This window comes from Synechococcus sp. PCC 6312 (assembly GCF_000316685.1).
GTDB lineage: Bacteria > Cyanobacteriota > Cyanobacteriia > Thermosynechococcales > Thermosynechococcaceae > Pseudocalidococcus.
In genome coordinates this window covers 2,876,744-2,934,024 of the sequence record NC_019680.1, presented here as the reverse complement: position 1 = coordinate 2,934,024, position 57,281 = coordinate 2,876,744, and the positions used below count along the sequence as shown (strand labels likewise).

The window sequence follows — 57,281 nt, the reverse complement described above, 5'->3', positions numbered from 1 at the left end:
TTTCTAACTTCGCTTGAATTGGTTTTAAGCCATCGCTCAAAATCATATTGTCGTCTTTGCAAACAATTCTGACTAGGGACTCTACTGCTGAAATTGATTCCTTTATAGAGTTTCTATAGTCAGGTCTCTTTTTGTCTGACAGAAGTTGTAATGCAGTTTGAAGATGGGTTTTAACTGATGAAAAAGGAGTGGACAAGGCATCATCTATTTCATTAATTTCCTCATTGCAAGTTATCTCGACTACTTCATTCCCAATAAATCGATAAGCCGAGTTTTCTCTTTCTAGTGCCTTATTTGTTTCTTTAATAAAATCTTCATTAAAATCAGGATGTGAATTCTTAACAATAAATTCTAGAAGATCATATAGATCACCATAATTACAATTAAAAAAATAGCTTCTCAAGTAATGATAAAAAGAATTATTACTGTGCTTATCAAGTGCAGGCATCTCGTCAAGAGGCTCTTTGAAATGAGATGTCCATAGTTGAAGAAAAAGAATAGTCAAATGATTTTTTTGTTGGTTAGATAAGAGTTGTCTGTAATTCACCAAATCTAAATAATAGTGAGTTATTAACAAAGTCCAAAGAGAATTACGAAGTTCTTTGTCTACGCTTTTTATTTGAATCGTTTTTTTGTATTCTTTTAATCCATTGCGATGTGAGAAAAGCATAATTTGCCAATAAAATAGCTACACAAAAATTACTAACTGAAATTTGTATTTCGCAATCAAAGTCTAGAGAATAACAGGGAACCCATTGCTTTTTACTACAATTCAAAGTCACTAAACTGAAGCCAATAACTTAGACTCCTCCTCAGCCGAAATCAATCGCCCTTCATCCTCAAAACCAGCCACCTGATCAAAGTATAAATAGCGATAGAGGTCAGCGGCTAAGGGATCAATTTTCTTGGTGACGATGTTTAGATACTCCTCCACCGTTGGAATCCGCCCCAACAACGCACAAACCGCCGCCAACTCTGCCGAACCGAGATAAACCTGTGCGCCTTTGCCCATGCGATTGTTAAAGTTCCGGGTTGACGTGGAAAAGACTGTGACTCCATCTGCCACCCTGGCCTGATTTCCCATACAGAGCGAACATCCCGGCATTTCTAACCGCGCCCCCGCTGCTGCAAACGTGGCATAGTAGCCTTCTTCCTTCAGTTGTTGTTCATCCATCCGAGTCGGGGGAGCAATCCACAGCCGCACCTTACACGCACCCTCGCCTTCCAACACTTTCGCCGCTGCCCGATAGTGACCAATATTTGTCATGCAGGAGCCAATAAACACCTCATGGATTGGATCACCCGCACATTCCGACATCAACTTGATATTGTCGGGGTCGTTGGGAGCCGCCACGATGGGTTCTTTAATTTGGTCTAAATCCACCTCAATCACATCGGCATAAACGGCATCGGGATCCGCAGAAAGTAAAACTGGATTCGCCAGCCACTCTTCCATTTTCTTCACCCGTCGCAGAATCGTTCGGGCATCGCCATAACCTCGGGCCACCATGTTTTTCAACAGGGCCACATTGGAGCGTAAATAGGTGGCAACGGTTTCTTCACTGAGTTTGATGGTGCATCCGGCGGCTGACCGTTCCGCTGTGGCATCCGTCAACTCAAAGGCCTGTTCCAACTGCAAATCGGGGAGGCCTTCCATTTCAATGATTTTGCCGGAATAGACATTGATTTTGTTTTCCTTGGCCACTGTTAACTTGCCCTGCTGCATCGCCACATAGGGAATCGCATTGACAATATCCCGCAATGTCACGCCTGGTTGTAACTGTCCCTTAAACCGCACCAAGACCGACTCCGGCATATCCAAGGGCATGACTCCCAAGGCTGCTGCAAAAGCCACCAACCCCGAACCCGCTGGAAAGGAAATCCCCAAAGGAAACCGCGTATGAGAATCGCCACCCGTCCCGACCGTATCCGGCAACAACATCCGATTCAGCCAGGAGTGAATAATCCCATCCCCAGGCCGGAGCGAGACACCCCCACGGGAATTAATAAAATCCGGTAAATCTTTATGGGTGGTAATATCCACAGGCTTCGGATAGGCGGCAGTATGGCAAAAACTCTGCATCACCAAATCAGCCCCAAACCCCAAACAGGCCAACTCTTTCAGTTCATCCCGCGTCATCGGCCCGGTTGTATCTTGAGAGCCAACAGTCGTCATCACGGGTTCGCAATAGGTTCCGGGTAATACTCCTGGCAATCCACAGGCCTGTCCGACCATTTTTTGCGCCAAGGTAAACCCGTGAGTCACGGTTGCCGGAATCCCAGGCCGGGTAAAGACAGGACTTGGCTCTAACCCCATGGCAGCCCGGACTTTATCGGTGAGAGTGCGCCCAATCAACAACGGAATCCGCCCCCCGGCCCGGACTTCATCGAGAATGGTGTCAGGTTTGAGTTGGAACGTGGAAATCACCTCGCCCGCCGCATTTTTGATCTCACCTTGGTACGGATAAATCGTGATTGCATCGCCGGTGTTCATCTGGGTGACATCGCACTCAATCGGCAAGGCCCCGGAATCTTCCATGGTGTTAAAGAAAATCGGGGCAATTTTTCCGCCTAAGCAGTAGCCGCCGGTGCGTTTATTGGGGACAAAGGGAATATCATCCCCCGTATGCCAGAGAACAGAGTTAGTCGCTGATTTGCGGGAAGAGCCAGTTCCGACCACATCACCCACATAGGCCACCGGATGCCCCAATTTTTTCAGTTCCGCAATGGTGTCTAAACTTCCCGATTGGCGGCTTTCCAACATCACTGTGGCGTGGAGGGGAATATCCGGGCGAGTTGTGGCTAGAGGGGCGGGAGAGAGATCATCCGTATTGGTTTCGCCGGGGACTTTGAAGACGGTGACGGTTATGGCTTCCGGGAGTTGGGGCCGACTGGTAAACCATGTGGCATCTGCCCAGGCCTGGAGTAGTTCTTGAGCAAAATGATTCCCACTGGCGGCTAATTCTTGGACATCATGGAGGGCATCATAGACTAGCAAGGTTTTACTCAGAGCCGTCATGGCGGTGGTGGCCAATTCAACATCTTCGGACTTAAGTAATTCCACCAACGAATGAACGTTATAGCCGCCCAGCATGGTTCCCAGGAGTTCAACGGCATATTTGGGACTAATCAACGGGCTAGAAAATTCACCTTTAGCAATCCCGGTTAAAAATCCGGCTTTGACATAGGCGGCCTGATCCACACCGGGAGGAACTCGATCCCGAATTAAATGCAACAGGTAATCAGCGTCATCGGCTGGGGGAGATTTGAGGAGTTCACAGGCCTGGGAGGTTTGTTCAGCGGTCAGGGGCAACGGGGGAATACCTAACTCAGCCCGTTCTGCTGTATGTTGCCGATAAACTGCCAAAACATCGAAATTTTCCACAACCAACCTCTCTCAAGGACGCGATAATCTTCAACCACCTAGTCAAACCAGGCCCTACTTTCCAGAGTACGACATCTCTCTGAGGGGCAAACTGTAGCCTAGGTTGCAATCGGCCTGGTCAAAGAAGCGGGAAAGGAAAGCCGTATAATTTGCGGTAGTTCAGCGTCAGACATTATCAAGGAAACTCATCATGGCACATGTATCCATTGGGATTATTGGTGGCAGTGGCTTATACAAAATGGCAGCCCTCCAAAATGTGGAAGAAGTGACGATTGATACTCCCTTTGGCCCCACCTCTGATGCCTTGATTGTCGGGACTCTCAATGATGCCAAAGTTGCCTTTTTAGCTCGTCATGGCCGCAATCACCATTTACTCCCTACAGAAGTTCCCTATCGGGCCAATATCTATGCCCTGAAAACCCTGGGGGTGAAGTACATCATCTCGGCTTCGGCGGTGGGTTCTCTCCAAGAAGAAGTTAAACCTCTGGATATGGTCTTACCAGAGCAGTTTATTGACCGCACCCGCAGCCGAGTTTCTACCTTTTTCGGCGATGGAATTGTGGCCCATATTGGCTTTGCAGATCCTATTTGTCCAGCCTTAGCCCAGGTGTTAGGAGATGCCATTGCCGAGTTGAATTTGCCTGAAGTGACGTTGCATCGAGGCGGTACCTATGTCTGTATGGAAGGGCCAGCATTCTCAACTCTGGCGGAATCAAAACTCTATCGGAGTTGGGGCGGAACTGTCATTGGAATGACCAACTTACCCGAAGCAAAACTAGCTCGAGAAGCAGAAATTGCCTACGCAACCTTAGCTCTAGCCACGGATTATGACTGTTGGCATCCGGAACATGACAGTGTCACCGTAGAAATGATTATTGGCAATCTGCATCGGAATGCCGCGAATGCCCAAAGCGTGATCCAGGCCACGGTGGCTAAATTAACCGCTCATCCCCCAGAGTCTAAAGCTCACAAAGCCCTGCGCCATGCCATTCTCACCCCGTTGGATAAAGTTCCGGCGGCCACCAAGGAGAAATTGGGTATTCTTCTCAAGCCCTATCTTTAAGTCAGTTTAATTCTCTAAAATTCATCTACCCTGATGTTTCGTCCTCGCTGGCAATTTCTGTTAGTCGCAATCGTGGGCTTGGGCCTGGTTGGCCTGGTGGGATTATTGCTGTGGACAGAGGGGGCAACTTCACAAGACCAGGCCTGGGAACTCCTAGAAAATGTCATTATCACGCTTCTAGGAGAATATCCAGACCGACCGAAGACCCTAACTGGGCAAGTTTTGCAGTTGCTCTTATTTATCTTTGGGACGTTTGTTTTTGGGGCAGTGATTGGTCGGGTTTCATCGTTTTTTGTGATGCGCTCGTTGCAGAGGAAAACAATAATGAAGCAATTTCAGGATCATATTATTATCTGTAATTGGAATCTCAAGGCGGTGGCCATTCTGCAGCAACTGATTGAAGCTAATAAACAACATCAGCGGGAGATTGTGATTATTTCCACGGCAGATGTGAAACTCCCCGAAGATCTACAAACTCGCTCAGATATTTACCTAATCCAGGCCGACCCGACTCATCACGCCACCTTAGCTAAATATGGGGCTACCCAGGCCAAGTCGGTGATTCTCTTAGCGGATGAAGACAGTGAAAGCCCCGATGCAAAAAATGCCTTGATTGCCCTGGCGATTAAACATTTAGAAGAAGCCCCAGGCCTGGAGCAACATATCCATGTAGTTGCCGAGTTAGTCAATTTAGATCGACAGCGACATCTCAAAGAAGCAGGGGTTGATGAAATTATCTCGGCTCGGGAATACAGTTCGGGAATTATTGCCCAAAGTGCCTTATTTAAGAATATGTCTGTGGTTTATCAACAGTTATTAACCTATTCCGAGGACACAAACGAGTTTTATTTTATTGATCCGGATCGCTATCCATCCCAACTGATCGGCAAAACCTTTGAAGAACTCAGTCAATGGATTAATCAATACAGCCGCAAACATCCTGAAAACCCAGTCTTGCTGTTAGGCGTTAAGCGGGGTAATGGGGAAATCTTACTTAATCCCCGACATAGTTCCTTTCAGCATTTAGAAGCCCAAGATTCCCTAATTGTCATGGCCTTTAAAAATGTGACTCGGCTCTCATAGAAACTTATTTTTCCTCAGAGCGTTGTCTATTCTGTTTCGGTTTGCTATCACCCAGAAATACCGAGTCAGAGAATTGATCCGCCTAACCTGTGGCAATATAGGGATTTTGCAGTGCAGTAATTGGGATTTTAGACGGTCATAATATCTTTTTCTTTTTCGGACAAGTGACTCTCAATTTTAGCAATGTATTTATCGGTTAATTTCTGGATTTGGTCTTGACTATCTTTTACCTGATCTTCCGAAAGTTCACCATTTTTCCCTTGTTTTTTGACGGCATCCACGGCATCCCGGCGAATATTGCGAATGGCTACTTTCCCTTCTTCAGCTAGTTTAGCCACCGTTTTGACCAATTCTTTACGGCGGTCGGTGGTTAGAGGGGGAATATTTAACCGCACGGCTGTCCCGTCATTATTAGGATTTAAGCCGAGGTCTGACATCTGAATCGCTTTTTCAATCTGAGTTAAGCTGGAGCGGTCATAGGGCTGGATGGTAATGGTGGTAGCATCGGGAGTGCTGATGTTGGCAAGGGAGCGCAAGGGAGTTTCGATGCCGTAATAGTCCACGGTAATCCGATCCAATAAAGAAGCACTGGCCCGCCCAGTTCGGATTGAGTTAAACATCCGTTGAGTCGCTTCCACGGACTTTTGCATATGATCTTCAATCTCAGCTAACTTCACAGGTTCCTCCCACAAGCGTGCCAATTGCCTCACCCATCAAGGCGCGGTAGATGTTCCCAGGCTCACTTAAGCTAAACACCACGATGGGAATATCATTATCTTTGCATAATGCAATGGCCGTACTATCCATGACCCCTAAATTATTGGCAAGGGCGTGGCTATAGGTCAGGGTTTGAAATCGCTTGGCCTGGGGGTTCTTGCGAGGATCCGAATCATACACACCATCAACTTTGGTGGCCTTAAAGATGACTTCGGCATCAATTTCCGCTGCTCGTAAAGCTGCTGTAGTGTCTGTGGTAAAAAAGGGATTCCCCGAACCAGCCCCAAAGATGACAACCCGAGATTTTTCTAAATGCCGAATGGCCCGCCGCCGGATATAGGGTTCGGCCACTTCTTGCATGGCAATGGCGGTTTGGACACGAGTGGGGATATCCATCCGTTCCAGGGCATCCTGTAAAGTCATTGCATTCATGACGGTGGCAATCATTCCAATGTAGTCTGCCGTAGCCCGATCCATCCCCGCCGCTGCCCCTTTCATACCCCGAAAAATGTTGCCCCCACCCACGACAATCGCCGTTTGCACCCCGGCCTGAACGACTTGGGCAATTTCACTGGCAAAGGCCTGGACAATGGTGGGATCAATCCCATAGGCAAGGTCTCCCATGAGGGCTTCCCCACTTAGTTTGAGTAATACCCGCTGATATTTGCGTGTCATACAATCCCAGGCCAATGGCAATGTTTACAACCGTGAGGATGATTGAGGTGAATTTAGGTTAGCCCCAACAACCCCAAACTAAGATAGCAGGTTGCATTATTCCTTAGTTGATCCAGCATGGGGTGTGAGAAGAATCAGTTGTCGTTGCCAGAGGGAATAGACTTCGGCCAGAGTCAGGCTGCTGGCGGGAAGGAGTGCTTGAACAGATTGGGTTTGGTTTTCTTGACAGGCCTGGAGAAATGTCATTTCTGGATCTGTCAGGTGAATCAGTTCATAAAAACCATTAAATAAACAATTACCAGGCCAACCATCTAAACAGGGATGTAGGCTAGGAGTCGCCCCTAAAAGCTCACGGGGGTCTGTCCAGGTATAGTTGGGCAACGGGGGGCGGCCGAGGAAAAATTCATAATGGGTCATGCTGCTGGGGTCTAATAATTCAATCAGGCGATATTTTTCTTTTGGAGAGAGATGGGCGGCCCGTGCAAGTAATTCCGGATTGTCACCCAAGACCCGCTCCAGTCGCCAAATCGCCGGATTAGAAAAACCCAGAAACTCCAGATCCGTAGTCTCCAGCCAGGCAAACAAAGAGGGAATGGTATAGTCAATTTCCTGGGGATGGACATACATATCGGCAAAGCATTCATCGCGGACATTTTCCATCGCCCAGCGTTCCGTTTCCCGTTGTTTGAGGCGGTTTTGATCGGGCAGTGCAGCAAAAATTTGGCGGCCCAGTTGCACCCCATCGGTATAGTCACCCCGTTGATCCCCTTGGAGAATCTGAATCGCTTCCTGCATGAGCTTAATTTCCCAGCGGCCCAATTCGCCATAGACAAAGATATGAAAAATACCCCCCGGCCCCAATTGTTTCGCCAAGTTAGCCAGGCCCCGATCCGGATCCCGTAAATGATGTAAAACCCCCACGCAATTAATTAAATCAAACGGGCCAGGCAGATCGAGGGCATTATCTAGCAAGCTGGCCTGGTGAAAGGTAACGTTCTTAGCTCCCAGGCGATAAATCCGTTCCTGGGCAATGGTGAGCGCGCCTTGGCTTAAGTCAACGGCCGTAATCTGGGCTTTGGGGTTGAGATAGGCCAGATATTCAGTGCCAACCCCCGTGCCACAGCCCGCATCAAGAATTTTTACAGCCTGAGTTGTAGGGGCGCGTCCGGTGCAAAAACTATAGGCAGCGGGCCAACTCCAGCGCCAGTTATAACCGGGAGGCGGTTGATCCGAAAGTGGCTCCGGCGGAAAGGGATAGGTATCGTAGAGCTTTTGAACCGCAGCAGTAACTGGATCAGCCATGATGGGAAACATTAACCTACAGGGGTGACATTGAACCAAGTGGGCTAGGAGGGGTGTTGCACATTGCCGGGGCTGACTACAAATTCCCCTAACCACTGCGAAGGGGTATCGTCAGCAATGACCGCCATTTGTAAATCTAAAAGGGTTGTGGCTAATTTTTCCCGCCGCACCGGCCCCCAGGCCAAGACTCGTAAAATTTGCTTCATCATTTGCTCAATCTCGGCACTATAGACCGTGAAATTATCCTCAGGTAAGGCTGGTAAACACCCTAAGACTCGTTGTTGACGGGCCCAGTTCCTTTTCTCTGCGGAAACAATACGGTCATGGCTATCAATCAAAATAATTCTGAGTTGGGGGGATTGTTGATAGCACCAGCGTAAAAGATGGCTGACATCGGGAAGTTCAGCCCGCGTATCCAACATGACAATGCCCGGATGGGACTGCACCATCACCATAAAATCCTGAAGGACTTGGCGGACATTGATTTTACCGGACTCAACAATGACATTAATATCCTGAGATACCAGTAAATCGCGCCAGAGATGACTTTGGTTAGTGTACTCCTGAATAATCAAAACCACGGGCCGAATTTTGGCGGCATCCGGTAAGGTATCAATTGGGCTATCGGCTTGGGGCGGAATGGTGGTTTGGGCCTGAGCTGCCCGAAATTCGACAAAGGTTTTACCCAAGGCAATGCGGTCACCTGTTTTCAGGAGTGTTGGGACTGTGATTTTGCTGTTATTGAGAGTGCAGCCATTACGACTACCGAGATCGATGAGATAATAATCACCATTTTCGAGTCTTTGGACTAAAGCATGGCGGCGAGAGACCCACCGATCAGACAAAACGACTTGACAGTCTTTACCCCGCCCCAAAGTCCAGGCCGTGCCTTGATCAAGGGGAGCAACATAATGACCGCCATTGGTATAAACGACTAATTGGGGAAAGTTTCTAGGCACAATGGGTCAACAACCAACTATTCAAGGGGGGCAAGTCATCAACATCAATCAGGAACCGGAGCAGCAGATCCGCCACCCCTTATTTTTGAAAGTCAACACAATAAATAGCCGATTCTGTCGCGGCCTGGTGGGGATGAAGCGCACACTTCAAACGGTAGTCAGCGCAGAAAAACCGGCATTGACTACAGGGAATTTGGTGCATTCGCTTAGCGACAAGCATCCCCTCTTGCCAAAATTGCCAAGCATTCCAGGCCAGGAGTCCTAAAAATGACCAAGCAACTAGAAAACATAGGGGAGTCAAGAGCGGCTGCACCCAGGCTAACCAAAACCATACCTCAGACATGATCACCGCAAACCCAGGATTCATAGACATTTAACTAATATCCAGGATGACTTCATCTAGCCAAAACAATAAGGATTAATTAACTATCCTATCAATTTAGATCAAGTAACCACTCAATGTTAAGGAATTGCAGTAATCCCCCCCACCCGGATAGGGTTTGTCCGCAGGCCAAGGGAATGAACGCTTTCGATTATGAGATTGTCACCAGGTTGGCACAGGCCCGCCCCTGTTCAATATCACTAATATTCTGGAGTGTAGTTTCGGCAATACTGACCATCGCATTACGGGTGAAAAAGGCCTGGTGCCCCGTGATCAACACATTGGGAAAGGTCAATAACCGTTGGAAGACATCATCATGAATCACCTCGTTGGAAAAATCCTCAAAAAAGAGTTCTTCCTCGCCCTCATAGACATCCAGGCCCAGGTAGCCAATTTTGCCAGATTTTAAGCCCCCAATCATGGCTGCGGCATCAATCAAAGCTCCCCGGCTGGTATTGACAATCATCACTCCCGGTTTCATATATTCAATGGCTTTTGCATCAATCAGATGATGGGTTTCTGGGGTTAAGGGACAGTGGAGAGCAATAATATCGGCCTGGGCTGCAAGCGAGAGAATATCCACATAGCGCCCGCCGATGGTTTCGAGTTCCGGGTTGGGATAGAGGTCATAGGCCAGAATATTACACCCAAAACCCTGTCCTAAAATTTGGGCTACGATTAAGCCAATTTTTCCCGTCCCAACAATCCCAACGGTTGTGCCATGTAGATCAAATCCCATTAGGCCATTGAGGGCAAAATTTCCCTCTCGGACTCGGTTAAAGGCCCGATGGATGTGACGATTCAAGGCAAGAATTAAGCCCACAGTATGCTCAGCCACCGCATAGGGGGAATAAGCTGGGACTCGCACCACCGTCATGCCCAATTCGGCCGCCGCCGCTAAATCCACATGATTAAATCCAGCACTGCGTAAGGCAATCAGAGTGGTTCCCCCCTGTTTTAATCGTTCGAGGGCCTGGCGATTCAGATAATCATTCACAAAAATACAGACACAGGGAAATCCGGCAGCGAGGGCCGTTGTTCCAGGCCGGAGGTTGCTCTCAAAAAACTCTAGTTCGTGGGCTTCGGCTGGGGGTAGGGTTTGGTTGGCCGCCGTTAAAAATTTCTCGTCATAGGGTTTGGTATTAAAGACAGCAACACGCATCAGCTTACTCCGGCAAAAACATCAGCTAAGTCTCTGCCATCCTAAACAAAATTACCAAGCATAGCGTTACACAGGCTGGTTTAAGCAAGGAGAAATCGCCAAGCTATTGAGCAGCAGTTTTTTTCTGATGGGATCATGTCTAACCCTCAATCGGTAAGGCCATATCTGAAATATCGAGGAATACGGAACCGAATTAGAGAACCCTTCAGAGATGTCGGCCTGGGACTGTAGGATTAAAGAGGTTTTAACTTCTATTTGCTCAGTGTATTTCTATACGGCGTATCACCTGAATATTGCTTCGGAGTTGGCCTTACCCGAATTATTACCAACCCAGGCCCCACCCGATATCACAATCAAATATGCCCCAGTCCAACACCCGATTCAGGATCTAGCCGCCCGTCCGCGCACGTATTCTGCCCCAGATAGCCCAGATCTGTTTCACTTTTATCCAACTGTGGGGTTGTTCCAGATTCACCAGACCCGAGAAATTTGGCTTGACCCCCTACCAGAAGCTCAGGAAGACCTCATTCGGGCGTTTTTGTTGGGGCCAGTATTCGGGGCACTGCTCTATGTGCGAGGGCATCTAGTTCTCCATGCGAGTTGTGTGGTCATGGGGTCTGGGGCAGTTGCGTTTATGGGAGCTAGCGGGCAAGGTAAATCCACTCTCACGTCTTTCCTTCATCAGCGGGGCTATCCATTGGTTGCTGATGATAAGGTGTTAGTCCAACCTAGTCCAGCCGGGCCACCCGTGGTTATTCCGGGATATCCCCATATTCGCCTCTGGCCAGATACGGTGTCCGCATTAGGATTCAGCCTAAACAGCCTACCCAATTTATTTACTGGCATCACGAAAAAGATACACCGCTTAGAAGCGGGATTTTTTCAGGAAGCTGTTCCTCTCACGGCCCTTTATGTTCTCACCGCAGCTGATACTGTTTCCATAGAACCGCTGTTGGGGCAACATGCTTTTTTTGAGTTAACCTGTCATCGTTATATTGCCCCAGCGATTCCGGTCTTGGGTGAAAACTCCGCCCAGTTCCGACTCATTGGGCAGGTCTTAAAGCAGATTCCCCTCTATCGCTTGAATCGCCCCAGGCAGTTTGCATATATGGAGGCCGTGATCCAAGGCCTGGAGTCTCGCCATTGTTAACGTTGTTGCCGTAATTTTGGAGACTCATTGCGCCTCTGGTCATTTCCAAGCAATTTTAGGTAAGTTGATATCATCCAGTCTCGGTTTCTCGGAGTTTTGAGTGATGTCCGATTCACTAGTCAGCACAGCATCCCCAGAGGAAAATAGCCAGGCCCCACGCAAGGTTTACAAAACCCCAAAGCTAGAGTTTTTTGGCAATTTACATTCGTTAACTCAAGCTATTTCTATTGTTGATGTCTTTCGGGGCCGGACGGCGGCAGCTAGTTAAGACTCTTTCTTGAATTGACCTTTATCGGAGCTTTTATGTCACAGCCTCAGAATATTCAGTCTCAGGAAAAAGAAGCTAAAACCAGACAACGCAAGCTCTACAGCCCTCCTAAGTTGGAGGTTTTGGGTCATCTATCCAATATGACTTTAGCAGGGGAGAATGATGGAGCGGATTTTGATAATCTGGGTAGCTAGATTGGCCTTTCAAGCTGTCCTAGGGTGCAACCTGATCATGATAAAAGATTATTTCTGCAACAGTCATGCTCATCTTGAAGACCAGAAATAGTTGCTTCAGAATCGATTTGACAATGCTTGAGAATGATGCCATAACAACTCGCTATTTTTTGTTTATCTAAGGGGAAAACAATTCATTTCTGCCCCTCTTTTTGTACTTCAAGCTAACTTTCAGGACTTCTGATCAAGTACCTACTCTTAAGGAATCACAGCAGTTTAACAAAGGGAGAGAAGCAAAATCTAGAGTACGCTCTCGATTGCTCGAAAAAATTAAGGTTGGCGTATGAGTTAAAAGAAGAATTTCGTAGCATTTATGAAACTGACCAACCCCCTGACAAGGCTAGGGTGAAATTTGAAAGATGGATGGAAAAATCTAGTCAGTTATTTCATGCGTCAAGTCAAATAATAAAAAATCACATTGATGGAATTTGTAACTATTTTGGGCACCGAACGACCAGTGGGCTTATGGAAGGAATTAATAATAAGATTAAGGTGATTAAACGTCAGGCCTATGGCTTTACAAATTTTAGGCATCTGCGAATGAGGCTCATGGCTTGCTTCTCTCATTAGTTTTACTGATCACCCTCTTCCTATGAGAACCAACATATTAAACAGATAGTCAAGTTCAAACGAGAATTAAACCGCATAAATAAGAGACGATGAAAATGGTGGCAATTTGGAGTTAACGCCTCAAGTATGAGATTAGCAATAAGCAATTTATCCTACTACTTTACTGTTCCAAGAGTTTCTAAATGGGCTGTGTTTATTCCTGCACCTTTAGATTGGCTATCAGGTGATAAATCTGTATGACTATCGCACTGCGCAAATGTCACAAAAACAATGGGGCATTACCAAACTCTACAATGCTTATTTTGATGCACCCGCCAGCTAACTCTATCAACTCCATGCCCAACTGGATCAACAGGTATTAACTGCCTATGGATTCAACCCCAAGGATGATTTACTCCAACAACTGTTAGACTGGAGCCTTCACCTTGCCACTCAAGCAGCCCAACGCCATACTATCAAAGGCCCTACAGCCTAATCCACTATCCTAAAAGTAGGCCCAATCAAACGCCCCAAGTTGAGTATCGCCACAGGGAGAAAATAATGTCTGAAGCAATAACCGCTAGTGAAGCACGGCAAATCTTAGATGCGATTCAGGCTCTCACTGTGGAGATGAAAGTTAACCAGGCCAGGACTGACGAACAATTTAAAACTTTACGGGCGGAAGTAAAATCTGATATTGCCGAGGTCAAGGCCGAAATTGCTGAGGTCAGGTCTGAAGTCAAATCTCTCAATGACAAAATGGATTTAAAATTTGAGGCTGTGCAGGGAGAAATTAAGTCCCTCAATAACAAAGTAGATGACCTCCGTACTCAGCAACGCAGTATTGATAACCGACTCTGGAGCTTTATTGTGGCCTTAATTCTGTTACTTACAGGTGGGCTAGTGAAGTTGACCCTGTTTGATAAACCCTAAGGATGAAAACTTTGAGCCCCAGGCCTGGTAGTTCTCTGTTGACCCCAATCCACTGATCACCATGGAGTTAAGAATAACGCTACGCCCTTCCCTCTGGCCTGGGTACTTACTCAGAATCCCTGCAATGCTCCATCCCCCAAATCCGCAGGCCTGGCTTTTTCTTTCAGAAAATCTTGACAAAAGTTATCAATTTCTGACTTGACAAATTTCTTAGCACAATTGGGCTGAATTGAGATTTCCCCAGGATTTCCCCAGGATTTCCCCAGTTCCCCGGAAGTTTTCCACAGACCACCGAGAGTTTTCCACAGGTGATAATGCTGAATCTAGGCTTCCCTGGCTTTCTGGGGAATATCGAGTTTTCCGCAGATATATATGAAGAAACGTAACAAAAACAACCCTCAAACCCAGTAAATTCGTGTCAAGGGGCCGAAAAGACTGTATTCGCAACAACATTGACAACCTCCCCCCCTGATCGACAACAATGTAACTCCACACACCGAGTCAACCCCAAAGCTGAAGAGGCACTTCCCAACTCCCAAGGTTTGAAATTGACAGTTTTTGCTTACTCTCAGCAGGCCTGGAGCACTGTGTGAGAGATGGGTGGTCATGTTTGTTTTGGTTTTGCCCTAGGGTCATCGCGTTAATATAGTAGAGGTCAATTATTCATGAATGCACAGGCAACAGTCAGTATCTTGGCGGAAATTCCCGAAGAACTCCATGAGACGTTGAAATCTTACCTAGAACATCATCCCGACTGGGATCAAGACCGGGTTTTTGTAGCGGCTTTATCCTTGTTTTTGCTCCAAAATGGAAACTGTGATCGTCGGGCCGCACGGGTTTATTTAGATACCCTCTTTAAGCGTTTCTAGTCCCTTTAGACCGTAATTCACAGGCCCATCCTTGGGGTAACGTTGCAAGCCTATGACCTTGGCTAACTATATGCGGGCAGCTATGGAGCGAGCGGTTTACCATATCCAACCCGAGGATGGCCTGGTACATGGGGAAATTCCCGGCTTTGCTAATGTCAATGCCCAAGGACGTACCCTCTTAGAATGCCGCCATGCCTTAACGGAACTCCTCGAAGATTGGGTTGATTTTCGCCTGTCACGGGGCCTGGCTGTACCCACACTGGATGGGATTGAGTTACCGAGCCGCAACGAATTTTAGGGAACCCTGACAATCAAAGCACTTGATCCGTCTCAGCCAGGTTCTCAGCCGTCAGTCCCCAGCGACCCCCTTCGGATTCTCGATCTGAGCGTCTATGCAGTCTGGATCCCAGATGTGTTCAATACAGTGTAAATTTTTGTTAACTTTGCTACCATGGCTTCAATAGGATGCCCATGTCGCCAAGAATTTACTGCATTGACTCTGACTCGGTTCCATTGAGGCTCAACTCGGGAGGTAATGATGGCTTTATATGCCGAACTGCATCGTCATTTGGGAGGGGCTGTAGTTCCACGGATTCTATGGCGGTATTTTCAGCGCAATGATGCCCAGTTGGCCAGTCGTTTCCCAAACTATCCCGACTTTGAGCAGTTCTATACCCAACCCCGCAACACCCTTGAAGAATATTTAGAACTCCACTCTTTGGTGGAAAGCGTCCAAACTCCCCAGGCCTTGCCCTACTTTATCTATCGCCTGATTCGGGGAGCCTATGTGTTTGAAAATTTGGCCTACCTGGAATTGCGCTATACCCCCTATCTCCGCACCGATCACAACTTGAGCCAAAATCAACGCCTAGAGCAAATGGCTGAAATTGTCAAAGTCGTTGGCCTGGCCTGTGAAGTGGCTGAATATCCAATTATCACCAGTCAAATTCTCTGTATGCACACCCGCCTCCCCTACGAGGTGAACCAGGCCATCCTCCACCTCGCGGCCGCCATGCCAAATTATGTCTGTGGAGTTGATTTAGCAGGGGGAGACACGGCCTATGGAGAACGGATGACGGAATTTATTGATCTCTATGCCCAGGCCCGGAACTTAGGCCTAAAAACCACTGGCCATCTCTATGAAACGACTGCTGGCTGTTACCCGGACCTCCTCCCCTACCTGATGCGGATTGGCCACGGGATTCAAATTCCCCTCCATTATCCAGAATTGCTGCCCCAAGTGGCCCAGGCCGGACAATGTTTGGAAGTTTGTCCGACGACCTATTTACAAACTGGCACGCTGGAAAATTTGGATCAGTTGCGGGTTGTTTTTGAACGTTGCTTTGAGGCTGGGGTGGATATTGCCATCTGTACCGATAATGCTGGCCTGCACAATGTCCGCTTGCCCTTTGAATATGAAAATCTCCTCACCCAAAACCTGATTGACTTTAAGGAGCTCCAGGCCTGTCAGGAAGCCGCTTTTCGTCATGCCTTTGCTTGGCCCTATACGGAACCCCCCGCCTCATTGTTGTCCCGGTTATTAACAGAAACAGAAGCTGAAGGGAATCTCGCAGTGAGTGGGGTGAAGTAGGGGATTTGCCCGCAAACCGATCCTCTGAATCAGTCATGGCTAGTTGCAAAAAGGCAATGGGGTTAATAGTGATAGTTATTGGGTATCACTACGGTAGATGGACAACTTGGCAACCAACCCCAAAAATTTAAGATTCAACACTTGTAGATTCTGGTTTGTTTGGCAATCCCTCTACTCCCGCAAATTTCTGGCTCACTTCAGATTTAGACTGGTCTGCTTCGCCTGCTGAACCCGGTTGAGAAGTTAGACCTAAATGAGTACTCAGTGAGTTTTCACCTAAGACGGTCAGGCTTTTCCGAGATAGGAGCGTACAAATGCTACACATGACTTTAATGCTTATAAGTAATATAGTAGTCATTCATCACGTCGTGGGCTAGTTGCCTTATCTCAACTTGCTCAAAGCCCGCTTCCTGCAAGAGTTCTAAGGCCTTTTCTTGCCCCCACATCGTCCCCAGGCCTAATCCCCCAGCCGCTAAGGAGACGGTCATACAGTGCAGACAAGAAACCGTATAGAGCAAGGGCGCAACGGGATGTTCAAGATTCCCCTCCACCGCTGTTGAGGCATGAATATCTTGCATTAAATAAACCCCGCCCGGACGCAAGGCCTGGTAAATATTTTGAAGAACCCAATCTGGCCTGGCCTGGTCATGTACCGCATCAAAGGTGGTAATCCAATCGTATTGCTCAACTTCCCCTAGTTGTGTTGTATCTTGCACCTGAAACCGGGCATTGTTTAATTGCTTTTCCTGAGCTTCCGCAATGGCTGTAGCAATCGCAGTTTCCGACAAATCATACCCAGTAAACCGACTGTTGGGAAAAAGGCTTGCTAGCTTATTCATGGCCCGCCCACTGCCACAACCCACATCCAAGACATCAATACCCCTCTCTAAACGGTCTTGCAAATTCGGAACCAAGGGTAAAATATGATCTTCCAAGGCTGCCACAATTGTTTGTCCACTATCTTCCGCCATCACCTGATGAAACCGGGAAAATTCGGAATAGGGAACACCGCCGCCGTTTTGGAAGCAATCCAGAATTTTGTCTTCAACGCTGGCCAACACCGGAATATATTGAGCAAAGGTTGCCATGTTGTCTGCGGTTGCAGCCCGAGTTAGAAATACAGAATGTTCCGCTGGTAAGTGATACGTCTTCTTCACGGGGTCATAATCCACAATTCGCCCCACAACCATCGCCTTCAGCCATTCCCGCACATACCGTTCATTCAGATTCGCCGCCTCAGCAATTGCTTGACTCGTGGCCTGGGGTAAGTCTGCCAACGCATCAAATAACCGCGCCCGATGCCCCAGGGAAACCATCAGCGATAGTGCGCCACTGTTAATGATGCCCAATAAACGCTCGGCAAAGGCTGCGGCTGTGGATAAATCAAGCGATGGTTCACTTACTTGGGTTGTCATAAAATCTCCTGAATTCTTTGAATGTATTTATACAGACTAGTTGGTATAGTAGCCAAACCAAATTGACCTGTCAAGGGGAGGAAAGGAGCAATTGAGCCATGGACTATATAGCCCAAAATCCCCTACTGATAGGATTGGATCACTGATCGGCGTTGAGGAGAGCAACAATTTGTAAATAGACTAAATAGTCTGTAACATGAGAAGAGTAGTCGATTCGTTGAGATAATAAATGCCTAAAAGCGGTGAATCTACGAAAATCAAGATTTTAGATGCGGCTCATGGTCTGGTGATGGGGCATGGACTCTCTGGTACCTCCATTGATATGGTCTTAGCCAAAGCTGGGATTACAAAGGGAGCATTTTTCTACCATTTCAAAACTAAAGCCGATTTAGCTCGGGCTCTGGTTGAACGCTATGCCAGTCAGGATGCCGCCCACTTGCAGAGAAATCTAGCCCGCGCTGAAACTCTAAGTCGCGATCCACTCCAACAAATTCTTATTTTGATTGCTCTTTTCCAAGAAGAAGTTGAAGAACTCACGGATTCCAGTGCAGGTTGCCTAATTGCTTCCTACGTTTATCAATTTGAAGAACTTGATGCCGAGGTTCATACCATTTCCGCTAAAGCCTTGCTGAACTGGCGGGAGCAACTGGGGGCAAAATTTACAGAGGTGATCGCTAAATATCCACCACGATTAACAGTCCAGGCTTGGGAGTTGGCAGATGGCATGGTTTCGGCGTTTGAGGGGGCTTTTGTGATGATGCGAACCCTGCAAGAACCCAGACAACTCAAACAACAGCTGGCCCATTACCGAAACTATATTGAATTGCTCTTTACTTAGTTAACCCATAAAGCTGAGAAATCGTTGAATCGCAAAGGCATTGACAAGATCAATAAAAAATGCCCCGACCAACGGCAAAATAATAAAGGCCTGGGGGGAGGCTCCAAAGCGTTCTGTGACGGCGGTCATGTTGGCAATCGCTGTGGGAGTTGCGCCTAAAGTTAACCCGGAATAGCCCGCTGCAATTACCGCAGCATTGTAATTTTTTCCCATGACTGGAAACACAACAAAAATGGTGTAAACGGTGCTTAATCCAAATTGTACTAATAGCAATATTGTCACAGGGCCAGCCACTCCCGCCAATGTCCATAACTGTAAACTCATCAAAGACATGGCTAAAAATAAGCCGAGACTCACATCTGCAATCAAGGCTAAGGAGGAGGTTCCAGCCGGCCAGGGTAAACGCTTAAACAGGTAAGGCATAGTATTGGTGAGGATAATTCCCGCCAGCAAACAAGCGACAAACAAAGGGAGTTTCAAGCCCAATGCATCCGTAATTCCATTAATTTGAATCCCCAGACCCACGGTTAAGCCAATCACAAACACGGCATTGAGCATTGTATTGTAGTTAATTTGGACATTCTCTTGATCTTGGCGAATCCCCACCGTTAACTCTTGATCAATGCAGTCGGCTTTTAAACGATGTCGTTTAATTAAGAATCGAGCCACAGGCCCACCAATGATGCCACCCAAAACCAGGCCAAAGGTCGCACTGGCAATGCCAATCTCAGACGCGTTCACAATCCCATAATCCCGTTGAAAAATGGGGGCCCAAGCAATGGCTGTTCCGTGACCACCACTGAGGGAAACTGAACCAGCTAAAACACCAATAGGTAAATCCACACCGATGATTCTGGCCACGGTAATTCCGGTAATATTTTGTAAGAACAGATAGATTACAGCCGTAATTAAGAGAATGGTTAAGGGTTTGCCCCCTTTGAGGAGGGTTTGTAATTTAGCTGATAGTCCAATCGTGGTAAAGAAAACCACTAAAAGAATGTCCCGAATGGGGAGATGAAATTCAACTTGGGTTTTTAATAGGCTATAGCAAATCCCAAAAAAAAGTGAAGCAATCAACCCTCCTGAAACCGCATCTGGAATGTTGTATTCGCGTAAGAATCTGACGTGCTTGGTTAAGTACTTTCCAAAGTAGAGCACTAAAATGGCACTAATAATCGTTTGACGAACATCCAGTTGAATTAAGTTCATCGCGGTTAATGGTCCTCAGCGGCTGATCGTACTAAATATCTAGGTCAAAATATCTAGCTCAAAATGTCACCATACTAGCAATAGAAGAAAACCGAGGCGAAAAAGTGGAGATTTATTTAATTGTTGGGGGCCTGGTGGCTGGAACCTTAGCGGGGTTGCTGGGGATTGGTGGGGGAGTGATTATGGTGCCTTTATTGGTGTCTTTGGGCTTTCAACCCGTTGTGGCGGTGGGGACGAGTACGGTCGCGATCATCATTACGGCCGTGGCAGGAACGGTACAAAATGCGCGCATGGGCTATTGGCAACTCAATAAAATTCTGAGTTTAGGGATTCCGGCTGCGTTTACTGCCCCCCTTGGTTCTTATTGGGCTGCCCAATTGCCCGATAAATGGTTACTGATTGCCTTTGCGACAATGTTATTAGTCAATATTTACCTAATGCAACTGCGGGTTAATCTTAGGGAACCACCAGAAACCAATCTCAATCAATCTGATGATCACGCTACTTCTGTAAACAGTCAAACTAATTTATTACAACGATTTGGGGCTGTAATTTTTATTGGTGGGATTGCGGGGTTAATGGCCGGTTTGTTTGGGATTGGGGGGGGGGTAATTATGGTGTCTTTACAGGTGCTTTTATTGGGAGACAAGATTAAAGCTGCCATTCAAACCAGTTTGGGGGTGATCATGATTACGGCGGTTTCGGCGGTTATAGGTCATGGGGTGCAAGGGAATGTTGCGGTCATGCCGGGGATTATCCTGGGCCTGGGGGGGGTTTTAGCCACACAATTCAGTACGCGCCTGTTACCCCGCTTACCTAATCAGGTGGTAGTCCTATTATTTAATGTATTTATGTTAGTCATGTCTGGGTATATCTATTACCAGGCCCTCAATCTTCCCTAAACAGCGATGAATTAAACCAATCGTGACGGCGGGGACTTCTAACTGCGGGGTAATCCCAACATTCGGCAAGGTAATAAATTCCTGGATGGCCTGGGGATTGAGTTTTGCCAGTTCTTGGCCCAAACTTAGGGATGAAAGTTGCGCCTCACTGCCCCAAATAAAAAATGTTGGTGTTGTTAGCGTCGGTAAGTAATCGGCCAAGTCAAAGCAAAGATCACCCCGCACAAAGGCCAGGGCGGCACAATCCGCATTTTCCATTTCCGCCGACCGCAAATAAGCCTTGACCATTGCAGGCGCAATCTGATCCGGGTTGGCAAATTGTCGTTGGGCCATAAAGGTTTGAATCCCAAATTCTGTGGCAATCCCGAACCGATAGACCAATTGATCCAGGCCTGGGGTGGCAATTAACTGGGCTAGCCATGTGTCCCGAAAATCTTGACCAAAATCACTGAGACCACTGGGATGAAATAAAATCAGGGCCTGGAGTTTTTCAGGGATGGCAATAGCGGCTCGAATCACCAGGCCTGCTGTGAGGGATGAGGCAATCACCACAATTGGCCCAGTCTCGGCAAAGTGGCTGATCAGGGTTTCCAGCAGTTGTAAGTAATCTAAATCTGTATAGTCGCGACGGGGATGCTCTGAATCTCCCCAACCAATCAAATCAGGGGCAATGATCCGATAGTGGGCGGCAAAGGCGGGATAAACCAGTGACCATTCATAGCTAGAGGAACCACCCCCAAACCCATGCAAGAACAAAAGCGTTGTCAGAGGTGTATTAGCGACCGTAATCTCTGGGCCTCCGCGGGCATAGGCGACGCGACCTAAATCTGTTAGCAATGATTGGCGAGAGAATCCGGGTGCAAGTTCCATAGATCAAGCCATGAACTTACTTAAACCTAACAGATTTCATCCGTGTTTTTATCACAATCCTGCGGGGATTTAGTAGAGCTACTTGTAAGAAATACTCTCCTACTTGCTTAAGCTCAATTCAGTGGTTTGCAAAATTGTCATAATTCTAATGACTTGATACCATGTTAATGTCTTCAAAACTTATTTAAAAGTATGATCACAAAAGTTAGTTTTTTAATGGTACATACCAAATTGCTAGATAAGTGCTTCAGTAAAAAAACAGAATCAATGAAATTGAATTGACGGATAAATTGAAAAAATAAATAAAAATTTGACAAATATTAAATATATAAACTAATGCTAGATGATCATTGATAGACTCTTGTTAACTCATCACTCAGCTATTCATCGGAATTGATCACGTTATAATTATCTTCAATTCCATCTTTGATTCTGCTTTGATTACTCAAATTGGATTAGCGATAGTTCTGGGCCTGGGTTGTTCGGTCTTGGGGGGCCTGCCAATTATTAACGGGTTGGGTTTGCTGTGGCTGAAACGCCCCCTATCCCAATTAGGCACAGGTAATGCGGGGGTATCGGCAGCCTTCTATCATGGCGGGACTGTTTTGGGGATTTTGGCCGTTTGCTCGGAAGCTGCGAAGGGGATTTTAGCGGTTCTTTGGATGCAAAACTGGTTTCCAGATTTAGCCGTTGGCCCTTGGTTAGCCTTACTCTGCTTGGTGGCGGGACGATATTGTTGGGGGAATGGGGCCGGGACAACCAACGTCGTTTGGGGAGTCTTATGGTTTGCTCCTGGGGTAGCCTGGTTAACGGTTCTAGTTAGTGGGGTCAGTTTTACGATTTTTCGTCAACGGCAACAGGGGCGGCTTGTCGCGTTAATTATTTTTCCAGTGATGGTGGCCTTGATTCGCCGTTCCATTCCCGAAACCTTGGCCGCTGGGGTTTTAGCCTTAACCTTGGGCTGGATTTATGAAGAGTTGCCCGATGATTTAGCCTTAAACAGGCACCAGGCCCGACCAGAGAGTCAAGTCATGTTTCAGTTTTTCCAAGGGGAGCGCGCCCTATTGAGTTTGGATCACCCCCTGTCTCCCGAAAAAGTTGGTCATAAAGCGGCAACCCTCAGTCAGCTGAAACGCTGGGGCTATGCTGTGCCGATGGGTTGGGTATTACCGGCTGGCGATGATCCGGAACCCCTGATTACCAGCCTGAACTTTGATGTTGCCCATCCTCTGGTAGCCCGTTCTTCAGCACCGGGGGAAGACTCTTTGGCCAGTGCCATGGCGGGACAATATGCCAGTTTTTTGGATATTACCAACCCGGAGCAACTCACCCAGGCCCTGATTGGGGTGCAACAGTCCTACAACCGGGCCAATAATCCTTCAGAGTCAGACCATTCAAATCATGCTGGGATGGCCGTTCTTGTCCAAATCCAAATTCAGGGGGTCTTTTCTGGGGTGGCCTTTAGCCGAGATCCCCTCTGGGGCGGTTTGGATTGCGTGGCGGTAGAAACGTTACCCGGCCCTGCCAGTCGCGTTGTTTCGGGACAATTTACGCCGGAGTCCTATCGAGTCTTGTTTGATGCACAGGGGCCAATCCCAGACTCATTAAAGATCACGGGAGATGTACCTGCAGCCGTAATACTGGAAGTGGCTCGCCTGTGTCGAGAATTAGAAACTCGCTATCATGGCATTCCTCAGGATCTGGAGTGGACCTATGACGGGCAAACCATTTGGGTGCTCCAGGCCCGGCCGATTACCACCCTATTACCGATTTGGACACGTAAAATTGCCGCCGAAGTCATTCCCGGTGTGATTCATCCCCTCACTTGGTCAATTAATCGGCCGCTCACCTGTGGGGTCTGGGGAGAAATTTTTTCCCTTGTTTTGGGTCAAGCGGCTCAGGGATTAGATTTCCAGGCCACAGCAGATCTCCATTTTGGCCGGGCTTATTTTAATGCCACCCTTTTAGGGACTATTTTCCGCCGGATGGGACTGCCCCCAGAGAGTTTAGAGTTTCTGACTCGGGGAGCTAAAATGAGTCGGCCGCCCTTGAGCACCACCTTGAAAGCCTTACCCGGTTTGGGAAAATTGGCACAACGGGAATGGCAACTGCCCAGGGATTGGCAACGGGATGACCAGAAACACCTCCACCCCCTCCTCCAGGAACTCCAAGAGCATCCCATCACTGCCGCTGCCGATCCCCTCTGGTTACTCAATCGGATTGAAAAAATCTTGACAGGCCTGGAAATTGCCACCTACTACAACATCATGGCCCCCTTGAGTGCTGCCCTCAGACAAGCCCTTGGTCGCGTCCACCCTGAAACTCTCGATACCAGTACTAGCCCAGAAACTGCATCCTTAAAAGCCTTAACGACAATTGCTCAAAAGGTTCAAGAGATTCTGAAGACAGATGTAGCTACGGCCCCAGAACCCCTCAAACAGGCCTTAGAAAAAATGCCTGAAGGAAAAACCGTTTTAGGGGATTTAGAGAAATTCTTGCAGACCTTTGGCTATATCAGCCCCACAGCTACGGATATTTCTGTCCCGACTTGGCAAGAGACCCCAGACCTAGTGTGGCAGTTGTTAGGCAGTTTAGTGGGCCAGTCAACATCCGCTCATCGGCCTAAATTCAATCCAAAAGCCCAGGCCTGGGTGCAGGCGCGGATCAATCTTAAGGGGGATGTGGCTACAGTCTATGGTCAACTCCTGGCAAATTTACGTTGGACGGTTCTTGGCCTGGAAAACCAATGGCTTAAAAACGGGCAACTCTTGACCAAGGGGGATATTTTCTTCCTCCAGTTCAATGAGCTGACTACGGCAATTCAAGCTCCCCAAACAATGGATTGGCCAAACTATCAAGAACTCATTGAGAACCGCCGTCGAGAATTTAATGCACTGCAAAATTTAGAACCCATTCCCTATGTTGTTTACGGTCAAAATCCCCAACTACCCATCTCCGTCACCCAGCAGCAGACCTCAACTTGGCAAGGGATTGGAGCCAGTCCGGGTATCGCTCAAGGCAGAGTCCAAATCATTCACAACCCAAGCCAGGCCCTGCGGGTTCCGCCCAATACGATTGTGGTTGTCCCCTACACAGATGCGGGCTGGTTGCCAGTGCTGACGGGAGCCGTGGGCATTATTACTGAAGTGGGTGGCCGTTTATCCCATGGGGCAATTGTAGCCAGAGAGTTAGGCATTCCCGCCATTATGGGTCTGGAGCAAGCCACTCAACATCTAAAAACGGGACAGCAGATTCAGATGAACGGGCAAACAGGCAAGATTACCCTACTAGAAACCTAACTTTGTCTTAGCTATCTAAGCCCAAGGCTCAGTCATGGTGCAAACTCATCAGCTCTAGATGCTCAACTCCAGCATGACTCCAATAACCATAAATGTTCTTTAGCAGTGGGGTCACAGGCTTACTCCATGATTGCCGCTGCAAAATCTTTAGTTCTCTGCACTGTCACCAAATTGGCCTGGATGTTGAGAGATTGCCTTAGGTGAGCCAACACCCGTTGATAGCAACTCCGCCAATGGCATCACCTCTAACGCCTAAGGAGAAAGTGTGACACTTGCCAGAATTCTGCCACCCTAAACATAACAAGCCTCGGTGATGCTCAATCGTAACTTTACTCATGGGGCAACCTGCGGGGATAAAAATTAGGGGTAAACTCAAGCCCCAAATAACCCTTAGGTGACAAAAATATTAAGAAGGTGACATTATTGGTTCTACTGGGCGTTAACAGTCGGTAGGTCAGACCTGTCAGTGGTGTAGTTTCCAGATCGTTCCAGTCAAGACGGTTATAGCGTCCCTTTAAGCTAAATTCAATCCCCTCAAATCGGAGTGTGCCTTGAATCTTCTCTTCGACTGCGACCGGTTTACGGAGCATCTCTGACTGGAGATACTGGGTGTAGTAACGCTGAAGAATGCTTTCCCCATCTTGGTATTTCGAGAGAGTTAACCTAGTTTTGTGTGGCTCCCATTGCTCGATTACCCAGTCCCAAGGCATCGGCTGACTATAGGACCAGTCACGGTAGAGAGTCGCAAGGGTCTGATGGAGGGCCCCGTCCCAAGCCCGCAGCTCTATGGCCGATTGGGTTACTCATGTGCCGCTCGTATCGAAAGTAGTCGGCCTGGGGACATCGTTGATAGGTTTGGAATCGAGATACAGGGAGGGTGTAAACCATAACTATCTACCCTCTTAATTTCCGTCCCGACCAGACGACTCGACCCAGGATCGCAAAATCATCAGGGTCAATTTGCTCAGAAATTGGAAATGGTGGATAGGCACTGTTATCACTAGCAATCAAGAGAGTTTTACCTGGCTGTGGGAGTAACCGCTTCACCATCAGTAGGGCATTACAGCGAATCAGATAAATCCCCTCTTGTAAGGGGTCAGGGAGTTTATGAGTGAAAAGTACGGTATCGCCATTATTGAGGGTAGGCTCCATTGAGTCACCTCGCACTGTGAGTAATCCGGCATCCTGTGGATTTACGTTCAATTCTTGTTCAATCCAATCCAAGTCGAGGTTAAGCGCATCAATCGCTGCTTCTGCCTCTAAAAATGTGCCAGGCCCCGCTGCTGCTTCTAAGTCATACCGAGGAATCGCCACCGTTGGGCGTTGTGGGTAACGTCCCATCAGGAGCCAGGTTGGGTCAGCCTCAAAGGTTTGGCACACACGGGCCAACAGTTCGGCATCGGGAAGACGTTCTTCTTTTTCATACCGAACTAGAGTACGCGCCCCAATGCCTAATAACTCCGCAAAGGTTTGACGGCTCCGTTTTCCCCGTAACTGTACTAAACGTTCCCCAATCCCACTCGAAAGACGCTGATTGTGATTATTCATTTTCAATGCAATGCCCGAATGGGCGTAATCTAACACAAAACCTATGAGAGTTTGAAGGGATGGAATGGAGTCGCCCCATGAACAACAATCAATTTCAAACCCTGAGCACCCAACGGACTACCCTAGAACAGCAGTATGGCCGCTTCCTGATTTCTTCCCAGTTTGGCCAGAGTTGGCAGCAGATGAGTCTGTCACGGCAGACAGATGTGTTGGCGTATTGTGAACAGATTATTGGGAAGCCTGAACCCTTGAAACTATCCCCCCTAACCCCTGAAGTTGTTTTAGAGGTGAGTTTAGGCCGGGTTTGGGCCGTGCGTGTCGGTTGTGAATCGGAATTTGCTGCCTATCAATTTGCGAAATGGGCAACAACGGTATCGGCCTTAGTTGCTGTTCAGCAGACTAGATTGGGTTGGTTTGTGCGGTGTTGGGGACTAAACCCATTGGTATGGCGGCAAATCCTGGATGCCCAGGCCGGATAAAAGACCGTCATTAACCGCAGTTGGATTTTGCTAGTTCTGTTGAAAACGTATGGAGTTGGTTCGAGATAAGTGACCTGACCAGTATCCAAATGCAACCCTCACTCGACTGTCACCAATGTCAGTGACAAAATCATGCGTTGTAATCTAGATTTAATGAGATTATTTTTTATTTTCAATGTCCAATATAATTTAGAGAATATGTTCAGTACACTAATTTTAATCCTTGACTGGCGATATTACCTAATAAAAGTTCAGCATGTCCCCCCAGGTTGTGATCGACCAAAAAGTTCATGCGTCTAGTTCATGTCTCGCTTTCTGTGCTTGAAGTTTTGCCCAAAGAGCGTCTTGGCCTGGGTGGTCTCTTGACAACATGTGCAAGGTGTTGACGACTAAGCTCTTCCCAATACTGCCGATTTTCCTCAGCCTGTTTGAGAACCAGTTGATACTCTGCTTCAACCTCAGGGCGATTGGTTTCAATGTAAGTCAACGCAGTGTTAATTTCTGCTTCTGTTAGGTCAAATAAGGAGCGAATAAATTTTGGGGGATACTGCGCCGTTACATAGTCCATGACATCATAGAGGGTGATACGAGTGCCAGAAATGGTTAGTCCTCGTTCTGTGCGAATAATTTTGGGTTGATGGTTGGATACTGTAGTCGATCGAGTCTGTACTTCGTCATTATTCATAGATGCTACCCCGATTAAAAGCTGTCTCATTTAAGCTTGGATTACCTTTCGGAAGTTGTGATACCCATTCCCGAAATTCCTTAGCCCTGTCTGATGATGTTGCTCTTTGCCACAATTGCTGCGGCAGGATCATTTGTTTGGCATGTAGTTCAACTAAAGCAATAAAATCAGCAATTTGTTTAAGTTGCCCATCATTGAGGTTATCTAATTCTTTCTTAATATCTTCTTGTAACATTGGTTAACTCCAAGACAATATTGATTAATTAATTATATAAAGATTAATTTTATACGGACAAAGTAGGAATTTTCATGAGGACAAGAACTCTATGGAGAACACTAGGTTTTTTACTTAAGTAAACCTCAGAACGATTGCTTTCGTTATACCCAACTATAAATGCACCAAATGTTGTACAGATTTCAGGATATAAGGCTGAGTAATTAGAATTACTTTTAAGAAACACTCAAACGCACTTCCTGTTGTACTTGTAGAGGCTGCTGAACTTGCACAAACGCGTCGTAAATAGTAATTTCAGAATTAATAATTTCAAAACTAACAGCTAGAGCATAAGGTATCTGAGCCGTTAAATCATTATTCCAGCCTTTATGGGCTACAACTGCTATACAGAAGGTGTCGCGCAAGTCGAAAGATTTCACTATTGCCCAGTCTTTTTGAATTGTTCCAACTCCTCTAGATGTATCTTTGACACGCTTACTATGATTTTTTTGTTGTCCAATAGTCCATGAAAAAATACCCTCTCCGTCGCTATCTATTTCCTGACGGGATTCCTCAATATTTTCATCAGATACTTCAGATTTTTTCAAAACTCTAGCTAAAAAAGAGTCTGGCGATTCGCCTTTTTCGCTACATTCCCAATGTAGCCAGGTAGATAAGTACTTGCGTTTATCGCGTCGTGTTCGACGTGGTTCTGCTTTGTAGGAAAGAGTAATCTCAACCAAAATGTCAAATGACTCTGCTGGAGATTGTAACTCTTCAGGAATTACTACCTGATAGATATGTGCCTGCTGTGCCTGAATAAAAGTGTCCCCTCTAGTAATTAGAGTCACGCGATGAGGCGCATTTCCGAGAGCACGTTCAAGATTAGGCAAACCATAGCCCATCATACGAATAGCTGGAGAAAGATCAAGTTCATCCTTTGTCCATTCAGGTAGTCTTGCTGATTGCACAATCAACGCTTTATAAAGCAAACAGCTCTCTTCAGGAAAATTAGCTGCTAAAGCTGCCGCAATATGAGTGACTTTAGGTGTTGCAAAGGAGGTACCAATACTATCTGCAGCGATCGCAGGCGCTCCTCCCATTGTTGTCTGTATCAACTCAGGACAAACATCTTTGGGGGTAGAAAAGCTAGGTGGGTTTCCTTGATCCTGAACCCAATCACCACCATACTCAACAACCTCAGGCTTAATTGAATCCCAAATGCCGTAGCCTGCGCAGGAAAAAGCTGAAGGATAATCTTGGGATGCAACAGAAGTGAGAGGTGGCTTGTTGTATGTGCAATGAGCAATGGATCCCACTGTCAGAGCTTGAAAGCTTTGAGCAGGATTAGCAATACGAGATGAATCCTTCAAAAGGAAGTCTGGATATACACAGCCTTCTAGAAAGTGCTCTGTAAGTGTCTTTCGAGTGATGCTAAGTCCTCGAAGTCGAACAGTAGGCAGATTCCCTGCTGAAACAATAAAAAGGATATCATTTTGCCAAGAAAGATAGTCTATCTCAGCCGCCCACGCACTCATGTAAAGTGTTCGACAAGGAGCCGAACTGTTAATTGAGTGATTAAAGATGCGAGTACGTACCTGTCGATCCTGTCGATGATAAAAATCCACAATATCTTGTAAGACTTCTGGCATGTATACCTTGCCCGAGAGAAGGCAATTCTGCCCTAAAACCCTAGCGTTCTGAAGCCAGCAAATTGCTGCTTGCCGACCAGTACGTGGAACCCCTTGAGGATATAAAATTGCTCCAGCGACGCGTGTACCATGCCCCCCAGGTAATACGCGGTCTACTGTATCAGTGTCATGAGGAACCCAAGATCGGGAGTTCGTACTGTCTATAGCAACATGCAGTAAACGATGACTTTCTTGAATGCCACTATCAATAACGCACACTTTCGGAGCCAATGGCGATGGTGGTTCAAGCGTAAAAGAAGGTTGGTCAGTTGTTTCTAGATTACGTTCAGTCAATGGTTCAGCAATTTGTTCTAGCTCATTGACCTCAAAAATATAAGGATAGTTAGCAACTAAATCTTTCAAGCCTCTGCCTGAAATTTCAATTCGACTAGAAAAACTATCGGGCAGAAGTGCAAGATGTGAACGGTCATCGTGGTCGCCAAGTAAAAGAAATGTACCACCTAGGTCTCTCACAAAATTCTCAAAATCACACTCTCGTTCATATTGGAGTTGATCCCACTCCTGTATAGTTTGATCGCGCTTCTCAGTCCACCGAGCGATCTTACGAGCGTATTTTTCAGGGTTTTCTTCTTCCTTTTGAAGTGGATAATTAGAAAATTTGGGATTTAGACCAACACAAGCAATACTGACATCAACTGTATAAGTTTGACCATCTAGAATCTGATCCCACTTTGCAAGTAGATCTGGCGAGAGTATATATTTTAAACGTTTAAATTTACCTTCCAGAATTTCCCAAATCTCAGCAACCTTACCGCCACCGTGCTCCTCAGCAATAAACTTCTCGATTTTTTCTTGAAGTTTGGTTAATTCAGCATCAGCCGAAGCCCCTAAAATATAACCATCTTCAAGTTCAAGAATGACTTCAATATCAAAGCTTTTGAGTGAGTCTGCATCGAATGATTTTGGATCAACCTTGAGTAAAAAAGATGGCAACGTAGGTATGTCTGGCAATCCTTCTTGGCGACGCTTCTCAAGAGTGGTTTGCCAATCAGAAGTGATTGAGGATACAGAGGATTTGAGCCGCCGACCGTGCCCATCACGATTTCCTTTATTAGCAAAGGATTGTGCAGAAGGTCTCGGTCGCTTTCGAGGATATGAAAACGCGGTTCCTGTTCTTGTTAACCTTAATGGAATATGTTTGAACTGTTCCGATCTCTCAGACATGAGAAGCTAAAACGTCTTGAATTGATTCTTCTAGATGCTCTTGAATGACTAGTTCTTCTCGATCCAGAATGGCTCGTTTTGCAGCATCTTGAGCAGCTCTGACAACTTGAGCAGCCGAGAAATTAATCATCTTCTGGACAATCAAGTTCCAATCGATTGAACCAACCTCGACTGAAGAGAGAGTTTGTTTAAGAATAGCCTTAATTTCTGGTTCTGTTGGCTTCGGTACTTCAATAACATCGTCAAATCTTCGCCATACAGCTTCATCGAGAAATTTAGTTAAGTTGGTTGCAGCAACAAGCAAGCCATTGGAGACTTCATACTCGTCAAGTAGCTGAAGGAATGTATTAACTACACGTTTGATTTCACCAACTTCTTGACTATCTTCACGGGACTTTGCTATCGCATCACATTCATCAATAAAAAGCAAACAAGGCGATGCAGCAGCAGTTTCAAATACTTCACGTAGGTTGGTAGCAGTTTCTCCTAAGTAAGAAGATACCATTGCATCAAAGCGAACCTTGACCAAAGTTAAACCTGTATTCCAAGCGATCCGTTCGGCTCCCATCGTTTTGCCGCATCCTGGAGAACCATACAGTAGAATCTTTTGACGATACCGTAGACCATGATGAGCAAGTCGATCACGAGCGGCATATTCCCGTTCAATACGGCGGAACCGTACCTCTACAGCATCAGAAAGGATCATATGATGCCGCAAATTATCACGAGGAATCGTAACAATAAACGGATGATTAAACCTATGCTTACTCGATAAGAGTGTAAGCGATTTTGCATCAGGTACTTTTGATGCAGTGTCTTCTAAGGTCTTTACAGAACTACTTCTATGAGGAGCTATTGATGAGTTTTCATAGGTAGCATGATGGCTGCTTTTTCGGAGAATGCTTTCTAATTGATCCGCAAGATTAATGTGGCCCAACTTGCGCTCTTCTTCTACAACAACGGACAGCATACTCTGTATTGCCTGTGAATCATCACTGGCAACAGCCCGAAATAAACGCTTTAGCACCTCTCCCTTCATGTCTTGCCCCGTTACTTCTCTCGTAATACATAGATCCCAAAAAAATTATGAAAAATTTATAAAACTAAAATATGCTTTGTGGGGATTATGGATAGAAATGATATCTAACATAATTCTCTCTTGTTAGATGTCATATAGAACACCGCCACCCTTTTTATTAAGCTCTATTACCTTACAGAGCTAGATTCTTTAAAGGCGCTTAAGGGGCCAAATGCCCCCCAAACAACATAAATTTATTATTCTACCCCTTCAATTTTATCCTCCACCTCTTGATACAACTGTCGTAACAAGTCTAGGTTTTCCTCGCTGGTTTCCCAATAACCCCGGCCATTGACTTCCAACAACGTGCTGACAATTTTGCGGAACGAATGAGGATTCAGATTCAGCATCCGTTGCCGCATTTCCTCATCGTGAATAAAGGTCGTGTTGACATCTTCATAGACCCAGTTATCCACCGCGCCCGCCGTGGCCGACCAGCCCATCGTATTCACCAAGCGTTTCGAGATTTCCCGCACCCCTTCATAACCGTGGGAGAGCATTCCTTCATACCACTTGGGATTGAGGAGTTTCGTCCGGCTATCTAAACGCACCGTTTCCGAAAGTGACCGAACCTGAGCATTGGCCGTGGTCGTATCAGCAATATAAGAAAGGGGTTGCTTGCCATCCTTACGGAGACTGCTCACAACTTTCGTCGGATCCGAATCAAAATAGTGGCTCACATCCGTCAAGCTAATTTCCGCTGAATCCAGGTTTTGGAACGTGGCATCTACGGTTTTTAGCGCCGACTCAAAAATTTGCCGAGATTGCTCCATCGTGCCAGGGGAATCTGCCGAGAACGCAAAGGACTTCCGGGATAAATACATATCCTGCAATTCCGACTCTTGCTCCCAACTGCTGTTTTCCACGGCCAAGTTAACGTTAGCGGCATAGGAACCGGAAGCATTAGTAAACACCCGTGTCGCGGCCTGGCGAATATTCACCCCCAATTCCTCGGCCTGTTTCAGGGCGTGTTTACGGATAAAGTTCATCTCAGCCGGTTCATCGGCTTCAGCGGCCATTTTTACCGCCCGGTCGATCAAGTCCATCTGATTGATAAACAAATCCCGGAAGACACCGGAACAGTTGACCACCACATCAATCCGGGGGCGGCCCAGTTCCTCGAGGGAGATCAACTCCAATTTATTCATCCGTCCCAAGGAATCCGGCAACGGCCGCACCCCCACCATCCAGAGGACTTGAGCCAAAGACTCCCCATAGGTTTTGATGTTGTCCGTTCCCCAGAGCACCAGGGCAATGGTTTCCGGCCATTGATTATTGTTTTCTGCTTTTTGCCGGGCCAGTAACCGATCCACGACAACTTTGGCTGATTGGACGGCGGCGGCTGTTGGGATGGATTGGGGATCCAAGGCATGGATATTTTTCCCCGTGGGCAAGACATCGGGATTGCGAATCGGATCGCCCCCAGGCCCCGGCAAGATATATTCCCCTTCCAAAGCTTGAAGCAAGGCCCCCAACTCGTTATCGGCAACCACCTGCTGCAAACAGAACTCGAGATATTCCATCAAGGGCTTGAGATCGGCCGCACTGACTTGGGTGTAACCCGCATTATGGAGGGCTTCAATCCAAGGTTCTTTCCGGCCCATATTAAAGAAATTGAGCTTAGACACCTTGGAAATCCGACCATCGGCATCGGCCTGGGCCTGGACGAGAGCATCAACAGCAGCACGGGTGGCCTGGGTAATCGCTTGCAAGAGCTCCACATCGGCCAAAACTCCGGCATCACTGTTTTTGTAAATTTCCTCCATGTCCCGGCCCAGACTTTGGGCAATAATCCGGGGCAAGCTGAGAATCTCATCTTCCGGGCGATCCAAGCTGGCAATATTCACCAAGGTGGCGGCGGCTTCTTCGGTGCTGGGGGGCTTACCAATCACATGCAGGCCACAGGGCAATAAGCGAGCCTCAATTTCCATCAATTTGATGTAGATTTTGCCGACAATCCCATCCCGGTCTTCCGCCGAGAGATCCGCCGCATCCTGATCCGGTAAGGCCACATCCTGATCCAAATTGACCAGGCGGCATTTGTCCATAATCGTGTTAACAATCTGGATGCCCCGCCCGCTTTCTTTTAGGGTTTGGTAGGAGGCAATCAACTCACTCAGTTCCCGCAGGCCCTTATAGAGTCCAGCATTTTCCGCCGGTGGGGTGAGGTAACTGATGGTGTTGGCGTAACTGCGGCGTTTGGCAATGGTCGCTTCCGAGGGGTTATTGGCGGCGTAGTAGTAAAGGTTGGGAATGTTGCCAATCAGGTTGTCGGGATAGCAATCGCCGGACATCCCCATTTGTTTACCGGGCATAAATTCCAAGGAGCCGTGGGTGCCAAAGTGTAAGACTGCATCGGCTTTCCAGATTTTATTCAGGTAAGTGTAATAGGCGGCAAACCCGTGGTGGGGACTGGCCGAGCGGGAAAAGAGCAACCGCATTGGATCGCCTTCATAGCCAAACGTGGGCTGCACCCCAATAAAGACGTTGCCGTATTCTTTACCAAAGACGAGGAGATTTTGCCCATCACTGTTAAGTTCTCCCGGTGCTTTACCCCAGTTTTCTTCCAGACGTTTGGCAAAGGGGGTGAGTTTTTCGTACTCGTTCACCGGCATCCGATAGGCGATGTTGAGTTCGGGGCTACTGTACCGGGCCTGGGCATCGTGGAGAATTTCCTGCATCAGGGTTTCGGCATTGGCCGGCATATTTTCGACATCGTAGCCGTTGTTTTTCAGACCCTCCATGACTTTATAGATGGAGCCAAAGACATCCAAATAGGCGGCGGTACCAATGTTGCCTTTATCCGGTGGGAAACTGAAAATCGTGATCGCAACTTTTTTATTAACTTTCGGTTTGCGGCGGAGGTTGGCCCAATTCATCGCTCGTTGGGCAATGGTTTCGACCCGATCTTGGAGAGCAATCGCTTTTCCGGTGGCTCCATCCCGCCCTGAGAGAATAATTGGTTCAATCGCTCCGTCTAACTCTGGCAAGGCAATCTGGAGCGCAACTTGGATCGGATGCAGGCCCAAATCACTGTCTTCCCATTCTTCGGTGGTTTGAAAGACGAGGGGCAAGGAAACCATATAGGGACGGTTGAGCTTTTTCAGCGCGGCAATGGCTTTGGGATGATCCTGTTTAGCCGGGCCACCGACTAGGGCAAATCCAGTTAGATTCACAACGCAATCCACAATCGCTTTTTCTGGCTGCAAGGGATCATAGAAAAACAGATCCATCGGTTTCGAGAAATCCAGACCCCCCGAAAACACTGGAATTACTCGTGCTCCAGAGGATTCTAATTCCTGGACAACCGCCACATAATGGGCATCATCCCCCGTGACCAAATGGGTACGCTGGAGAATCAAACCAACAGTCGGGACTAAGGGATCCTTGAGATCAGCAGAAATGTCGCGACGGCTGTTGAACCAGTTGCAATATTCTTTTAAGTCCCCGAACATTTGCGGGGCGAGAGGGTGCCAAATGCCCGTATCGGGATAGGTGACAGGATCCTGGTAGGTTTGCTCGGCAATGTTGAGTTCGCCTTTGAAGACATACCGATCCCCTAGCATTAACAAAAAGTTTTCCAGGTTTTCCGGGGAGCCACCCAGCCAATATTGGAAACTGAGCATAAAGTTGCGGGCATCTTGGGCTTTGTCAATGGGGAGATATTTGAGGACTTTCGGCAGGGTTTGCAGGAGCTTGAGCATCCCATCTTGGAAACTAGAGCCAGCCTTCTCTTTCCGTTTTTTCATGAATTGGCCAATCATGCTCTTGGACTGACCGAGTTGGGCCATGGAAAAACTGCCCATTTTATTGAGGCGCATCACCTGGGGCATGGAGGGAAAGACCACGGCCACATCTAACCGATCCCGATAGGGTTCCACCGCTGCGACAACTTTATCGGCCAGATCTTCAATAAAAATCAACGAGGCAATAAAAACATTGGCCCGGGCCACATCTTCACAAAAGGCAGCGTAGTTTTCTGGGTTGCGCAGTTCTTCCAGGAGATAACCACTGATTTCAATGGCCAGGCCGGGGTTTTTTGCATTAATCGTCTTTACCGCTCCAGACAAAGCACTTTGGTACTGGGCTTCTAACACCACATAGACCACTCGCATCAAAGACCGCCCGTTTAGTGCTTCTGGGGCCAAATGGCGAATTGTGGACTTGACGTGGGTGAACATGCGTTCTGACTCCTTGAGTAACTAAAAATTCACAAATGTGAAGAATCGTTAAGGCCCTGGGCAAGCAAGCCTTCTATCACCTTGTAGCAAAGAATTGCCGCAAAATCAGCGATAGAGCCGGATTCCGTCACAATTTGAAAAGAAGTAGTCAGATAATATTAATGAATATTTACTATTCTCTAGGCAAAACAGACAAAAGTCATGAAGTTTTATGAATCTTTATCTTGCCCTTGCTTTTATTGAGTATCCGCAGGTTGGCGCGACCCTATGGCGAGAGCGTTAATTCCGCTGTCTAATGTTGTCCAGGTTACATTCAAATAGCTGAAGGAAATTTTTAATGAGTTAAGCTTAGGTGCTAGTTGAAAGTCTCCTTCAGGGTGACAGGATGAAATTCAACAACCTTCTTCAGCCCTTTTCACTCAACAATAGATTACGTGAAGTGCCTATCTCGATGCAGGGGACTTTATTGAACCACTCATCTGTCTACTTGTCATCAAAATTATTGACCTAACCCTGGCCTGGGAGATGTACTTAAGATGTTGAATCTAGATCAAGCCATCATCCCAAGGGCAACCAGGAACCTCTTAGAAGGACTCAGCGGAAACATCCACGGTTTGCTCTGCGGCTGGGGTTGCGACCTGTTGCTTCCGCGAGCGAATTCGCTCCACCATCATTTGTGTCACTTCACTGGCCAAGAGCATGATTACTGCCACATCATCCACCTGCCCAATGATGGGGATTAAATCGGGGGAAATATCGAGGGGACTAAACAGGTACAGTAAACTAGCACCAATCACTAACCAGCGATACTTGGGATGGCGTAAGGTGTTGCGATACCAGTTGTAAAAGGCGGCCATGAATCAACCCTCATCATTACCTAAGATTGTGCCATGAAAAAATCTATGCTACAGGTGTGGAAATCCACCCGCGAGATTTTTGCTAATCTAACCTGGGAATGGGAACGTCTGCATTTAGGGAACAAACTGTGAATATTGCTGAGGCATTTAACCGCGGTGGCCTGGCCATGTGGCCCCTGTTAGTCCTATCGATTTTGGCCTTGGGAACAATTTTTGAACGCCTTTGGTTTTGGAGCCTTGTTTTTCGGGGGGAGCGTAAACTAGCGGAACAAATTCTGATCGCCGCCCAACAAAACTGGCAAGCGGCTCTAACTATTGCGATCCAGGCCAGTGAGCAACCCATGGGACGTTTTTTAGCGACACCGTTACAACTGGTCAATACGGAACCGGAAATTTTTCGTTTAGCCCTAGAGGCGGCGGCGGATGAAGAACTCTCGGCCATGCGGCGGGGAGAAAAAGTTTTAGAGGCCACAATTACGATGGCTCCCCTCCTGGGCTTGTTGGGGACAGTCTTGGGTTTAATTAATGCTCTGGGGCAAGTTCGTTTGGGGGATTTGGGTACACCGGCAACCACTGGGGTGAGCATTGGGATTAGTGAGGCGTTGATCAGTACGGCAACCGGCTTAGTGGTCGCAATTGTCACCTTGGCCTTTCAGCGATTTTTCCAGGCCCTGCTGTTTCAACAAGCCCAAATTTTTCGCCGCACGGGTAATGAGTTGGAACTGACCTACCGCCAGGCCTGGTTACAACAACAAGCTGGTATCAGCCCAGCCGAGTCCGCTTATCTTTAGGAAACTGCACCGATGAAAGTCCATTTGCCCAATGAAGGGGACAATGCTCGGATTGAAATGCTGCCCTTGATCGACGTGGTGTTTTGCATTTTGACCTTTTTTATCCTGGCCGCAGTCGCCCTCACCCGCCAACAGGCCATCAGCTTAGACCTCCCCAAAGCCAGTACCAGCCAGGCCCAATCCCAGAAATTACTCGTGGTCAGCATTGATCCAACTGGGCAAACCTATGTGGAGCAGGATCCGGTCAATCGGGATCAGTTATATGAGCGGTTGTTAACCTATTTGCGAACAAATCCCCAAGGCCTGGTTGTTTTACGGGCCTCCCAGTTGGTCAGCTATAACGAAGTCATTCAAGTCCTAGATTTGCTCAGATCTGTAGGGGGTAATCGGGTCGCCTTAGCCACTCAACCAGCCGAACAACCCACCCTCGGTAATTCTAGTTCTGAATTATTTAACATTCCTCCCTTGAATACGGCCCCAGCTAACCCGCTGCCCCCCAAGCCAATTCCGACCCCCCTACCTAGCCCAAACTTGCCCCTAGAACCCAATCAATAAAATGGGTCAGGCTAATCATGGCAGGGGAACTAGGGAAGAGTTACTCCTCCTGAATCAAGGCGTTGGCTGATCACGGCATAAAAGGGATCTCCCAAAGAAAACCAAGGCAAAAATTTCTCCAACAGGCCCCCATTGGCGATGACCTCTGGTGACGTGAACCCCGGTACAGATTGAATGTAGGATTTGACTAACTCTAGATGAGCTTGGTCATCCCCATCCCGCCAGGCCTGGATTGCTTTTTGGTAAAACATTCGGTTGGAAAAGCTGACAATAAGGATCCCACCTGGCCGCAAAACTCGATAAATTTCTGCAAAAATGGCTTCCGGGTATTGGAGATATTGAACGGAAACCGTATTCAACACCGCATCAAAGCTGGCATCGGGAAACGGTAACGCTAATTCTTGATTGAGATTCTGGACGAAATACTGATCCAAGCGGGGATTTTTAGCCAGTTCCTCTGCATTCAACCCATGGCCGACCACTTCCGTAAAGCGCATTTCTGGCGGTAAATGGGAGACCCAACTGCTCATTAAATCCAAAATCCGCAGATCTGGGCGGAGTCGTTGCCGATAGAGGTTAGTCAGTTGGGCAATAAATCCAGCATCCACATGGGTGACAAAGCGGGGGACATCATAAAACTGACTGTCATCACTGGGATCGAGTTTTTGCCGTTGAAGGGCCTGGAGCACAGAAGCCATTGGAAATCTGCAAAAAAGATTAACTTCACCCTTCACCGTAACGCAATTAGCTCGACAAGCTGAACGCTCTCAGGCCTGGGCTGGTACACCTAAGGGGAACCGTTGGGGCTTACGAAATTCCCAGGGGATAAACATCTCACCGTCTAGCTGGGGCCTGGGCAGCGGCTCTTTTAATGGCAATAGCTGGACGACAAAATCAATAAACCCCGGACTCTTTTCACCGGCCTGGTGATGCTGCTCTCGTTCTGCTTCTGTGGCCCCATACTCTGACCCTAACCAATCTGGCATAGCTTCACCGGGGCGCGTGCGTAAAAAATAGTCAAGGGGGTTTTCTGGCTCAATACCTACAGTGGGTTCAAATAGGTCTGGATCAACAATCTGCCCCCAACCTGTGGATAGGTCTCCGGGGGGATAGGCATAGACTGTTACAGCATATTCTCCGGGCGGTACATCCACATACAACTGCAGCATATCCTCAGGGGCAACCTCGCTAAAAGCCGGAACCTCTTGATTGCAATCTACAATTCCCGACATCACCATCTGCCCCGTGGGTAAATTGAGTTGCCAAGCCGCCCGCGCCGTCCAATCTGCCTGTTCCCGCTCATCTAGTTCCCGGAGAATCACCCGAGTCCGAAAGCCATCATCTTGGTATAACTCCATGGGCATAATCGCGCGTTGATTCAGAATCAGGTCTTGAATCGCCACCCCATCCGTTTTGATCACATTATCTTCGAGGCTAAACCAGGCCTGGCAAAAAGACTCATAAATATCTAAGGAGCCAAGCCAAATCATGCAGCCCGCTTCCCAGAAACTAAATTCAACGCTATCCCCAGGTTGCAACATCTATGCCTCCACTTCATTCAGAATCAGCCAAAACAAAGGCCCTCAAAATTCCACTCAACCCAATCAGAATATCTTTCATGGTTGCTAGGCTCGCCTGGATGCTTAAGATTGTATCTGTGTCAATTACCTCTCATAACAGGGCTGGGGCATCGCGGAGATTACAGTAGGGACGGGCATAACTCAGAGGCGATTCGAGGGCATGGGCTTGGAGAAAATGAACATCACTCAGGGCCTGGGCCGTGCCGCCATCAAAGACAATTTTTCCCTGGCTTAAAACAATCGTGCGGGGACAAAGTTCTAGGGCTAAATCTAAATCATGGGTAACAATCACTTGGGTCAAGGGCAGGCCATGTAAGAGTTCAATCAGTTGGCGGCGGGAGCGGGGATCCAGTTGGGCAGTGGGTTCATCCAGGCCAAGGACTTGAGGCTGCATGGCTAACACTCCGGCAATGGCAATTCGTTTTTTCTCACCACCCGATAAGTTTTGCGGATTCCGTTGCCCGTAGGTGTCTGGATCAATACCCACTGCGTACAAAGACTGATGCACCCGTTGCCCTAAGGCTGCTCCTGTTAAGCCCAGATTTTTCGGGCCAAAGGCGACATCATCCCCCACCGTGGGCATAAATAGCTGATCATCGGGATTTTGAAACACCAGGCCAACAAAGTTGCGAATGGCCCGTAAGTTTTGGTTAGTGACTAGCATCTCGCCCACCCGAACTTCACCGGCCTGGGGCAAAAGAATCCCATTCAGATGCAGCAGGAGGGTGGATTTTCCCGAACCATTGGCCCCGACAATCGCCACCCGTTCTGTTGCGGCAATAGAGATCGAAACATGGTGCAGGGCCTGGGTGCCATCGGGATAGATGTAGCTGAGATTTTTTATCCAGATGGGGTTATGGTGCATGGTCAGTCAGCCAAATATTTCCGTGTAGAATACAGCTTCTATTCTGGAACAAGCTAAGGAAAAATACTAACCCGCAACCTTGATTAGACTAAGCATGGATGCAGCAACTCACCAACATTAAGGAAAACAAAACGCGGATGGAGTGGCAAGAACATAAAGGGGCCTGGATTTTAATTCCCAGTCGGGCCTTAGGGGTGATTCACTTTGTCGGTGGGGCTTTTGTGGCGGCGGCTCCCCAGGTGACCTATCGGCGATTATTGGAATTTTTAGCCAAACATAACTATGTTGTCATTGCCACCCCGTTTCTGAATACCCTCGATCACACCACGTTGGCCGCCCAGGCCCTGCGACAATTTAATACAGGCCTGGAGTATATCGAGCAACGCAACCGTCTGAAGCGATTTTTGCCCGTCTATGGCCTGGGTCACAGTATGGGCTGTAAACTCCATCTGCTCATGACCAGTCTCTATGGTGCCGAGCGGGCCGGAAATATCTTTTTGGCGTTTAATAACTACAGTGCCAGTCAGTCCATCCCGTTTATGGAGTCAGTCTTGAAATCAGAGAATCTGCGGGGGTTGCGGGAGAGCCTTAGCACCACAGAATTTAGCCCCAGTCCGCGGGAAACCGAACGGATGATCCATGAAGGCTATCGCGTCCGCCGCAACCTGTTAATTCGCTTCCAAAACGATGACATTGACCAAACCCCCCGTCTAATTCGCATCTTGGAGCAACGGCCTGAGTTTCTGATCACCTCCAAACGATTAGCTGGAAATCATCTTACCCCCCTCGGTCAAGATTGGAGTTGGCAACCCGGCCAGGACTTTTCTCCTCTCGATGCAGTTGGGCAATGGTTACGGCAAACCCTCTTTACGGAATTACAACAGCTAGAACAGGAAATTCTCCACTGGCTAGAACCCGTCCAACAGTATCGTTAAAGATCATTAAAGCGAACTCCATCCGGTAGAGTAGAAATCAATTACCTCAACCACTCCCGCCCGTCCCGAAGCTAAATCCCATCTCAGTTATAGACTTTGCTCTAGGTCAACTATGGATACCAAAGCCTTTAAGCGTTCACTGCATCAATCTACTCAATATCATCGCAAAGGGTTTGGCCATGAAGCCGATGTTAACGAGCGTCTCCAGGGAGAATATCAAAGCAATCTGATTCAAAGCATTCGCAATAATGGCTATGTCTGGCAAGAAGGGGAGGTGACGATTCGATTAGCGGAGGCCTTTGGCTTCTGTTGGGGCGTAGAGCGGGCGGTGGCCTTGGCCTATGAAACCCGTCAGCATTTTCCGACTCAGCGGATTTGGATTACCAATGAGATTATCCATAACCCTTCTGTCAATCAACGATTGCGAGATATGGCCGTGGAGTTTATCCCCGTTGTCCCAGATGGGAAAGATTTTTCCGAGGTCGGGCCTGGGGATGTGGTGATTTTGCCCGCCTTTGGGGCCAGTGTCCAAGAAATGCAACTCTTGAATGAACGGGGCTGCACGATTGTGGATACCACTTGTCCTTGGGTCTCTAAGGTCTGGAACAGTGTCGAAAAACATAAAAAAGGCAGCTATACCTCGATCATTCATGGCAAATATAATCATGAAGAAACCGTTGCCACCAGTTCTTTTGCCGGAACTTATCTGATTTTGCTGAATATGGACGAGGCAGAATATGTCTGTGATTACATCCTCAATGGCGGAGATCGGGTTGAGTTTTTAGCCAAATTCCAAAATGCTTATTCCCTGGGCTTTGATCCGGATCGGGATTTAGTCCGGCTGGGCATTGCTAACCAAACCACGATGCTCAAGGGGGAAACGGAACAAATGGGGAAATTATTTGAGCATACCCTGATCCGCAAATATGGCCCTGACCAAATCAATCATCATTTCCTCAGTTTTAATACCATCTGTGATGCCACCCAAGAACGCCAAGATGCCATGTTTAAGCTGGTGGAGGAGCCTTTAGATTTAATTGTTGTCATTGGTGGCTATAACTCGTCTAATACAACCCACCTCCAAGAAATTGCCGTGGAATGGAATATTCCCTCTTATCACATTGATGCGGCTGAACGGATCGGGCCGGGTAATCGGGTTGAGCATAAGCCCCTGAAACAGGATTTAGAAGTGACCGAAAACTGGCTTCCCCCAGGCCCCTTAACGATTGGGATCACTTCTGGGGCTTCTACTCCTGATAAAGTTGTCGCTGATGTCCTAGAGCGTATTTTTTCCTTCAAAGCGAACTCTCTAAGCTCGGCTGCCCCATTGCGGGATACTGTGAACTGAGATTGATCCCCGTATCAGAGTTAACCAACTACACCCCCAGGCCAGTGCTACCCTAAACCCAGTCCCAGGAAAAATCCGGGAATATTGCGAGTTGCGAGTCGGGAACGATCATGGGTTGGGGAATTAAGCCGTTAGTGGCTGTGGGGCTGTTTGGGTTGGGCCTGGGCTTAAACTTAAATCCCGTCAATGGCTTAGGGATCATGACCCAACTTTTGGCGAAAACCCGTGGCGCGGCAACCGGAGAATTTGGCCAACCGTTGCAGATCAAACAAGGTGAAACCATCAGCCTCAACTCTGGACAGTTAAAGATTACGTTCGTGGGCGTGGTTCAGGATAGTCGCTGTCCAAGGGGGGCGCAATGTGTTTGGGCCGGGCAAGCCGTGATCAATCTCAAGCTCCAAGACGCAACCCAGCCGATGACTCCCGTAAACCTGACCCTAGATAACGAGCCGCAAGCCATGCCTGAATTTCCAGGATACAAGATTAATTTCAGTAACTTAACTCCCTATCCGACTCATCCGCCTATCACCCAGCCTAAAATCCCAGAGGTAACTTTGTCCGTATTTCCTAACTGACTTGGATGGTTCAAAGGGGAAAAAGATTATCTTCTGATTGCCTGGATAGTATCGGTCAGAATTTCCAAGGTTTGTTCAATCTCGGCTGAGGTTGTGGATCGGCCCAGGCCAAAGCGAAGCGTAGCTCGACATTCCGCCACAGTCCGGCCCAAGGCGATTAACACATGGGAAGGTTCGGGTTTGGCAGAACTACAGGCGGATCCAGCGGAGAGGGCAAGTTTTCCTTGAAGGTTGGATTGTAATTTGGCCCCATCCAGGCCCTGAAAACTGACACTTAAACACCCCGGTAAGCTCTGAGTGGGATGGCCATTGGGAATTACCTCACCCAATTGTTCTAAGCCTTGCCAGAGTTTTTCCCGTAATGCGGTTAATCGCAGGGATTCAGTTTCTAAGGATTGATGGGCTAAAGTCACGGCCTGGGCAAATCCGACAATTTGGGGTGTGGGTAAGGTTCCAGAGCGTAAATTCTCTTCTTGGCCACCGCCGTGGAGTTGGGGAGTAAGGTTGAGCGGTGGGTGTTGGGGTTTAATGTAAAGTCCGCCAATCCCTTTGGGGCCATAGAGTTTGTGCGCTGTTAAGGACATGAAATCTACTCCCCAGGCCTGGACATCTAAAGGAATTTTTCCAAGAGCTTGGGCTGCATCAGTATGGCAAAGAATCCCCCGTGACCGACACAGTGCGCTAATTTTTTCAATGGGCTGAAGTACACCGATTTCATTATTTGCGGCCATTACTGAAACTAACAGAGTGTCTTCTCGCAATACTTCGGTCAGTTGGTTCAGATCCACAAAGCCATCGGCCTGGACGGGTAAATAGGTAACTGAAAATCCATGCTGTTCTAAATAACGACAGGGGGCTAAAACGGCGGCGTGTTCGGTTTGGACAGTGACAATATGGCGGCCCTGGGCAAAATAGGCTTCAGCAATCCCCTTGATGACTAAGTTATTAGCTTCGGTGGCTCCACTGGTGAAAATGAGAGACTCTAGCGGGGCATTGATGGCCTTGGCAATGGTAGCTCTGGCTTTTTTGACGGCGGCGGCGGCTTCCCACCCATATAAATGTCCGTTACTGGAGGGGTTTCCGGGCTTTTCGATAAAGTAGGGCAACATGGCCGCTAAAACCTCTGGGTGCAAAGGGGTCGTGGCCTGGTGATCTAAATAAATGGGCTTGGCGACTGGCATGACCGGGTAACTTGAGAGAATTTAGGCGGCTTAACCCTGGAACTTGAGCAGGCCAATGGTAGTGTCTGGATGGAGAAATAAGCAATGAATGTCCTTAAAGCCGTGGGACTGACCTAAGCCAATGATCGCCGCGACGGAATCGGGTAAATCACTGGTCGTAATATGCTCTGACATGGCAACAAATTCTTCGGGGTTGAGTTTCCATTGATTGCGCTCGGCCTGGCCGATATATCGCTGGTAATAGTCCGAGAGGCTTTCCCCCTCCTCCCGAAACACATCAATCATTAAGAAAATGCCCCCAGGCCGCAAGACACGGCTTAATTGCCCTAAGAACTTGTCTTTATCCCCATAGGTAAGGTGATGCAGTGAAAAGGACATCAAAATACAATCAAATTGGCCCGAGCAGGCCTGAGCATAATCGACAAAATTGGCGGTAACAAACTCTGACTGCCCTGGTAAGTGACTAAAGTTCTCTGCGGCTAGAGCGAGGGCCACGGTTGAGAGATCCACCCCAATATATCGACTAAAGGGAATCCCTGCCAAGGACTGGGCCGTATAGGACGCATCGCCACAGCCTAAGTCGAGAATCTCCAGGCCTGGGGGTATATTCTGCAGTTCTTGATGGACAAGGGCATAGAGTTCTCGATGGTGCATATGGTTATGCTGGAGAATTTTTTGATAGGTGCGCCAAGTATCGCTAAAGAACGCCCCAACTTCCACAGGTGTTTTGCCCAGGCCCGTTACTTTCATCATTCTTCCGTGCGCCAAACTCGACCCATCACCCCCCTACTTTAGCTTGTGATTTGGGCAGGGTCAGCCGATGTAAGAAAAAGCTAATCTGGACTGATGTTTAATGAGTGGGCTTGGCTCTGTAACGCTATACTCTCTAAAGATTAACTCCAAAAAACCTGAAAACCTATTTCGGTTGGGAAGAAATGGCACAAGGCAACTTCAAGTTAAGGCGGTTTTGGGGCTTTGACTGGTCATCGCCAAAATTTCTCCGCTATTGTTCCGCCTTTTTATTAGCTGGGCGAGTTGCCTACCACATCCTGCAAGGTAAAATTCATCGCCGCAATACCCTCGATCAACTAGCAGCCGTGGGGCCTGAGTCTTTGGGGGTGGCCCTGATTACTTCGATGTTTGTTGGGATGGTGTTCACGATTCAGGTGGCGCGGGAATTTATCAATTTTGGGGCGGCATCGGCGGTGGGGGGTGTTCTGGCCATTGCCTTAACCCGCGAGTTGGGGCCAGTTTTAACGGCGGTGGTTTTGGCGGGTCGGGTCGGGTCTGCCTTTGCGGCGGAAATTGGCACCATGCGCGTCACCGAACAAATTGATGCCTTGCGGATGTTGGGGGCAAATCCAATTAACTATTTGGTCATTCCGCGGGTGTTGGCCTGTTGTCTGATGATGCCGATCTTGACTGTCCTTGGCCTGGTGACAGGGTTAGCTGGAGGAATGATCATCTCCGCTAATTTGTATGATATTCCCCGACCTATCTACTTGGATTCTATTCGTAACTTCCTCGGTACCTGGGATATTTGGGCGGCGATGATTAAGGCGGTCATTTTTGGCGGGTTAGTTTCAATTATTGGCTGTCACTGGGGCTTAACGACTACGGGTGGGGCCAAGGGGGTCGGACAATCCACAACGGCCGCAGTCGTGATCTCACTTTTAGCGATCTTCATCATCAATTTCTTCCTCTCTTGGGTCTTGTTCGGGGGCACGGGGACGATCAGCGTCAATCAGCTATAGCCTACAATGGGCAAGTGAACCTTTGCTGGTTAATTTTGGGCTACATGACTTCTCAAGCTCCTCCTTCTCTAGGGACAATTACTCTGCTCCCCAGCTACCGTCTCCCCTTTGCTTTGGCTACGTTGGCATTGCCTCTGTTTACAGTCAATCCCTGGCTGCCCCTGCCCTTTGAAGCCTTTGCCCTGTTTTTAGCCGTTCAAGCCGCAACTTTAAGGCTTCAGTTTACGGATCAGGGCCTGGATGTTTATCGCGGTGAAAAACAAATTCGAGCCTTCCCCTATCAAGACTGGTTGCATTGGGAAGTTTACTGGTCTGACTTACAAATTTTGTTCTATTTTCGAGAAGTTAAAAGTATCCATTTCCTGCCCATCCTTTTTGATCCCAAACAACTCCAGGCCTGCCTAGAAGCGCGCTGCCCTCGGATAACCTCTGCAACTGCGGTGAGTGGTCATGATGAATGAAAACTGGCCAGATGATGCCCAACCAGCATCGGAAAATAATTCCCAGGCCTCAGAGGAGATTGCCTTACCGGAACCCCTCGATCTGCGGCCGGAATACCAAGAAATGCCAGAGATGCCTTCTTTAGATGAGCCAACGGAATTCCTGATCAAAGGTGAAAATACGAGTTCTCGCCCCTTGCCCCTCCTAGCACCAGTGGACATAGCCGCCACCCAGACCCAGCTTCAGCAACTCGTGGCCACATCTTTGGCGGATTTAGAAGCTCAACGGGCCGGTCTGATCAGAGAAATTGAAAAACTCGAACGCCGCCGCGAACGGATTCAAAAAGAACTGAAGCAAAACTTTGTCGGGGCCTCCCAAGACCTGGCGATCCGGATTCAGGGGTTTAAGGATTATTTGGTCAATAGTTTGCAGGATTTGGCCACCACTGCTGAGCAATTAGAATTGGTACCGGCGGCTCCTCCGACTCCGGCCACCCCAACTGCGGCTCCAGAAACAAAGGGAACGGCTAAACTCCATTTGGCTGAGGAAAGTTTTCAAGAAGAAGCCAAGCGGATCCAGAAGTTAATTGAGCAATATCGGCAAAACCCCAATTACTATGGCCCGGCCTGGCAATTGCGTCGTACCTTTGAACCCATCCATGCTGAGCGAGTGGAGACTTGGTTTTTTGACCTTGGCGGGCGTGGGGCTTTGCGTTCCATGAACAGTCGGCTGCAAAACATCCTCGTGGCCTCGGCAATTATTTCGATCCTGAGAGATTTTTATGACGATACGCTGCGGGTGCTGATTTTGGCCGATTCACCGGAACGATTGGGGGATTGGCGGCGCGGCTTACAGGATTGCTTGGGCATTACCCGGACTGACTTTGGCCCCGATCGGGGGGTGGCCTTATTTGAATCCGCCGATGCCTTGGCATTTCGCGCCGATCGCTTAGAACAGGATGACTATTTACCCCTAATTTTGATTGATGATTCCCAGGAATCGGTGAACTTATCCATGTTGCAGTTTCCCCTCCTATTGGGTTTTGCCCCGGAACCGCAACTGCGCCAACCTAAATCTGGGGGCCTGGATTTTTTTGAGTAAGTCCTGAACCGATATTTCCGAGGTCTAGGGAGTCTGGGTCGGAGAACGGGGTTGTAGGAGTTGCCAGCGGTCTTGGGCCTGGTTGAGGGCAACATTGGGGCGATCTTGACCGAGTAAGACCGATTCCAACGCCCGGCCTAAGCTTTCGGAAAAGCGGGCATAACCAGGAAATAAGGGGCGGGCCTGGGCCTGGGGCATTTGCTCAAGAAAGACGTTCAACGCGGGTTGCTCGGCCAGGAAGGACTGATATTGGGGGCGATTTTGGACAAAGCGATTCACAGGTAAATAACCCGTTCCCAAAGCAAACTCAGTTTGAAAATCCTGACTCATGACATATTCCGCAAAAACCCAGGCGGCTTTTTCTCGCGCTGGTCTGGTTTTGAGGATAAAGAGGTTTTCGCCTCCCAAGGCAGTGGCGGCTTGGACATCTCTGGGAATGGGCATCACGGCAAAGTCAGTTTTGGCCTGTTGGAGTTGTCCGAGCGTCCAGGGGCCGGTAATTTGCATGGCCACTTTGCCGGCCAAAAAGTTATCTAATTCATAGCCCCGTTCCGGTAAGGATAAAATTGCCGAGCCATCTTGGATTAAATCAGCCCAAAACTGCAATGCGGCCACCGCCCCCGGACTATTCAAGGTTGCATTATCCACCGTTGTCCCCAGGCCCCCACCGGCACTCCATAAAAAGGGTAGCCAGGTAAAAACAGCAAAATCCCCCTGTCCCAAAGCCAGCATGATCCCGTGTTGATCAATTCGGCCATCCCCATTGGTGTCTTGGGTGAGTTGACGGGCAATTTGGCGAAATTCTGACCAAGTTTGGGGTAGGGTTGTGATGCCGGCGGCCTTAAATAAGTTGGGACGGTAAAAGACACCCAAATTATTTGTCGCAAAGGGGACTGACCAAATGTGGTTTTCAAAGGTCATTGTGGCCTGGAGGGTCGGTTCAAGTTCTGGGCGCAGGGGAGAGGTTTGCCACCAATCATCCAAATTCCGAATTGCCCCTAGCTCCACCAGTTGCCCAGTAATGGTTGGATTGTACCAAAGCAGATCCGGGGGCGCATTGCCAACGACAGCCGCCAAGATTTTCGGTAATTGTTGATCGGGTTGGCCAACATAAATGCTTTCAACCTGAATCTGAGGGTGGGCCTGGTTAAACCGATCCACCAGCTTTTGGAGGACTTCTCGATTGGGGGGAGGATTAACGCCTTGCCAAAATGTGAGATGAATGACATCCGATGTCGGTGTCGCCCCACAGCCCCAGAGCGTCAGGCACAACAGTCCCAGGCCAAGCCAGCACAACCAACTCCAACCTTGAGTGATCCCATGTTTAAGCGTGAACAAACTTAGCCCTTGCCGATTGCAAACATTCTTAGTTCACTTCTATTCTTGATGAAAACGGTGAACCTAACCCAATTCCAGACTAGTAATCCCGTAAAGACCCTTGAGATTGAGCGGCGGGGCCTGGGGAGTGTACATCCGCCCAGTTTCAAACATCGGGGTCATTTGGTAAACCTCAACTAATTTCACGGCATCAGGATTAACCAGGGGAATATCGAGAAAACAAGCTGCACCTTGAGTGTGGGCAACCAGGCTCCGAAAAATCCTTTCTGCGACTGGATAATTCACGGCAAACAACGGCCCAATCCGCCAACCCGTCTCAGCCGGTCGAATTGCTCCATAGCCTTTGAGTGCAGAATCTACATAGGCATAGCTGAGGGTTTGGGGTTGCTGGAACCAGGCCTGGAGAAACTTGCCGCGCTCTGCTGGAAAAAATTGCCGATCAAATGCTAATAACTCCTCCCAGGCCACGTCTTGAATCGCAACTAAATGTGGATCAACGGCAAAATTCTCGAAAAACTGCCCCTGAAATCGACTATTGCGATGGGCCAGCCGAAACCCGGAACGTTCATAGTTATGTTGCTGCTCAACCACCCCATCCAGGCCAAAAATCCGCCCCGATTGTGATTTCAAGTAGGTAATCGCGCCATTCCAGGTTTGCAGGCCATAGCCTTGTCCGCGAAATTCCGGTTTGACGATATAGAATCCGACAAAGCCATAGCTCTGCCCATAGGTCACTCCAGAAATACAGGCAATGGGTTCACCATCTAACTCGCCAATAAAAAAGCCAGCCGGATCGGTGTTGTAAAACGTAGTGGCATCAAACTGGCCGGGGTTCCAACCTTCCGCCGCCGCCCAACCTACCGCAAGCTGAATTTCTTCTGGCTGCATTTGCCGAACCACAAATCCCATAAAATCTATGCCTCACTAATGCTGGCGATATTATTTTCAGTAGCCACTAGGTTGATTTTACGCTGAAGCCAGGCCTGGCCCTATGACTCTTTCTCCGCCTGACCTTACTGATGATCTGTATGATCAGGATTTAGTGCTTTGGTATCAGGAAACCATCACTAGGCTCAAGGTCAGAATCTGCTTAAGTTGAGTTTGGATTTTAAGGACATCTTCAGAGTTAGCTCTCTCCAGTAATTTGATTGATTATTTGCGGAACTTGATAGCTATTTTTAACCCATTCAGTCATGTCAATTAGCTCTTGATTCTCATAATCAGTGGGGACACCCAGTTCACTAATAATCTCCCCTTGTGCTTCATCAGTAATGCTGGGCATAAGTGATTGACATTGAAAAAGCCTCCCTTCTCGCAGACTTTCTTTAATCAATGCTTTTAGTTCTTGAGTTTCCACAGACCCTCAATAATTATCTGGAATGACTCACCGATCAGGTCATCACTCATCTTAATTAACTTTCAATGAGATCAAGGATTTGCCGGACAATCAAAAAACTCTCTTCATAGAGCAGATCTTGTCCCCAGCGTTGCAGTTGTTGACTCAGTAGCACTTCCGCCGTTTGTTCACTCAAGGGATTGACCTGATAGGTTTTGGCCACCTGGGCCCCACCGCCCGATTCCATCCGCATACAGCCGCGGGTTTCAGAACAAATAATTGTGGAGCAATCAGCCTTCAAATTGGTGGAAGCGAGCTTCAGATCAATTAAATCCCCAATGATCTCACCCCGATCCCCAGTCGGAATCCCCGCCAATTCCGCTTCAATCACCCGTTGATCTGCTCCAAGGAGTTGAATCTGGTAAATCTCATAATCTCCTGACTCCACCTTAAATTCAGTAGGCTGCCACTTTAGTCGGCTCGCTAACCAGCCTAAAAACAGCAGGGCCTGGGCCGGATTCCCTTTTTCATAATCTACGGTAACTCGATCTACTTCATGAATCGCCGCCCGCCGTTCTGGGGGATCAAAGGCCTCAGCACTGAGTTCTTGCCAGGCCCCGAGTCGGCGCCAGTTCAAATCTGCAATCGGTAGGTCCTTAGCGATTAACTCGGCAACTTGCCGTAAATCCGTAATGGGTTGGGTAAATTCACTGGAGTCAACAATAATGCTGTCAAACAGGGGTGCAATCGTCGTTAAAAGCTCCGGGTTACTGTCCAGTCCCCCCTTCCACCACAAGAACTTCGGTAAATCGCCAATGGCTAAGGAGGGAATTAACTCAGCCACCCGGCCCAAAGCTTCCGTGGTTCCCTGGAGCGTGATGTATTCACAGCAGATGAGTGAACTGCGGCTTTGTTTTTTGATTGGGCAATAGGCAGCCACTTGGGCCGTGACACCAGTATCGGGGCCGAGAGTTGGACAAAGGGCAATCACCCGACAGGGGTTTTGACTGGCAATGACATCGGCCACACCACCACTGCGAATATCCGCCGCATAGCGTTCCCCAATGCCTTCAAAATCCCCGGCCTGTTTGCGGGCATATTCTTGACGCAGATGGTCTAAGGTCGCAGCATCGCGTTCTCCCGTTACTGGTAAGCCATAGTGGGCCTGGGCTGCTTTCAAGGCTGCGGTCATCCGGGGGCCAGCAATGCCATCAATCGGGCCACTGTAAAACCCTAAACGAGAGAGGAGTTGTTGGGTGTCATCGGAATCGTAAACGACCAAGGAAAACGTCGCGGCGCGGGTGGCTACAGGTACGGCCTGGCTATCCCCATTGGGGCTTTGGGCCAACCAAATTTTCTGTAACTCCGATTCAATATCACTGAGGGAAACATCAATCGGGTCTTGGAGGGACACGAGGGAAGTAGATTGAGTCGCCATAGGTCTAAGTACCAAATTGCATCATCGAGACGAAAATATTACAGCCCTTAAAGTCGTCGCCAACGCCGGCCATCGTTATTAATCATCAGTTCCGCTGCTTCCGGTTGCCAGGTGCCGGCTTCATAGGTGGGAATTTTACTGGGGTCACTGGGGGACTCCCAGGCCGCAAGGGCCGGCATGACAACGCGCCAGGCCGCTTCCACTTCATCGGCGCGGGTAAAGAGGGTTTGATCCCCCAACATACAATCGAGCAACAACCGGGTGTAGGCATCGGCCGTGGCCATCCCAAAGGAGGAACCATAGCTAAAGTCCATATCCACGGAACGGGAACGCAAATCCGGGCCAGGCATTTTGGCTTCAAACCGGAGCGAAATTCCCTCATTGGGTTGAATCCGCATGGTTAAGACATTAGCGTTGGCCTGTTGGGCGGCGGATTGGAAAATGAGCAGGGGCACATCCCGGAATTGGATCGAGATTTCGGTGACCTTTTTCGGGAGTCGTTTGCCTGTCCGTAAATAGAAGGGAACCCCTTGCCAGCGCCAGTTATCAATCAGCAGCTTCATCCCAACAAACGTTGGCGTTAAGGTGGTTGGACTCACCCCCGGTTCATCCCGATAGCCAGGGACTTGTTGCCCTTTCATCCAGCCGGCCGCATATTGGCCCCGAATTGCACAGTTGTCTAGATTATTCAGATCCGCTAAGCGACAGGCCTGGAGGGCTTTGACTTTTTCGTTGCGTAAACTATCGGCATCGAGGGAGTTGGGCGGTTCCATTGCCGTGAGGGCCAGGAGTTGGAGAATGTGGTTCTGCACCATATCCCGCAAGGCCCCGGAGCTTTCGTAATAGCCGGCCCGGTCTTCCACACCAACCGTTTCTGCCACCGTAATTTGAATGTGATCCACAAATTGGCGGTTCCAGAGGGGTTCAAAAATGGCATTAGCAAAGCGAAAGACCATTAAATTCTGAACGGTTTCTTTGCCCAAGTAGTGATCAATCCGATAAACCTGTTCTTCTTTGCAAACTTTTTGGACGACTTGGTTTAAGGCCTGGGCTGAGGTGAGGTCGCGGCCAAAGGGTTTTTCAATCACCAATCGGGATTTATGGGGATCCGTTAACAGGCCAGCCGCCCCGAGTTGTTCAATCGCTTCGACGAAAAAGTTCGGGGAAACTGCGAGATAAAAGACCCGATTGCCCCTGGTTCGCCGGGTTTGATCCAATTCATCCAGTAAATTTTTCAGCTTTAAGTAGGCCGCGGGATCGTCCATATTGCCGGAGCAGTAATATAAACCCTGGGCAAATTCATTCCACACCGGCTCGGCCTGGATACCACCGCCAAATTCCTCCACCCCTTGCTTGAGGTGCTCCCGGAAAAACTCATGACTCCAATCCCGCCGGGCCACTCCCACGACCGTAATTTCTGGGGGCAAGCGCCGCTCGAGTTTGAGTTGATAGATGGACGGGATCAATTTGCGTTGGGTTAGATCTCCCGAGGCCCCAAAAATAACCAAAATCAGGGGTTCGGGGGTGCGTTCTTGCCGGAGACCAACTCGCAGCGGATTTTCCATTACGGCGACCATGGTTTGCGTTCCTTCTTGATTTCAAACTTGGGCGAGGGGGGGCGTGGGCTGGGGGCGGTTCACAAAGGATTCGACGAGGGCGACATCTTCCGGGCTACCAATGACCAGGGGGCTGCGGGCATGGAGTTTGTCGGGAATCACATCAAGTAAGGGTTCGGTGCCCGTGCTGGCTTTGCCCCCGGCCTGTTCAACCAGAAATGCTAAGGGCGCGGTTTCATAGAGCAGTCGCAGTTTTCCCTCGGGTTTATTCACGGTTCCGGGATAGAGAAAGACCCCGCCTTGCATTAAAATCCGGTGCATATCTCCGACCAAGGCCCCACTGTAGCGCGCCGTATAACCAGGATGCCGATGGACATAGCGAGTAAATTCCCGAAAGGGTTCTGACCATTCCCAGAAATTCCCTTCATTAACGCTATACACCGGCCCGTGGGCGGGAATTTGCAGATTTTCAGTGGAGAGAATAAACTCACCTAGGCTGGGGTCGAGGGTAAACACATGCACGCCCTGGCCAATGGAGTAAACCAGCATTGTACTTGGGCCATAGAGGATATAGCCTGCCGCCACTTGTTTCCGCCCGGCCTGGAGGAGATCTTGCGCCGTGTCATCAAGATCATCGCCTTCCTGCTGCCGAATCGAAAAAATGGAACCCACACTCAGGTTAATGTCCACATTGGAGGAGCCGTCAATCGGGTCATAGAGGAGGGTATAACGGCCAATGGGGCAGTTTTCCGGGATGTAGTAGGGCTTTTCCATTTCCTCGGACGCCAGCCGACAGACCAGGCCACTTTGCTTAAAGACGGCAATAAACACCTCATTGGCAAAGACATCCATTTTTTTGACATCTTCACCCTGGACATTGGTTTCGCCGGTAAAGCCCAACACTCCCGCCATCAACCCGGCCCGACTTAACCGCCGCGCAATTAGTTTCCCCGCCAAGGCAATCCGATTCATGATCGCGCTCAGGTCTTGGGCGGCGGCATCATAGCTTTTGAGTTGTTGGAGTACATGGCGTGAAAGAGTCGTGCAGTCACGATCTAGGGCGGGGTCAGTTTCAAGCGGGGCCTGGGCCGTGAGTCGTTCGCTGGACATGATGCCATCCGAAAATGGGGCGTTTCACCACCATCCTAGATATTATTTATTAGAAATTTCTCAGTCTTTACAACAACTAAAGATTTTGAGGGCCTGGCCTGAAGCAACATTGGGTATATTTAAGGAAAAATTCTGAGGTTTTTCGCAATGGATCCTTTTGATGCTGTTGCAAAACTTGCTGGCATGGCCTCCAATATTTACCCCAAAATTCATGACTCTGTGGAAGATTGGAATAATCCTGCCTCTGTATCAAATGAAATTTCAAAAGTTTCGGAGCAGGTCGTGGATTATCTAAATCGTCTCCCAGGAATGACTCAAGCACACAGCCGAGATTTTAAAAGAGCTATGCCTATTTTTACTCTGCGAGATGGTTCTGTGGTCAAGGCCTGGAAGAATCCTATAGGAGTGGAACACATCTTCATTGCCAATAAAAATGGCGAAATGGTATTTGGTGGTTTTGTGGGCTGGGTTCACTCAGAAGGGCTACGCCAAGCCATAGCTGAGATCCGGTCTAACTTCACTTAATTATTAAGTTGCTAGTTTTACAATCTGATCCACTCTTCGCAATCCTTCCTGGGTTTAGGCAACATCAACAGAAAGGATTGTAGTTCCGGTAGCTTGAATGAACTGAGTAATTTCTTGATTTTGTTGATTAACCCAATCATTCGATGTTTGATGAATAATCGCTGCTCCCATAGGAATTTTATGGATTTCCTCTGGATTGCTCATCAAAGATTCAATATGGGCTATGGCTGAGTCGAAGTTAGTATGAACGAGTTTGCGGTACTCATCTGCTGTTAAGTTCAGCTTCATAACGCGCCCTTTGTGCCTCTGAGTTCTCTTTCACCCATTTTAAGGATTTGAGACAGTGAAGCAGCCAATTTACCCCGATGAAACAGTTGTAACCGTTGACTACCCCGAGGATGACGGTAAACCCATGGCTGAAGGTGATTCTCAATGTGACTATCTAACCTATGCTCGCCAGGTTCTGCGTGCTTTTTTTGCTAAAAGAGATGATGTTTATGTCGCTGGAAATCTCTTTATTTACTACGAGCAGGGCAACCCAGAAGCGGTAGTGGCTCCCGATACGTTTGTCATTTTTGGGGTCTCTCCAGAAAATCGGCGTTCTTACAAGGTGTGGGAAGAAGGTGGCCATTGCCCCAGTTTTGTCCTAGAAATTACGTCCAAATCCACCGTTAGCCAAGACATGGGGGCGAAAAAGGGAATCTACGCTTATTTGGGAGTGCAGGAGTATTTCTTATTTGATCCCACATCCGATTATTTGTCGCCGCCGTTGCAAGGTTGGGTGTTAGACCAGGCCAATTATTTTCCGATTGTGGCCGATCCCCTTGCCAAGGGTTATAGCTTAAGGAGTCAAGTCCTTGGCCTGGAGTTGCATTGGGATGAGACAGAGTTTCGTTTTTTATGATCCGGTGACCAGCCAATCGTTAGGGAATTATAGTCAAGAACGGGAACGTCGCCAGGCCTTAGAAGCTGAATTACAGGCCCTTAAGGAGCAGCTAGCTAATCTCCAGGCCGGATCAGATGGAAAATCCTCTTCCTAGCCTCCTGCAAGCATCTGTCGCCCCAGTCCAAGTTTTTTTACCCAATATCCCAACCACGATTCACCTGAGATAGGGTGTACTTATTCAGGCAGTTTCCCCGATTTCCTGAAATTATTTGTATTAAAGGACTAGATTTTGTATGGCGATTGTGGCTCGGTTCGTGCTGATGATTGGAACTGTAACGACTCCTGTCTTGATGATGGCAAGCGCAGAAGCTCTGATCCCGAGTCCGACAGAATCTTTAGGCGTCAACCGGCCGTGGTTAGCTTATTCGGTGGTGGATGATGCTTACCAGACTTGCTCAAAAGAACTAGCCCGCTATGGAGTCCGAGTTACTGGTTTGGTTGATTCCTATTCTGGCAAGGGCGGGGCAACGGTAGTTTTACGGGGGGTGAATGCGGGGGGATATCCAGTCAGAGCAGAGTGTAACTTAACCATTCCCTCGCGAACCTTAGATATTCGCTATTTGTAATGAAGTTGAACAGGGGGGTGGAATGTTATGGCTGGGGCCTGGCCTGGGAGAACTTAGCCGTTGTTAAGATGGCCCGGTTGAAATTAGCACCGCGGAGTTTGGCCGAGGCCAGGTTTGTATTCATTAAATTAGCTTCCGAGAAATTAGCCTTACCCCAATAGCCCCAAGATAAATTTGCTGCTGTTAAATTAGCCTTGACGAAAATTGTTTCTGCGCCGTAGGCACTGGTCAATGAAGCTGCGGTTAAATCAGCACAGTAAAAATTACAGCGAAAAAGTTGGGCCTGGCTCAATTCGGTTTGGTGCAAGATGGCCTGGTTAAAGTTCCCATAATTCAGGTGGACATGGAGTAACCGAGCGTGACTAAAGTTGGCCTGGGGAGCCTGGGCCTGGCTAAAATCCGCGTGATCAAAATTGCCATTGCGGCCATCACATTGGGTTAAGGTGGCCCAACTAAAATCTGCTCCTACAGCGATCACCTCCCGTAAATCCCCCAGGCATATATCGGCTTTGGTGAGGTTGGTTTCGGTTAAATTAGCTCCGAGGAAATAGGCCCCTGTCAGTCTGGC

The 57,281-nt window shown here is 48.2% G+C and carries 57 protein-coding genes (2 of these 57 running past the window's edge); 25 read left to right on the top strand and 32 right to left on the bottom strand.

Translation table 11 applies throughout. From position 1 onward, the window contains the following. Both SYN6312_RS14235 and acnB read right to left on the bottom strand, forming a co-directional pair. Positions 1–670: the 5' portion of an AbiJ-NTD4 domain-containing protein gene (locus tag SYN6312_RS14235; RefSeq protein WP_015125592.1), read on the bottom strand. It extends 182 nt beyond the left edge of the window; the window shows 670 of its 852 coding nt (coding positions 1–670); the start codon lies at positions 668–670; the stop codon falls past the left edge of the window. A 111-nt stretch (positions 671–781) separates the two neighbouring features. Continuing rightward, a complete protein-coding gene (gene acnB, locus SYN6312_RS14230; RefSeq protein ID WP_015125591.1) occupies positions 782–3,385 on the bottom strand; it encodes a bifunctional aconitate hydratase 2/2-methylisocitrate dehydratase in 2,604 nt (867 codons plus the stop codon). Positions 3,386–3,575: 190 nt separating this feature from the next. Here acnB and SYN6312_RS14225 point away from each other — a divergent pair, with 190 nt between their 5' ends. Both SYN6312_RS14225 and SYN6312_RS14220 read left to right on the top strand, forming a co-directional pair. Further along, positions 3,576–4,448: an S-methyl-5'-thioadenosine phosphorylase gene (locus SYN6312_RS14225; protein WP_015125590.1), complete on the top strand. Its 873-nt coding sequence runs from the start codon at positions 3,576–3,578 to the stop codon at positions 4,446–4,448. Positions 4,449–4,481: 33 nt separating this feature from the next. Beyond that, positions 4,482–5,531, top strand: a complete 1,050-nt coding sequence (locus SYN6312_RS14220; protein ID WP_015125589.1) for a TrkA family potassium uptake protein — start codon at positions 4,482–4,484, stop codon at positions 5,529–5,531. A gap of 128 nt (positions 5,532–5,659) precedes the next feature. Here the strand turns inward: SYN6312_RS14220 and frr are convergent, their stop codons facing one another. The 6 genes from frr to SYN6312_RS14190 form a co-directional block, all read right to left on the bottom strand. Beyond that, a complete protein-coding gene (frr, locus tag SYN6312_RS14215; RefSeq protein ID WP_015125588.1) occupies positions 5,660–6,208 on the bottom strand; it encodes a ribosome recycling factor in 549 nt (182 codons plus the stop codon). Further along, positions 6,195–6,923 carry a UMP kinase gene (gene pyrH / locus SYN6312_RS14210; RefSeq protein WP_015125587.1) on the bottom strand — a complete coding sequence of 243 codons (729 nt, stop codon included), beginning with the start codon at positions 6,921–6,923 and terminating at the stop codon, positions 6,195–6,197. Before pyrH ends, frr begins: the two co-directional genes overlap by 14 nt. A gap of 96 nt (positions 6,924–7,019) precedes the next feature. Then, positions 7,020–8,225 carry a bifunctional 2-polyprenyl-6-hydroxyphenol methylase/3-demethylubiquinol 3-O-methyltransferase UbiG gene (locus tag SYN6312_RS14205; protein WP_041431614.1) on the bottom strand — a complete coding sequence of 402 codons (1,206 nt, stop codon included), beginning with the start codon at positions 8,223–8,225 and terminating at the stop codon, positions 7,020–7,022. A 44-nt stretch (positions 8,226–8,269) separates the two neighbouring features. Beyond that, entirely contained in the window at positions 8,270–9,184 is a 915-nt protein-coding gene (locus SYN6312_RS14200; RefSeq protein WP_015125585.1) for an FHA domain-containing protein, read from the bottom strand. A gap of 79 nt (positions 9,185–9,263) precedes the next feature. Then, positions 9,264–9,557, bottom strand: a complete 294-nt coding sequence (locus SYN6312_RS19100) for a hypothetical protein (RefSeq protein ID WP_015125584.1) — start codon at positions 9,555–9,557, stop codon at positions 9,264–9,266. Between the two features lie 160 nt (positions 9,558–9,717). After that, a complete protein-coding gene (locus tag SYN6312_RS14190; RefSeq protein WP_015125583.1) occupies positions 9,718–10,728 on the bottom strand; it encodes a 2-hydroxyacid dehydrogenase in 1,011 nt (336 codons plus the stop codon). Positions 10,729–10,939: 211 nt separating this feature from the next. On the opposite strand from SYN6312_RS14190, the gene SYN6312_RS14185 reads away from it, so the two are divergent. The 7 genes from SYN6312_RS14185 (at position 10,940) to SYN6312_RS14160 (ending at position 16,321) form a co-directional block, all read left to right on the top strand. Beyond that, entirely contained in the window at positions 10,940–11,878 is a 939-nt protein-coding gene (locus SYN6312_RS14185) for a hypothetical protein (RefSeq protein WP_015125582.1), read from the top strand. Positions 11,879–11,981: 103 nt separating this feature from the next. Then, positions 11,982–12,146, top strand: a complete 165-nt coding sequence (locus SYN6312_RS19985; RefSeq protein WP_015125581.1) for a hypothetical protein — start codon at positions 11,982–11,984, stop codon at positions 12,144–12,146. Between the two features lie 413 nt (positions 12,147–12,559). After that, positions 12,560–12,949, top strand: a complete 390-nt coding sequence (locus SYN6312_RS21065; RefSeq protein ID WP_083853529.1) for a transposase — start codon at positions 12,560–12,562, stop codon at positions 12,947–12,949. A gap of 540 nt (positions 12,950–13,489) precedes the next feature. Further along, on the top strand, positions 13,490–13,861 hold the full coding sequence (locus tag SYN6312_RS14175; RefSeq protein ID WP_015125579.1) for a hemagglutinin: 372 nt from the start codon (positions 13,490–13,492) through the stop codon (positions 13,859–13,861). A 665-nt stretch (positions 13,862–14,526) separates the two neighbouring features. Then, the gene (locus SYN6312_RS14170; RefSeq protein ID WP_015125577.1) at positions 14,527–14,730 is read left to right on the top strand and encodes a DUF2811 domain-containing protein; all 204 of its coding nucleotides are present in this window, start codon (positions 14,527–14,529) and stop codon (positions 14,728–14,730) included. A gap of 52 nt (positions 14,731–14,782) precedes the next feature. Further along, positions 14,783–15,028 carry a type II toxin-antitoxin system HicB family antitoxin gene (locus tag SYN6312_RS14165; protein ID WP_015125576.1) on the top strand — a complete coding sequence of 82 codons (246 nt, stop codon included), beginning with the start codon at positions 14,783–14,785 and terminating at the stop codon, positions 15,026–15,028. Positions 15,029–15,268: 240 nt separating this feature from the next. Continuing rightward, positions 15,269–16,321, top strand: coding sequence for an adenosine deaminase (locus SYN6312_RS14160; protein ID WP_015125575.1), 1,053 nt, complete (start codon positions 15,269–15,271; stop codon positions 16,319–16,321). Between the two features lie 329 nt (positions 16,322–16,650). On the opposite strand, the gene SYN6312_RS14155 is transcribed toward SYN6312_RS14160, so the two are convergent. Then, the gene (locus tag SYN6312_RS14155; RefSeq protein WP_015125573.1) at positions 16,651–17,736 is read right to left on the bottom strand and encodes a methyltransferase domain-containing protein; all 1,086 of its coding nucleotides are present in this window, start codon (positions 17,734–17,736) and stop codon (positions 16,651–16,653) included. Positions 17,737–17,965: 229 nt separating this feature from the next. On the opposite strand from SYN6312_RS14155, the gene SYN6312_RS14150 reads away from it, so the two are divergent. Further along, on the top strand, positions 17,966–18,574 hold the full coding sequence (locus SYN6312_RS14150) for a TetR/AcrR family transcriptional regulator (protein ID WP_015125572.1): 609 nt from the start codon (positions 17,966–17,968) through the stop codon (positions 18,572–18,574). Here the strand turns inward: SYN6312_RS14150 and gltS are convergent, their stop codons facing one another. After that, the gene (gene gltS / locus SYN6312_RS14145) at positions 18,575–19,783 is read right to left on the bottom strand and encodes a sodium/glutamate symporter (protein ID WP_015125571.1); all 1,209 of its coding nucleotides are present in this window, start codon (positions 19,781–19,783) and stop codon (positions 18,575–18,577) included. Between the two features lie 104 nt (positions 19,784–19,887). Between gltS and SYN6312_RS14140 the strand changes: the two genes are divergently transcribed. Continuing rightward, positions 19,888–20,685 carry a sulfite exporter TauE/SafE family protein gene (locus SYN6312_RS14140; protein ID WP_015125570.1) on the top strand — a complete coding sequence of 266 codons (798 nt, stop codon included), beginning with the start codon at positions 19,888–19,890 and terminating at the stop codon, positions 20,683–20,685. Here SYN6312_RS14140 and SYN6312_RS14135 read toward each other — a convergent pair. Then, on the bottom strand, positions 20,638–21,555 hold the full coding sequence (locus SYN6312_RS14135; protein WP_015125569.1) for an alpha/beta fold hydrolase: 918 nt from the start codon (positions 21,553–21,555) through the stop codon (positions 20,638–20,640). The two genes, SYN6312_RS14140 and SYN6312_RS14135, sit on opposite strands and share 48 nt — an antisense overlap. 437 nt (positions 21,556–21,992) lie before the next feature. On the opposite strand from SYN6312_RS14135, the gene SYN6312_RS14130 reads away from it, so the two are divergent. After that, on the top strand, positions 21,993–24,854 hold the full coding sequence (locus SYN6312_RS14130; protein ID WP_015125568.1) for a glycerol-3-phosphate acyltransferase: 2,862 nt from the start codon (positions 21,993–21,995) through the stop codon (positions 24,852–24,854). A gap of 329 nt (positions 24,855–25,183) precedes the next feature. On the opposite strand, the gene SYN6312_RS18445 is transcribed toward SYN6312_RS14130, so the two are convergent. Continuing rightward, on the bottom strand, positions 25,184–25,564 hold the full coding sequence (locus tag SYN6312_RS18445; protein WP_051021044.1) for a hypothetical protein: 381 nt from the start codon (positions 25,562–25,564) through the stop codon (positions 25,184–25,186). Between the two features lie 184 nt (positions 25,565–25,748). Next, positions 25,749–26,402: a S24 family peptidase gene (locus tag SYN6312_RS18440; protein ID WP_015125567.1), complete on the bottom strand. Its 654-nt coding sequence runs from the start codon at positions 26,400–26,402 to the stop codon at positions 25,749–25,751. A 77-nt stretch (positions 26,403–26,479) separates the two neighbouring features. Here SYN6312_RS18440 and SYN6312_RS14115 point away from each other — a divergent pair, with 77 nt between their 5' ends. Continuing rightward, a complete protein-coding gene (locus SYN6312_RS14115) occupies positions 26,480–26,881 on the top strand; it encodes a hypothetical protein (protein WP_015125566.1) in 402 nt (133 codons plus the stop codon). Positions 26,882–27,182: 301 nt separating this feature from the next. Here the strand turns inward: SYN6312_RS14115 and SYN6312_RS14110 are convergent, their stop codons facing one another. The 6 genes from SYN6312_RS14110 to SYN6312_RS14085 form a co-directional block, all read right to left on the bottom strand. Continuing rightward, the gene (locus tag SYN6312_RS14110) at positions 27,183–27,566 is read right to left on the bottom strand and encodes a DUF433 domain-containing protein (protein WP_015125565.1); all 384 of its coding nucleotides are present in this window, start codon (positions 27,564–27,566) and stop codon (positions 27,183–27,185) included. Next, complete coding sequence (locus SYN6312_RS14105) at positions 27,559–27,801, bottom strand: hypothetical protein (protein ID WP_015125564.1); 243 nt, start codon at positions 27,799–27,801, stop codon at positions 27,559–27,561. Before SYN6312_RS14105 ends, SYN6312_RS14110 begins: the two co-directional genes overlap by 8 nt. Positions 27,802–28,016: 215 nt before the next feature. Next, positions 28,017–30,425: a S8 family peptidase gene (locus SYN6312_RS14100; protein WP_253276365.1), complete on the bottom strand. Its 2,409-nt coding sequence runs from the start codon at positions 30,423–30,425 to the stop codon at positions 28,017–28,019. Positions 30,426–30,648: 223 nt separating this feature from the next. Further along, the gene (locus SYN6312_RS14095) at positions 30,649–31,695 is read right to left on the bottom strand and encodes a 26S protease regulatory subunit (protein ID WP_015125562.1); all 1,047 of its coding nucleotides are present in this window, start codon (positions 31,693–31,695) and stop codon (positions 30,649–30,651) included. A gap of 236 nt (positions 31,696–31,931) precedes the next feature. Then, a complete protein-coding gene (locus SYN6312_RS14090; protein ID WP_015125561.1) occupies positions 31,932–35,915 on the bottom strand; it encodes a magnesium chelatase subunit H in 3,984 nt (1,327 codons plus the stop codon). 584 nt (positions 35,916–36,499) lie between these two features. Further along, on the bottom strand, positions 36,500–36,772 hold the full coding sequence (locus tag SYN6312_RS14085; protein ID WP_015125560.1) for a YkvA family protein: 273 nt from the start codon (positions 36,770–36,772) through the stop codon (positions 36,500–36,502). Between the two features lie 128 nt (positions 36,773–36,900). On the opposite strand from SYN6312_RS14085, the gene SYN6312_RS14080 reads away from it, so the two are divergent. Both SYN6312_RS14080 and SYN6312_RS14075 read left to right on the top strand, forming a co-directional pair. Continuing rightward, positions 36,901–37,563 (top strand): MotA/TolQ/ExbB proton channel family protein, encoded by a 663-nt coding sequence (locus SYN6312_RS14080; protein ID WP_083853528.1) that lies wholly within the window; start codon positions 36,901–36,903, stop codon positions 37,561–37,563. 12 nt (positions 37,564–37,575) lie between these two features. After that, a complete protein-coding gene (locus SYN6312_RS14075) occupies positions 37,576–38,118 on the top strand; it encodes a biopolymer transporter ExbD (protein WP_015125558.1) in 543 nt (180 codons plus the stop codon). Between the two features lie 29 nt (positions 38,119–38,147). On the opposite strand, the gene SYN6312_RS14070 is transcribed toward SYN6312_RS14075, so the two are convergent. The 3 genes from SYN6312_RS14070 to SYN6312_RS14060 all read right to left on the bottom strand — a co-directional run bounded on the left by SYN6312_RS14070 (position 38,148) and on the right by SYN6312_RS14060 (position 40,563). Beyond that, complete coding sequence (locus tag SYN6312_RS14070) at positions 38,148–38,816, bottom strand: class I SAM-dependent methyltransferase (RefSeq protein WP_015125557.1); 669 nt, start codon at positions 38,814–38,816, stop codon at positions 38,148–38,150. A gap of 69 nt (positions 38,817–38,885) precedes the next feature. After that, positions 38,886–39,659 (bottom strand): hypothetical protein, encoded by a 774-nt coding sequence (locus tag SYN6312_RS14065; protein ID WP_015125556.1) that lies wholly within the window; start codon positions 39,657–39,659, stop codon positions 38,886–38,888. A 130-nt stretch (positions 39,660–39,789) separates the two neighbouring features. Next, the gene (locus tag SYN6312_RS14060; RefSeq protein ID WP_015125555.1) at positions 39,790–40,563 is read right to left on the bottom strand and encodes an energy-coupling factor ABC transporter ATP-binding protein; all 774 of its coding nucleotides are present in this window, start codon (positions 40,561–40,563) and stop codon (positions 39,790–39,792) included. 98 nt (positions 40,564–40,661) lie between these two features. On the opposite strand from SYN6312_RS14060, the gene SYN6312_RS14055 reads away from it, so the two are divergent. The 3 genes from SYN6312_RS14055 to SYN6312_RS18435 all read left to right on the top strand — a co-directional run bounded on the left by SYN6312_RS14055 (position 40,662) and on the right by SYN6312_RS18435 (position 43,421). Next, a complete protein-coding gene (locus SYN6312_RS14055; RefSeq protein WP_371257363.1) occupies positions 40,662–41,498 on the top strand; it encodes a DUF1350 family protein in 837 nt (278 codons plus the stop codon). A gap of 112 nt (positions 41,499–41,610) precedes the next feature. Continuing rightward, positions 41,611–42,846 (top strand): 4-hydroxy-3-methylbut-2-enyl diphosphate reductase, encoded by a 1,236-nt coding sequence (locus SYN6312_RS14050; protein WP_015125553.1) that lies wholly within the window; start codon positions 41,611–41,613, stop codon positions 42,844–42,846. Positions 42,847–42,956: 110 nt separating this feature from the next. Then, positions 42,957–43,421, top strand: coding sequence for a hypothetical protein (locus tag SYN6312_RS18435; protein WP_015125552.1), 465 nt, complete (start codon positions 42,957–42,959; stop codon positions 43,419–43,421). Positions 43,422–43,447: 26 nt separating this feature from the next. Here the strand turns inward: SYN6312_RS18435 and SYN6312_RS14040 are convergent, their stop codons facing one another. Continuing rightward, on the bottom strand, positions 43,448–44,602 hold the full coding sequence (locus SYN6312_RS14040) for a cysteine desulfurase family protein (protein ID WP_015125551.1): 1,155 nt from the start codon (positions 44,600–44,602) through the stop codon (positions 43,448–43,450). Between the two features lie 30 nt (positions 44,603–44,632). Then, a complete protein-coding gene (locus SYN6312_RS14035) occupies positions 44,633–45,355 on the bottom strand; it encodes a class I SAM-dependent methyltransferase (RefSeq protein WP_041430879.1) in 723 nt (240 codons plus the stop codon). Positions 45,356–45,537: 182 nt separating this feature from the next. Between SYN6312_RS14035 and SYN6312_RS14030 the strand changes: the two genes are divergently transcribed. From SYN6312_RS14030 to SYN6312_RS14020, 3 genes are read left to right on the top strand one after another with little or no spacing between them, the layout of a single operon-like run. Beyond that, positions 45,538–46,356, top strand: a complete 819-nt coding sequence (locus SYN6312_RS14030; RefSeq protein WP_015125549.1) for an MlaE family lipid ABC transporter permease subunit — start codon at positions 45,538–45,540, stop codon at positions 46,354–46,356. Positions 46,357–46,400: 44 nt separating this feature from the next. Further along, complete coding sequence (locus SYN6312_RS14025; RefSeq protein WP_015125548.1) at positions 46,401–46,817, top strand: DUF3119 family protein; 417 nt, start codon at positions 46,401–46,403, stop codon at positions 46,815–46,817. Beyond that, positions 46,807–47,898, top strand: coding sequence for a DUF3086 domain-containing protein (locus SYN6312_RS14020; protein ID WP_015125547.1), 1,092 nt, complete (start codon positions 46,807–46,809; stop codon positions 47,896–47,898). Before SYN6312_RS14025 ends, SYN6312_RS14020 begins: the two co-directional genes overlap by 11 nt. Before the next feature lie 24 nt (positions 47,899–47,922). On the opposite strand, the gene SYN6312_RS14015 is transcribed toward SYN6312_RS14020, so the two are convergent. From SYN6312_RS14015 to fbp, 6 genes are all read right to left on the bottom strand, one after another. Continuing rightward, the gene (locus SYN6312_RS14015; RefSeq protein ID WP_015125546.1) at positions 47,923–49,236 is read right to left on the bottom strand and encodes an ABC transporter substrate-binding protein; all 1,314 of its coding nucleotides are present in this window, start codon (positions 49,234–49,236) and stop codon (positions 47,923–47,925) included. A gap of 63 nt (positions 49,237–49,299) precedes the next feature. Beyond that, a complete protein-coding gene (locus SYN6312_RS14010) occupies positions 49,300–50,145 on the bottom strand; it encodes a GNAT family N-acetyltransferase (protein ID WP_015125545.1) in 846 nt (281 codons plus the stop codon). A 217-nt stretch (positions 50,146–50,362) separates the two neighbouring features. After that, a complete protein-coding gene (locus SYN6312_RS14005; protein ID WP_015125543.1) occupies positions 50,363–50,593 on the bottom strand; it encodes a hypothetical protein in 231 nt (76 codons plus the stop codon). A gap of 55 nt (positions 50,594–50,648) precedes the next feature. Beyond that, a complete protein-coding gene (gene opcA / locus SYN6312_RS14000) occupies positions 50,649–52,010 on the bottom strand; it encodes a glucose-6-phosphate dehydrogenase assembly protein OpcA (protein WP_015125542.1) in 1,362 nt (453 codons plus the stop codon). Between the two features lie 47 nt (positions 52,011–52,057). Next, complete coding sequence (gene zwf / locus SYN6312_RS13995) at positions 52,058–53,587, bottom strand: glucose-6-phosphate dehydrogenase (protein WP_015125541.1); 1,530 nt, start codon at positions 53,585–53,587, stop codon at positions 52,058–52,060. Positions 53,588–53,608: 21 nt separating this feature from the next. Further along, positions 53,609–54,676, bottom strand: coding sequence for a class 1 fructose-bisphosphatase (gene fbp, locus SYN6312_RS13990; RefSeq protein ID WP_015125540.1), 1,068 nt, complete (start codon positions 54,674–54,676; stop codon positions 53,609–53,611). 147 nt (positions 54,677–54,823) lie between these two features. On the opposite strand from fbp, the gene SYN6312_RS13985 reads away from it, so the two are divergent. After that, the gene (locus SYN6312_RS13985) at positions 54,824–55,201 is read left to right on the top strand and encodes a hypothetical protein (protein WP_041430878.1); all 378 of its coding nucleotides are present in this window, start codon (positions 54,824–54,826) and stop codon (positions 55,199–55,201) included. Positions 55,202–55,255: 54 nt separating this feature from the next. On the opposite strand, the gene SYN6312_RS13980 is transcribed toward SYN6312_RS13985, so the two are convergent. After that, on the bottom strand, positions 55,256–55,489 hold the full coding sequence (locus SYN6312_RS13980) for a hypothetical protein (RefSeq protein WP_015125539.1): 234 nt from the start codon (positions 55,487–55,489) through the stop codon (positions 55,256–55,258). A gap of 55 nt (positions 55,490–55,544) precedes the next feature. On the opposite strand from SYN6312_RS13980, the gene SYN6312_RS13975 reads away from it, so the two are divergent. The 3 genes from SYN6312_RS13975 to SYN6312_RS13970 all read left to right on the top strand — a co-directional run bounded on the left by SYN6312_RS13975 (position 55,545) and on the right by SYN6312_RS13970 (position 56,713). Beyond that, entirely contained in the window at positions 55,545–56,105 is a 561-nt protein-coding gene (locus SYN6312_RS13975) for a Uma2 family endonuclease (protein ID WP_015125538.1), read from the top strand. Beyond that, a complete protein-coding gene (locus SYN6312_RS20385) occupies positions 56,080–56,241 on the top strand; it encodes a hypothetical protein (protein ID WP_015125537.1) in 162 nt (53 codons plus the stop codon). The genes SYN6312_RS13975 and SYN6312_RS20385 overlap by 26 nt, the downstream gene beginning before the upstream one ends. A gap of 139 nt (positions 56,242–56,380) precedes the next feature. Continuing rightward, a complete protein-coding gene (locus SYN6312_RS13970; protein ID WP_015125536.1) occupies positions 56,381–56,713 on the top strand; it encodes a hypothetical protein in 333 nt (110 codons plus the stop codon). Between the two features lie 25 nt (positions 56,714–56,738). Here SYN6312_RS13970 and SYN6312_RS13965 read toward each other — a convergent pair whose 3' ends face one another. Then, on the bottom strand, positions 56,739–57,281 hold the 3' portion of the coding sequence (locus SYN6312_RS13965) for a pentapeptide repeat-containing protein (protein ID WP_015125535.1). The gene runs 264 nt beyond the window's last position; only the last 543 of its 807 coding nucleotides appear in the window; the start codon falls outside the window, past its right edge; its stop codon occupies positions 56,739–56,741.

Coding starts and splice junctions, on each gene's coding strand:
- SYN6312_RS14225 (WP_015125590.1), top strand. CDS start 3,576: ATGGCACATGTATCCATTGGGATTATTGGTGGCAGTGGCTTATACAAA.
- SYN6312_RS14220 (WP_015125589.1), top strand. CDS start 4,482: ATGTTTCGTCCTCGCTGGCAATTTCTGTTAGTCGCAATCGTGGGCTTG.
- pyrH (WP_015125587.1), bottom strand. CDS start 6,923: ATGACACGCAAATATCAGCGGGTATTACTCAAACTAAGTGGGGAAGCC.
- SYN6312_RS14205 (WP_041431614.1), bottom strand. CDS start 8,225: ATGGCTGATCCAGTTACTGCTGCGGTTCAAAAGCTCTACGATACCTAT.
- SYN6312_RS19100 (WP_015125584.1), bottom strand. CDS start 9,557: ATGTCTATGAATCCTGGGTTTGCGGTGATCATGTCTGAGGTATGGTTT.
- SYN6312_RS14190 (WP_015125583.1), bottom strand. CDS start 10,728: ATGCGTGTTGCTGTCTTTAATACCAAACCCTATGACGAGAAATTTTTA.
- SYN6312_RS14185 (WP_015125582.1), top strand. CDS start 10,940: ATGTCGGCCTGGGACTGTAGGATTAAAGAGGTTTTAACTTCTATTTGC.
- SYN6312_RS19985 (WP_015125581.1), top strand. CDS start 11,982: ATGTCCGATTCACTAGTCAGCACAGCATCCCCAGAGGAAAATAGCCAG.
- SYN6312_RS14175 (WP_015125579.1), top strand. CDS start 13,490: ATGTCTGAAGCAATAACCGCTAGTGAAGCACGGCAAATCTTAGATGCG.
- SYN6312_RS14170 (WP_015125577.1), top strand. CDS start 14,527: ATGAATGCACAGGCAACAGTCAGTATCTTGGCGGAAATTCCCGAAGAA.
- SYN6312_RS14165 (WP_015125576.1), top strand. CDS start 14,783: ATGACCTTGGCTAACTATATGCGGGCAGCTATGGAGCGAGCGGTTTAC.
- SYN6312_RS14160 (WP_015125575.1), top strand. CDS start 15,269: ATGGCTTTATATGCCGAACTGCATCGTCATTTGGGAGGGGCTGTAGTT.
- SYN6312_RS14155 (WP_015125573.1), bottom strand. CDS start 17,736: ATGACAACCCAAGTAAGTGAACCATCGCTTGATTTATCCACAGCCGCA.
- SYN6312_RS14150 (WP_015125572.1), top strand. CDS start 17,966: ATGCCTAAAAGCGGTGAATCTACGAAAATCAAGATTTTAGATGCGGCT.
- gltS (WP_015125571.1), bottom strand. CDS start 19,783: ATGAACTTAATTCAACTGGATGTTCGTCAAACGATTATTAGTGCCATT.
- SYN6312_RS14135 (WP_015125569.1), bottom strand. CDS start 21,555: ATGGAACTTGCACCCGGATTCTCTCGCCAATCATTGCTAACAGATTTA.
- SYN6312_RS18445 (WP_051021044.1), bottom strand. CDS start 25,564: ATGCCTTGGGACTGGGTAATCGAGCAATGGGAGCCACACAAAACTAGG.
- SYN6312_RS18440 (WP_015125567.1), bottom strand. CDS start 26,402: ATGAATAATCACAATCAGCGTCTTTCGAGTGGGATTGGGGAACGTTTA.
- SYN6312_RS14115 (WP_015125566.1), top strand. CDS start 26,480: ATGAACAACAATCAATTTCAAACCCTGAGCACCCAACGGACTACCCTA.
- SYN6312_RS14110 (WP_015125565.1), bottom strand. CDS start 27,566: ATGAATAATGACGAAGTACAGACTCGATCGACTACAGTATCCAACCAT.
- SYN6312_RS14105 (WP_015125564.1), bottom strand. CDS start 27,801: ATGTTACAAGAAGATATTAAGAAAGAATTAGATAACCTCAATGATGGG.
- SYN6312_RS14095 (WP_015125562.1), bottom strand. CDS start 31,695: ATGAAGGGAGAGGTGCTAAAGCGTTTATTTCGGGCTGTTGCCAGTGAT.
- SYN6312_RS14090 (WP_015125561.1), bottom strand. CDS start 35,915: ATGTTCACCCACGTCAAGTCCACAATTCGCCATTTGGCCCCAGAAGCA.
- SYN6312_RS14085 (WP_015125560.1), bottom strand. CDS start 36,772: ATGGCCGCCTTTTACAACTGGTATCGCAACACCTTACGCCATCCCAAG.
- SYN6312_RS14075 (WP_015125558.1), top strand. CDS start 37,576: ATGAAAGTCCATTTGCCCAATGAAGGGGACAATGCTCGGATTGAAATG.
- SYN6312_RS14070 (WP_015125557.1), bottom strand. CDS start 38,816: ATGGCTTCTGTGCTCCAGGCCCTTCAACGGCAAAAACTCGATCCCAGT.
- SYN6312_RS14065 (WP_015125556.1), bottom strand. CDS start 39,659: ATGTTGCAACCTGGGGATAGCGTTGAATTTAGTTTCTGGGAAGCGGGC.
- SYN6312_RS14060 (WP_015125555.1), bottom strand. CDS start 40,563: ATGCACCATAACCCCATCTGGATAAAAAATCTCAGCTACATCTATCCC.
- SYN6312_RS14055 (WP_371257363.1), top strand. CDS start 40,662: ATGCAGCAACTCACCAACATTAAGGAAAACAAAACGCGGATGGAGTGG.
- SYN6312_RS14050 (WP_015125553.1), top strand. CDS start 41,611: ATGGATACCAAAGCCTTTAAGCGTTCACTGCATCAATCTACTCAATAT.
- SYN6312_RS18435 (WP_015125552.1), top strand. CDS start 42,957: ATGGGTTGGGGAATTAAGCCGTTAGTGGCTGTGGGGCTGTTTGGGTTG.
- SYN6312_RS14040 (WP_015125551.1), bottom strand. CDS start 44,602: ATGCCAGTCGCCAAGCCCATTTATTTAGATCACCAGGCCACGACCCCT.
- SYN6312_RS14035 (WP_041430879.1), bottom strand. CDS start 45,355: ATGATGAAAGTAACGGGCCTGGGCAAAACACCTGTGGAAGTTGGGGCG.
- SYN6312_RS14030 (WP_015125549.1), top strand. CDS start 45,538: ATGGCACAAGGCAACTTCAAGTTAAGGCGGTTTTGGGGCTTTGACTGG.
- SYN6312_RS14025 (WP_015125548.1), top strand. CDS start 46,401: ATGACTTCTCAAGCTCCTCCTTCTCTAGGGACAATTACTCTGCTCCCC.
- SYN6312_RS14020 (WP_015125547.1), top strand. CDS start 46,807: ATGATGAATGAAAACTGGCCAGATGATGCCCAACCAGCATCGGAAAAT.
- SYN6312_RS14010 (WP_015125545.1), bottom strand. CDS start 50,145: ATGGGATTTGTGGTTCGGCAAATGCAGCCAGAAGAAATTCAGCTTGCG.
- opcA (WP_015125542.1), bottom strand. CDS start 52,010: ATGGCGACTCAATCTACTTCCCTCGTGTCCCTCCAAGACCCGATTGAT.
- zwf (WP_015125541.1), bottom strand. CDS start 53,587: ATGGTCGCCGTAATGGAAAATCCGCTGCGAGTTGGTCTCCGGCAAGAA.
- fbp (WP_015125540.1), bottom strand. CDS start 54,676: ATGTCCAGCGAACGACTCACGGCCCAGGCCCCGCTTGAAACTGACCCC.
- SYN6312_RS13985 (WP_041430878.1), top strand. CDS start 54,824: ATGGATCCTTTTGATGCTGTTGCAAAACTTGCTGGCATGGCCTCCAAT.
- SYN6312_RS13980 (WP_015125539.1), bottom strand. CDS start 55,489: ATGAAGCTGAACTTAACAGCAGATGAGTACCGCAAACTCGTTCATACT.
- SYN6312_RS20385 (WP_015125537.1), top strand. CDS start 56,080: ATGAGACAGAGTTTCGTTTTTTATGATCCGGTGACCAGCCAATCGTTA.
- SYN6312_RS13970 (WP_015125536.1), top strand. CDS start 56,381: ATGGCGATTGTGGCTCGGTTCGTGCTGATGATTGGAACTGTAACGACT.